Annotated in this window: 71 protein-coding genes, 2 rRNA genes and 2 other annotated features (1 of these 75 only partly in view); of the genes, 72 read left to right on the top strand and 1 reads right to left on the bottom strand. The window is 39.9% G+C overall.

The window, feature by feature from the left end:
* The 72 genes from AC1DRF_RS02555 to AC1DRF_RS02910 form a co-directional block, all read left to right on the top strand.
* Positions 1–107, top strand: a 23S ribosomal RNA gene (locus AC1DRF_RS02555); the annotation flags it as partial.
* A 62-nt stretch (positions 108–169) separates the two neighbouring features.
* Positions 170–285, top strand: a 5S ribosomal RNA gene (gene rrf, locus AC1DRF_RS02560).
* Between the two features lie 235 nt (positions 286–520).
* A complete protein-coding gene (locus AC1DRF_RS02565; protein ID WP_013054895.1) occupies positions 521–982 on the top strand; it encodes a CtsR family transcriptional regulator in 462 nt (153 codons plus the stop codon).
* A gap of 41 nt (positions 983–1,023) precedes the next feature.
* A complete protein-coding gene (locus AC1DRF_RS02570; protein ID WP_427076960.1) occupies positions 1,024–1,566 on the top strand; it encodes a UvrB/UvrC motif-containing protein in 543 nt (180 codons plus the stop codon).
* Positions 1,567–1,569: 3 nt separating this feature from the next.
* A complete protein-coding gene (locus AC1DRF_RS02575) occupies positions 1,570–2,643 on the top strand; it encodes a protein arginine kinase (RefSeq protein ID WP_097825356.1) in 1,074 nt (357 codons plus the stop codon).
* Positions 2,644–2,663: 20 nt separating this feature from the next.
* On the top strand, positions 2,664–5,105 hold the full coding sequence (clpC, locus tag AC1DRF_RS02580) for an ATP-dependent protease ATP-binding subunit ClpC (RefSeq protein ID WP_043982721.1): 2,442 nt from the start codon (positions 2,664–2,666) through the stop codon (positions 5,103–5,105).
* A 123-nt stretch (positions 5,106–5,228) separates the two neighbouring features.
* Positions 5,229–6,605, top strand: a complete 1,377-nt coding sequence (radA, locus tag AC1DRF_RS02585) for a DNA repair protein RadA (protein ID WP_477740306.1) — start codon at positions 5,229–5,231, stop codon at positions 6,603–6,605.
* Positions 6,606–6,608: 3 nt separating this feature from the next.
* Positions 6,609–7,688, top strand: coding sequence for a DNA integrity scanning diadenylate cyclase DisA (disA, locus tag AC1DRF_RS02590; RefSeq protein ID WP_013054900.1), 1,080 nt, complete (start codon positions 6,609–6,611; stop codon positions 7,686–7,688).
* Between the two features lie 147 nt (positions 7,689–7,835).
* Positions 7,836–8,933, top strand: coding sequence for a PIN/TRAM domain-containing protein (locus AC1DRF_RS02595; protein ID WP_013054901.1), 1,098 nt, complete (start codon positions 7,836–7,838; stop codon positions 8,931–8,933).
* Positions 8,934–8,958: 25 nt separating this feature from the next.
* Positions 8,959–9,660 (top strand): 2-C-methyl-D-erythritol 4-phosphate cytidylyltransferase, encoded by a 702-nt coding sequence (gene ispD / locus AC1DRF_RS02600; RefSeq protein WP_323619295.1) that lies wholly within the window; start codon positions 8,959–8,961, stop codon positions 9,658–9,660.
* A complete protein-coding gene (gene ispF, locus AC1DRF_RS02605; RefSeq protein WP_013054903.1) occupies positions 9,657–10,136 on the top strand; it encodes a 2-C-methyl-D-erythritol 2,4-cyclodiphosphate synthase in 480 nt (159 codons plus the stop codon). Before ispD ends, ispF begins: the two co-directional genes overlap by 4 nt.
* 105 nt (positions 10,137–10,241) lie before the next feature.
* Positions 10,242–11,699 (top strand): glutamate--tRNA ligase, encoded by a 1,458-nt coding sequence (gltX, locus tag AC1DRF_RS02610; RefSeq protein WP_028412658.1) that lies wholly within the window; start codon positions 10,242–10,244, stop codon positions 11,697–11,699.
* A 39-nt stretch (positions 11,700–11,738) separates the two neighbouring features.
* Positions 11,739–11,963 (top strand) — a binding site (T-box leader).
* A gap of 72 nt (positions 11,964–12,035) precedes the next feature.
* Entirely contained in the window at positions 12,036–12,692 is a 657-nt protein-coding gene (gene cysE / locus AC1DRF_RS02615; RefSeq protein WP_025753192.1) for a serine O-acetyltransferase, read from the top strand.
* Positions 12,682–14,079 carry a cysteine--tRNA ligase gene (cysS, locus tag AC1DRF_RS02620; RefSeq protein WP_043982717.1) on the top strand — a complete coding sequence of 466 codons (1,398 nt, stop codon included), beginning with the start codon at positions 12,682–12,684 and terminating at the stop codon, positions 14,077–14,079. Before cysE ends, cysS begins: the two co-directional genes overlap by 11 nt.
* Before the next feature lie 7 nt (positions 14,080–14,086).
* Positions 14,087–14,512: a Mini-ribonuclease 3 gene (locus AC1DRF_RS02625; protein ID WP_013054907.1), complete on the top strand. Its 426-nt coding sequence runs from the start codon at positions 14,087–14,089 to the stop codon at positions 14,510–14,512.
* Positions 14,502–15,245, top strand: a complete 744-nt coding sequence (rlmB, locus tag AC1DRF_RS02630; protein ID WP_043982715.1) for a 23S rRNA (guanosine(2251)-2'-O)-methyltransferase RlmB — start codon at positions 14,502–14,504, stop codon at positions 15,243–15,245. Before AC1DRF_RS02625 ends, rlmB begins: the two co-directional genes overlap by 11 nt.
* A 2-nt stretch (positions 15,246–15,247) precedes the next feature.
* Entirely contained in the window at positions 15,248–15,757 is a 510-nt protein-coding gene (locus AC1DRF_RS02635; RefSeq protein ID WP_013081364.1) for an NYN domain-containing protein, read from the top strand.
* Between the two features lie 68 nt (positions 15,758–15,825).
* Positions 15,826–16,476 (top strand): RNA polymerase sporulation sigma factor SigH, encoded by a 651-nt coding sequence (sigH, locus tag AC1DRF_RS02640; RefSeq protein ID WP_013054910.1) that lies wholly within the window; start codon positions 15,826–15,828, stop codon positions 16,474–16,476.
* A gap of 81 nt (positions 16,477–16,557) precedes the next feature.
* Entirely contained in the window at positions 16,558–16,707 is a 150-nt protein-coding gene (gene rpmG / locus AC1DRF_RS02645; protein ID WP_013081365.1) for a 50S ribosomal protein L33, read from the top strand.
* A gap of 53 nt (positions 16,708–16,760) precedes the next feature.
* The gene (secE, locus tag AC1DRF_RS02650) at positions 16,761–16,940 is read left to right on the top strand and encodes a preprotein translocase subunit SecE (RefSeq protein WP_013054912.1); all 180 of its coding nucleotides are present in this window, start codon (positions 16,761–16,763) and stop codon (positions 16,938–16,940) included.
* Between the two features lie 195 nt (positions 16,941–17,135).
* Positions 17,136–17,669, top strand: a complete 534-nt coding sequence (nusG, locus tag AC1DRF_RS02655) for a transcription termination/antitermination protein NusG (RefSeq protein WP_013054913.1) — start codon at positions 17,136–17,138, stop codon at positions 17,667–17,669.
* 165 nt (positions 17,670–17,834) lie between these two features.
* Positions 17,835–18,260, top strand: a complete 426-nt coding sequence (gene rplK / locus AC1DRF_RS02660) for a 50S ribosomal protein L11 (protein WP_013054914.1) — start codon at positions 17,835–17,837, stop codon at positions 18,258–18,260.
* Between the two features lie 110 nt (positions 18,261–18,370).
* Positions 18,371–19,066 carry a 50S ribosomal protein L1 gene (gene rplA, locus AC1DRF_RS02665; RefSeq protein ID WP_013054915.1) on the top strand — a complete coding sequence of 232 codons (696 nt, stop codon included), beginning with the start codon at positions 18,371–18,373 and terminating at the stop codon, positions 19,064–19,066.
* A 65-nt stretch (positions 19,067–19,131) separates the two neighbouring features.
* Positions 19,132–19,275, top strand: a sequence feature (ribosomal protein L10 leader region).
* Positions 19,276–19,315: 40 nt separating this feature from the next.
* On the top strand, positions 19,316–19,816 hold the full coding sequence (gene rplJ, locus AC1DRF_RS02670; protein WP_013054916.1) for a 50S ribosomal protein L10: 501 nt from the start codon (positions 19,316–19,318) through the stop codon (positions 19,814–19,816).
* Between the two features lie 44 nt (positions 19,817–19,860).
* Positions 19,861–20,223: a 50S ribosomal protein L7/L12 gene (gene rplL / locus AC1DRF_RS02675; protein WP_013054917.1), complete on the top strand. Its 363-nt coding sequence runs from the start codon at positions 19,861–19,863 to the stop codon at positions 20,221–20,223.
* 112 nt (positions 20,224–20,335) lie between these two features.
* The gene (locus AC1DRF_RS02680) at positions 20,336–20,938 is read left to right on the top strand and encodes a class I SAM-dependent methyltransferase (protein WP_427076957.1); all 603 of its coding nucleotides are present in this window, start codon (positions 20,336–20,338) and stop codon (positions 20,936–20,938) included.
* 120 nt (positions 20,939–21,058) lie between these two features.
* Positions 21,059–24,622 carry a DNA-directed RNA polymerase subunit beta gene (gene rpoB / locus AC1DRF_RS02685; RefSeq protein WP_013081368.1) on the top strand — a complete coding sequence of 1,188 codons (3,564 nt, stop codon included), beginning with the start codon at positions 21,059–21,061 and terminating at the stop codon, positions 24,620–24,622.
* A gap of 62 nt (positions 24,623–24,684) precedes the next feature.
* Positions 24,685–28,278, top strand: coding sequence for a DNA-directed RNA polymerase subunit beta' (gene rpoC / locus AC1DRF_RS02690; protein ID WP_013081369.1), 3,594 nt, complete (start codon positions 24,685–24,687; stop codon positions 28,276–28,278).
* A gap of 131 nt (positions 28,279–28,409) precedes the next feature.
* Positions 28,410–28,658, top strand: coding sequence for a 50S ribosomal protein L7ae-like protein (locus AC1DRF_RS02695; protein ID WP_013054921.1), 249 nt, complete (start codon positions 28,410–28,412; stop codon positions 28,656–28,658).
* A gap of 99 nt (positions 28,659–28,757) precedes the next feature.
* Entirely contained in the window at positions 28,758–29,180 is a 423-nt protein-coding gene (gene rpsL / locus AC1DRF_RS02700) for a 30S ribosomal protein S12 (protein ID WP_013054922.1), read from the top strand.
* A gap of 50 nt (positions 29,181–29,230) precedes the next feature.
* Positions 29,231–29,701, top strand: a complete 471-nt coding sequence (rpsG, locus tag AC1DRF_RS02705) for a 30S ribosomal protein S7 (protein WP_013054923.1) — start codon at positions 29,231–29,233, stop codon at positions 29,699–29,701.
* Positions 29,702–29,758: 57 nt separating this feature from the next.
* Positions 29,759–31,837, top strand: coding sequence for an elongation factor G (gene fusA / locus AC1DRF_RS02710; RefSeq protein WP_043982712.1), 2,079 nt, complete (start codon positions 29,759–29,761; stop codon positions 31,835–31,837).
* Positions 31,838–31,953: 116 nt separating this feature from the next.
* A complete protein-coding gene (gene tuf / locus AC1DRF_RS02715) occupies positions 31,954–33,144 on the top strand; it encodes an elongation factor Tu (RefSeq protein ID WP_477740310.1) in 1,191 nt (396 codons plus the stop codon).
* Positions 33,145–33,459: 315 nt separating this feature from the next.
* Positions 33,460–33,768 (top strand): 30S ribosomal protein S10, encoded by a 309-nt coding sequence (gene rpsJ / locus AC1DRF_RS02720; RefSeq protein WP_013054926.1) that lies wholly within the window; start codon positions 33,460–33,462, stop codon positions 33,766–33,768.
* Between the two features lie 41 nt (positions 33,769–33,809).
* A complete protein-coding gene (gene rplC, locus AC1DRF_RS02725) occupies positions 33,810–34,439 on the top strand; it encodes a 50S ribosomal protein L3 (protein ID WP_013054927.1) in 630 nt (209 codons plus the stop codon).
* Between the two features lie 28 nt (positions 34,440–34,467).
* A complete protein-coding gene (gene rplD, locus AC1DRF_RS02730) occupies positions 34,468–35,091 on the top strand; it encodes a 50S ribosomal protein L4 (protein ID WP_477740307.1) in 624 nt (207 codons plus the stop codon).
* Entirely contained in the window at positions 35,091–35,378 is a 288-nt protein-coding gene (rplW, locus tag AC1DRF_RS02735; RefSeq protein ID WP_013054929.1) for a 50S ribosomal protein L23, read from the top strand. Before rplD ends, rplW begins: the two co-directional genes overlap by 1 nt.
* Positions 35,379–35,405: 27 nt before the next feature.
* Positions 35,406–36,236, top strand: a complete 831-nt coding sequence (rplB, locus tag AC1DRF_RS02740; protein ID WP_013054930.1) for a 50S ribosomal protein L2 — start codon at positions 35,406–35,408, stop codon at positions 36,234–36,236.
* Positions 36,237–36,293: 57 nt separating this feature from the next.
* Complete coding sequence (gene rpsS / locus AC1DRF_RS02745) at positions 36,294–36,572, top strand: 30S ribosomal protein S19 (RefSeq protein WP_013054931.1); 279 nt, start codon at positions 36,294–36,296, stop codon at positions 36,570–36,572.
* A gap of 19 nt (positions 36,573–36,591) precedes the next feature.
* Positions 36,592–36,933, top strand: coding sequence for a 50S ribosomal protein L22 (rplV, locus tag AC1DRF_RS02750; RefSeq protein WP_013054932.1), 342 nt, complete (start codon positions 36,592–36,594; stop codon positions 36,931–36,933).
* A 3-nt stretch (positions 36,934–36,936) separates the two neighbouring features.
* Entirely contained in the window at positions 36,937–37,593 is a 657-nt protein-coding gene (gene rpsC / locus AC1DRF_RS02755; RefSeq protein ID WP_013054933.1) for a 30S ribosomal protein S3, read from the top strand.
* Between the two features lie 2 nt (positions 37,594–37,595).
* Positions 37,596–38,030, top strand: coding sequence for a 50S ribosomal protein L16 (rplP, locus tag AC1DRF_RS02760; protein ID WP_013054934.1), 435 nt, complete (start codon positions 37,596–37,598; stop codon positions 38,028–38,030).
* A complete protein-coding gene (rpmC, locus tag AC1DRF_RS02765) occupies positions 38,020–38,220 on the top strand; it encodes a 50S ribosomal protein L29 (protein ID WP_013054935.1) in 201 nt (66 codons plus the stop codon). The genes rplP and rpmC overlap by 11 nt, the downstream gene beginning before the upstream one ends.
* 25 nt (positions 38,221–38,245) lie before the next feature.
* Positions 38,246–38,509: a 30S ribosomal protein S17 gene (gene rpsQ, locus AC1DRF_RS02770; RefSeq protein ID WP_013054936.1), complete on the top strand. Its 264-nt coding sequence runs from the start codon at positions 38,246–38,248 to the stop codon at positions 38,507–38,509.
* 51 nt (positions 38,510–38,560) lie between these two features.
* A complete protein-coding gene (gene rplN / locus AC1DRF_RS02775) occupies positions 38,561–38,929 on the top strand; it encodes a 50S ribosomal protein L14 (protein WP_013054937.1) in 369 nt (122 codons plus the stop codon).
* 49 nt (positions 38,930–38,978) lie between these two features.
* On the top strand, positions 38,979–39,290 hold the full coding sequence (gene rplX / locus AC1DRF_RS02780) for a 50S ribosomal protein L24 (protein ID WP_013054938.1): 312 nt from the start codon (positions 38,979–38,981) through the stop codon (positions 39,288–39,290).
* Positions 39,291–39,321: 31 nt separating this feature from the next.
* Positions 39,322–39,861: a 50S ribosomal protein L5 gene (gene rplE, locus AC1DRF_RS02785; protein WP_013054939.1), complete on the top strand. Its 540-nt coding sequence runs from the start codon at positions 39,322–39,324 to the stop codon at positions 39,859–39,861.
* A gap of 33 nt (positions 39,862–39,894) precedes the next feature.
* A complete protein-coding gene (locus tag AC1DRF_RS02790; protein ID WP_013054940.1) occupies positions 39,895–40,080 on the top strand; it encodes a type Z 30S ribosomal protein S14 in 186 nt (61 codons plus the stop codon).
* A 30-nt stretch (positions 40,081–40,110) separates the two neighbouring features.
* Entirely contained in the window at positions 40,111–40,509 is a 399-nt protein-coding gene (gene rpsH, locus AC1DRF_RS02795; RefSeq protein ID WP_028410368.1) for a 30S ribosomal protein S8, read from the top strand.
* A 30-nt stretch (positions 40,510–40,539) separates the two neighbouring features.
* On the top strand, positions 40,540–41,079 hold the full coding sequence (gene rplF, locus AC1DRF_RS02800; protein ID WP_013054942.1) for a 50S ribosomal protein L6: 540 nt from the start codon (positions 40,540–40,542) through the stop codon (positions 41,077–41,079).
* 32 nt (positions 41,080–41,111) lie between these two features.
* A complete protein-coding gene (gene rplR / locus AC1DRF_RS02805; protein ID WP_013054943.1) occupies positions 41,112–41,474 on the top strand; it encodes a 50S ribosomal protein L18 in 363 nt (120 codons plus the stop codon).
* A 20-nt stretch (positions 41,475–41,494) separates the two neighbouring features.
* The gene (rpsE, locus tag AC1DRF_RS02810) at positions 41,495–41,995 is read left to right on the top strand and encodes a 30S ribosomal protein S5 (protein ID WP_013054944.1); all 501 of its coding nucleotides are present in this window, start codon (positions 41,495–41,497) and stop codon (positions 41,993–41,995) included.
* 14 nt (positions 41,996–42,009) lie between these two features.
* Complete coding sequence (gene rpmD, locus AC1DRF_RS02815) at positions 42,010–42,192, top strand: 50S ribosomal protein L30 (RefSeq protein ID WP_013054945.1); 183 nt, start codon at positions 42,010–42,012, stop codon at positions 42,190–42,192.
* 33 nt (positions 42,193–42,225) lie between these two features.
* Positions 42,226–42,666: a 50S ribosomal protein L15 gene (gene rplO, locus AC1DRF_RS02820; RefSeq protein WP_013054946.1), complete on the top strand. Its 441-nt coding sequence runs from the start codon at positions 42,226–42,228 to the stop codon at positions 42,664–42,666.
* On the top strand, positions 42,666–43,958 hold the full coding sequence (secY, locus tag AC1DRF_RS02825) for a preprotein translocase subunit SecY (RefSeq protein ID WP_013054947.1): 1,293 nt from the start codon (positions 42,666–42,668) through the stop codon (positions 43,956–43,958). The genes rplO and secY overlap by 1 nt, the downstream gene beginning before the upstream one ends.
* Before the next feature lie 66 nt (positions 43,959–44,024).
* A complete protein-coding gene (locus AC1DRF_RS02830; RefSeq protein ID WP_013054948.1) occupies positions 44,025–44,678 on the top strand; it encodes an adenylate kinase in 654 nt (217 codons plus the stop codon).
* A complete protein-coding gene (gene map, locus AC1DRF_RS02835) occupies positions 44,675–45,421 on the top strand; it encodes a type I methionyl aminopeptidase (RefSeq protein ID WP_043982709.1) in 747 nt (248 codons plus the stop codon). The genes AC1DRF_RS02830 and map overlap by 4 nt, the downstream gene beginning before the upstream one ends.
* A gap of 235 nt (positions 45,422–45,656) precedes the next feature.
* Positions 45,657–45,875 carry a translation initiation factor IF-1 gene (infA, locus tag AC1DRF_RS02840; RefSeq protein ID WP_010285101.1) on the top strand — a complete coding sequence of 73 codons (219 nt, stop codon included), beginning with the start codon at positions 45,657–45,659 and terminating at the stop codon, positions 45,873–45,875.
* 37 nt (positions 45,876–45,912) lie between these two features.
* Positions 45,913–46,026, top strand: coding sequence for a 50S ribosomal protein L36 (gene rpmJ, locus AC1DRF_RS02845; RefSeq protein WP_003156543.1), 114 nt, complete (start codon positions 45,913–45,915; stop codon positions 46,024–46,026).
* 24 nt (positions 46,027–46,050) lie between these two features.
* Complete coding sequence (gene rpsM / locus AC1DRF_RS02850) at positions 46,051–46,416, top strand: 30S ribosomal protein S13 (protein ID WP_013054950.1); 366 nt, start codon at positions 46,051–46,053, stop codon at positions 46,414–46,416.
* Between the two features lie 23 nt (positions 46,417–46,439).
* Complete coding sequence (gene rpsK / locus AC1DRF_RS02855; RefSeq protein WP_013054951.1) at positions 46,440–46,829, top strand: 30S ribosomal protein S11; 390 nt, start codon at positions 46,440–46,442, stop codon at positions 46,827–46,829.
* A 180-nt stretch (positions 46,830–47,009) separates the two neighbouring features.
* Positions 47,010–47,954, top strand: coding sequence for a DNA-directed RNA polymerase subunit alpha (locus AC1DRF_RS02860; protein WP_013054952.1), 945 nt, complete (start codon positions 47,010–47,012; stop codon positions 47,952–47,954).
* A 44-nt stretch (positions 47,955–47,998) separates the two neighbouring features.
* Complete coding sequence (rplQ, locus tag AC1DRF_RS02865; RefSeq protein ID WP_013054953.1) at positions 47,999–48,361, top strand: 50S ribosomal protein L17; 363 nt, start codon at positions 47,999–48,001, stop codon at positions 48,359–48,361.
* A gap of 138 nt (positions 48,362–48,499) precedes the next feature.
* Positions 48,500–49,339 (top strand): energy-coupling factor ABC transporter ATP-binding protein, encoded by an 840-nt coding sequence (locus AC1DRF_RS02870; protein ID WP_013054954.1) that lies wholly within the window; start codon positions 48,500–48,502, stop codon positions 49,337–49,339.
* Positions 49,315–50,184, top strand: a complete 870-nt coding sequence (locus tag AC1DRF_RS02875; protein WP_097825352.1) for an energy-coupling factor ABC transporter ATP-binding protein — start codon at positions 49,315–49,317, stop codon at positions 50,182–50,184. Before AC1DRF_RS02870 ends, AC1DRF_RS02875 begins: the two co-directional genes overlap by 25 nt.
* The gene (locus AC1DRF_RS02880; RefSeq protein WP_016762726.1) at positions 50,181–50,978 is read left to right on the top strand and encodes an energy-coupling factor transporter transmembrane component T family protein; all 798 of its coding nucleotides are present in this window, start codon (positions 50,181–50,183) and stop codon (positions 50,976–50,978) included. The genes AC1DRF_RS02875 and AC1DRF_RS02880 overlap by 4 nt, the downstream gene beginning before the upstream one ends.
* An 18-nt stretch (positions 50,979–50,996) precedes the next feature.
* Positions 50,997–51,737 (top strand): tRNA pseudouridine(38-40) synthase TruA, encoded by a 741-nt coding sequence (truA, locus tag AC1DRF_RS02885; protein ID WP_477740308.1) that lies wholly within the window; start codon positions 50,997–50,999, stop codon positions 51,735–51,737.
* 156 nt (positions 51,738–51,893) lie between these two features.
* Entirely contained in the window at positions 51,894–52,331 is a 438-nt protein-coding gene (gene rplM / locus AC1DRF_RS02890; RefSeq protein ID WP_013054958.1) for a 50S ribosomal protein L13, read from the top strand.
* A 22-nt stretch (positions 52,332–52,353) separates the two neighbouring features.
* Positions 52,354–52,746 (top strand): 30S ribosomal protein S9, encoded by a 393-nt coding sequence (gene rpsI, locus AC1DRF_RS02895; RefSeq protein WP_013054959.1) that lies wholly within the window; start codon positions 52,354–52,356, stop codon positions 52,744–52,746.
* Positions 52,747–52,857: 111 nt separating this feature from the next.
* On the top strand, positions 52,858–53,280 hold the full coding sequence (locus AC1DRF_RS02900; RefSeq protein WP_013054960.1) for a DUF2521 family protein: 423 nt from the start codon (positions 52,858–52,860) through the stop codon (positions 53,278–53,280).
* 70 nt (positions 53,281–53,350) lie between these two features.
* The gene (cwlD, locus tag AC1DRF_RS02905) at positions 53,351–54,058 is read left to right on the top strand and encodes an N-acetylmuramoyl-L-alanine amidase CwlD (protein WP_427076956.1); all 708 of its coding nucleotides are present in this window, start codon (positions 53,351–53,353) and stop codon (positions 54,056–54,058) included.
* Between the two features lie 90 nt (positions 54,059–54,148).
* Positions 54,149–55,222, top strand: a complete 1,074-nt coding sequence (locus AC1DRF_RS02910; RefSeq protein WP_013054962.1) for an Mrp/NBP35 family ATP-binding protein — start codon at positions 54,149–54,151, stop codon at positions 55,220–55,222.
* Between the two features lie 38 nt (positions 55,223–55,260).
* Here the strand turns inward: AC1DRF_RS02910 and AC1DRF_RS02915 are convergent, their stop codons facing one another.
* Positions 55,261–55,869 carry the 3' portion of a LysR family transcriptional regulator gene (locus AC1DRF_RS02915; RefSeq protein ID WP_427076955.1) on the bottom strand. The gene runs 300 nt beyond the window's last position, so only the last 609 of its 909 coding nucleotides appear in the window; its start codon lies off the right edge, out of view; the stop codon is at positions 55,261–55,263.

Consider the following 55,869-nt stretch of genomic DNA (forward strand, 5'->3'; position numbering starts at 1 on the left):
GCGCAAGCTAGTAAGATCCCTGAAAGATGATCAGGTTGATAGGTCAGAGGTGGAAGCGTGGCGACATGTGTAGCTGACTGATACTAATCGATCGAGGACTTAACCAAACTTTAAAAGCGTAAGCTTTACTCAGCGAACTGTTATCTAGTTTTGAGAGAGCAATCTCTTGTCTGGTGGCGATAGCGAAGAGGTCACACCCGTTCCCATACCGAACACGGAAGTTAAGCTCTTTAGCGCCAATGGTAGTTGGGACTTTGTCCCTGTGAGAGTAGGACGTTGCCAGGCACCTGAAAAAGGAYTAGCTAWWWTAGCTAGTCCTTTTTTGTTTACAATTTATTTGTTTTATGAAAAAGTATAGTAAGAACAATAAAATTCACGATTTGCAGGTTTTGAAATAAATTTTAGTGGCAACGATAAAAGTAAAGAATAAACTTTAATAGTACATAGTTGAAAATTTTTTCGTTTCCTTTTATATTTAAATTAAGGTCAAATATAGTCAAAGTCAGAAGGAGGGGGCAGCGTGCCAAATATCTCTGACATTATCGAACAGTATTTAAAACAAGTACTTGAATTAAGTGAAAGAGAAATTGTTGAAATAAGGCGCAGTGAGATTGCTGATAAATTTCAATGCGTTCCGTCGCAAATTAATTACGTTATCAATACCCGTTTTACAGTTGAGAGAGGTTATCTTGTAGAAAGTAAGCGAGGCGGCGGCGGCTTTATTCGTATTGCAAAAGTAAAAATGCATGATGCAGCGGATTTGTTTCAGCAAGTAATTGAGATGATTCAAAATGAAATTTCACAAGTAAGTGCTGAAAACGTCATTATTAGGTTAGTTGAAGAAAAAGTCATCACAGAACGAGAAGCAAAAATTATGTTGAGTGTTATCAATCGTTCAGTTATTAATATTGAACTTCCTTATCGTGATGAGCTAAGGGCTAATCTTTTAAAAGCAATGCTTAATTCATTACGCTACCGATAAGCTCATGATCTATTTTATTTAGAACAGGGAGTGATGACAGGATGATTTGTCAGCAATGTGAAACGAGACCTGCAACTCTTCACTTCACAAAAATCATTAATGGTGAAAAGACGGAGATGCATGTATGTGAACAATGCGCTTCAGAAAATGGAGATGCATTTTCTTTTTCAAATCAGCAAGGTTTTTCAATCAATAACTTACTAGCTGGCCTACTTAACCTAGATCCAGCAGTAACTGAAAATTATAAGCAACAAAATCAGGAAGTTCTTTCTTGTCCTACTTGTGGCATGACATATCAAAAATTTGCTAAAATCGGCAGGTTTGGATGTGCAGATTGCTACAAAACATTTGAGCGACCTCTTATTCCTTTCCTGAAGAGGTTGCATGGAGGTAATTATCTGCATCATGGAAAAATACCAGCAAGAATTGCAAGTAATCTTCATTTAAAAAAGGAATTACAGGCATTAAGATTGAACTTAAAAGAGTATATCGAAAAAGAGGAGTTTGAGAAAGCAGCTGAACTCCGAGATCACATTCGGTTACTAGAAAAGAAGATGAACGAATCGAGAGAGGAGGAATCGTAATTCATGTCCCAGGATTTGTTCTTTTCCCAGCCTGTTAGCTCTTGGATGCGTCAAGAAGCTTCGAATTCAGATATTGTTCTAAGCAGTCGAATCAGGCTGGCTCGAAATTTAACTCATTATCTTTTTCCAACTCTCTTTTCTAAAGAACACGCAGTTGAAGTGGTTCGAGTATTCGAGCAAGTTTTTCAAAAAAGTGAAAACACCAATCAGTGGAATTTGCATTTACTAAAGATGAACGAATTACAGCCTCTTCAAAAGCAAGTGTTGGTTGAAAAGCATCTTATCAGTCCTAACTTGGCTGAAGGAGATAACAACGGAGCTTGTTTTTTATCAGAAAAAGAAGATTTGAGTATTATGGTTAATGAAGAAGATCATTTACGCATACAATGTTTATTTCCAGGCCTTCAATTATCTGAAGCTTTAAGCACAGCGAATAAAGTAGATAATTGGATTGAGAAATACGTAGATTATGCGTTTGATGAAAATAGAGGGTATTTAACCAGCTGTCCCACAAATGTGGGTACTGGGCTACGTGCATCTGTGATGATGCATCTGCCGGCTTTAGTGATGACCCGTCAAATTCATCGTATTATTCCCGCTATTAACCAGCTTGGCTTAGTGGTGAGAGGAATTTATGGAGAAGGTAGCGAAGCTTTAGGGAATATCTTTCAAATTTCTAATCAGATAACCTTAGGGAAATCTGAAGAAGATATTGTGGCAGATTTAAATAGTGTCGTACAGCAGTTGATTACACAAGAGCACTCTGCAAGAGACGCGCTGTTTAAAACATCTCATGTAGAGTTAGAAGATCGAGTGTATCGTTCATATGGAGTATTGGCCAATAGCCGTATTATTGAGTCAAAAGAAGCTTCACAATGTTTATCAGATGTTCGATTAGGAATCGATTTAGGGTATATAAAAGGACTGAGTCAAAATATATTGAATGAACTTATCATTATGACGCAGCCAGGCTTTTTACAAAAGTATTCGGGAGGTCCCCTAAAGCCTCAAGAACGTGACATTAAAAGAGCCACCTTAATTCGAGAACGTCTCACTATAAATAAAAACACAAATTAAACGTGGAGGGTGACGATTATATGATGTTTGGTAGATTTACAGAGCGCGCACAAAAAGTATTAGCTTTAGCACAGGAAGAAGCACTACGCCTAGGTCACAACAACATTGGAACGGAGCATATTTTATTAGGTATCGTTCGTGAAGGTGAAGGAATTGCAGCAAAAGCTCTTTCTGCTCTAGGCCTAAGCACTGAAAAAATTCAAAAAGAAGTGGAAGCATTAATCGGCAGAGGCCAAGAATTAACGCAGACCATTCATTATACACCTCGAGCGAAAAAAGTCATTGAACTTTCAATGGATGAAGCCCGAAAGCTTGGTCATTCTTATGTAGGAACAGAACATATCTTACTAGGCTTAATTCGTGAAGGTGAAGGCGTTGCAGCACGCGTTTTAAATAATTTAGGTGTCAGCCTAAATAAAGCTCGTCAGCAAGTGCTTCATTTATTAGGTAGCAATGAAGCTGCTTCAAGTCATCAAGGCGGAGGCTCTTCAAACGCTAATACACCTACGCTAGACAGCTTAGCACGCGATTTAACAGTTGTAGCCCGCGAAGGAAGCTTAGACCCTGTTATCGGACGTGGGAAAGAAATTCAGCGTGTTATTGAAGTGTTAAGCCGACGTACAAAAAACAATCCTGTATTAATTGGGGAGCCAGGTGTCGGTAAAACGGCAATCGCTGAAGGTTTGGCTCAGCAAATCGTCAACAATGAGGTTCCAGAAATTTTACGCGATAAACGCGTTATGACTTTGGATATGGGAACGGTCGTTGCTGGTACAAAATACCGCGGAGAATTTGAAGATCGCCTGAAGAAAGTAATGGATGAAATTCGTCAAGCAGGTAATATCATTCTCTTTATCGATGAGTTACACACATTAATTGGCGCTGGTGGTGCAGAAGGTGCTATCGATGCTTCTAATATTTTAAAACCGTCTCTTGCTCGTGGAGAACTTCAGTGTATCGGTGCTACGACTTTAGATGAATACAGAAAGTACATTGAAAAAGATGCAGCGTTAGAGCGTCGCTTCCAGCCAATTCAAGTGGATGAACCAACGTTGGAAGAGTCTATTCAAATCTTAAAAGGGCTTCGTGACCGTTATGAAGCGCATCACCGTGTATCTATTTCTGATGAGGCAATCGAGCAAGCGGTGAAACTATCAGATCGCTACATTTCCGATCGTTTCTTACCGGATAAAGCAATCGATTTAATTGATGAAGCTGGTTCAAAAGTGCGTTTACGTTCATTTACAACGCCGCCAAATTTAAAGGAATTAGAGCAAAAATTAGAATCAGTACGCAATGAAAAAGATGCGTCTGTTCAAAGTCAAGAATTTGAAAAAGCAGCATCTTTACGCGATACAGAGCAACGCCTACGCGAAGAATTAGAAGACACAAAGAAAATTTGGAAAGAGCAGCAAGGTAAAGAAAACTCAGCTGTAACCGTAGAAGATATTGCGATGGTGGTATCTAGCTGGACGGGTGTACCGGTCTCTAAACTGGCACAGGAAGAGACAGAAAGACTGCTAAACATGGAAGAGATTCTTCACTCTCGTGTAATTGGGCAAGAAGAAGCGGTAAAAGCAGTTGCAAAAGCTGTGCGCCGTGCTAGAGCAGGCTTGAAAGATCCAAAACGTCCAATTGGTTCATTCATTTTCTTAGGACCAACAGGGGTTGGTAAAACAGAGCTTGCACGTGCATTAGCGGAGTCAATCTTCGGCGATGAAGATGCAATGATTCGTATCGATATGTCTGAGTACATGGAGAAACATTCTACTTCACGCTTAGTAGGTTCACCTCCGGGATATGTTGGATACGAAGAAGGCGGCCAGTTAACGGAAAAAGTAAGAAGAAAACCTTACTCAGTTGTTCTTTTAGACGAAATTGAAAAAGCGCATCCGGATGTATTTAACATTTTATTACAAGTGTTAGAAGATGGACGCTTAACAGATTCAAAAGGCCGTACAGTTGATTTCCGTAATACGATTTTAATTATGACATCAAACGTAGGTGCTGATACATTAAAACGAAGCAAGCACTTAGGGTTCACAGTAGAAGCGGAAGGGCAAGACTACAAAGATATGAAAGGAAAAGTAATGGCGGAAATGAAGCGCGCGTTCCGTCCCGAGTTCCTAAACCGTATCGATGAAATTATCGTCTTCCATTCATTAGAGAAACCTCACTTAGCTGAAATCGTTAAATTAATGGCGGATCAGTTAACAAGACGCTTAAAAGAGCAAGAAATTGATCTTGAATTAACAAAAGAGGCAATTGATAAGATTGCAGAGGAAGGTTTTGATCCAGAATACGGTGCTCGTCCACTTCGTAGAGCAATTCAAAAACATATTGAAGACCGTTTATCTGAAGAGCTGCTAAAAGGGGTTGTTCAAAAAGGTCAGAAAGTGACGCTAGATGTAGACAAAGGAGAATTTGTTGTTAAATCCTCCGCTCCAAGCAGCATCAGCTAAATTTACTCAAACCAAGACGAGGCATACGAAAAAACACGTATGCCTCCCTTTTTATTTTAGCTTAGGAAATAGTGTACAATAGAGATAGAAATCGATTGAATGAACGGAGAGATTGATAACATAATGGCGAAACGAAAAACAAAATTTGCATGTCAGCATTGCGGATATGAAACAGCAAAATGGATGGGGAAATGTCCCGGGTGCGGAAGCTGGAATTCTATGGTAGAAGAAATGGAAGAAACGAAATCATCACGCCGAGGAGCTTTTTCCGGAGCTACTGCTTCTAAAGTCCAAAAACCTCAGTCAATTACAGCGATTGAATCTACAACAGAACCACGAATCTTCACACCTTCTGCAGAGTTAAATCGTGTATTAGGAGGAGGTATTGTCAGAGGGTCACTCGTTTTAATAGGGGGAGATCCGGGTATCGGAAAGTCTACTTTACTTTTGCAAACCTCCGCGCAGTTAGCAATGAAACAAAATAAAGTACTATATATTTCGGGAGAGGAATCAACCAAACAAACGAAGTTAAGAGCGGACAGGCTAGGTGTAAAAGCTGAAGAGCTTTATGTTCACGCAGAAACAAACTTAGAATTAATACTAGAGGCCATCTCAAGCATGCAGCCTGATTTTGTGGTGATTGATTCAATTCAAACCATTTACCATGCTGATGTCACATCAGCGCCAGGAAGCGTCTCACAGGTGCGAGAGTGTACGGCTGAACTAATGCGTGTTGCTAAAACGAATGGAATTGCCATCTTTATTGTGGGTCATGTAACGAAAGAAGGGGCCATTGCAGGGCCAAGACTTCTTGAACATATGGTGGATACGGTTCTTTATTTTGAAGGAGAGCGCCATCATACGTATCGTATATTAAGAGCAGTTAAGAACCGATTTGGATCCACAAATGAAATGGGCATTTTTGAAATGAAAGAAAGTGGGCTAGAAGAAGTATTGAATCCATCTGAAATCTTTCTAGAAGAACGGTCTCAGGGAGCAGCAGGATCGGTTGTTGTCGCTTCAATGGAAGGGACAAGGCCCGTATTAGTAGAGCTGCAGGCGCTAATCAGTCCAACGAGCTTTGGAAACCCTAGAAGAATGGCGACGGGAGTAGATCATAATCGCGTTTCGCTTATCATGGCTGTCTTAGAAAAGCGTGTAGGAATGCTGCTGCAGAATCAAGATGCTTATTTAAAAGTAGCAGGTGGAGTGAAATTAGATGAACCAGCAATTGATTTAGCTGTAGCCGTTAGTATTGCTTCAAGCTTCAGAGATGCTGCTTCTAGCGCTACGGATGTTATTGTAGGAGAGGTAGGATTAACAGGTGAAGTACGCCGAGTATCTAGAATTGAACAGCGCGTTCAAGAAGCGGTAAAATTAGGGTTCCAACGAATTATTATCCCAGAGAAAAATTTAGGAGGATGGAAAGTCCCAGATGGTATTGAGGTGATTGGGGTATCAACAGTAGCGGAGGCTCTGCAATATACATTAGGAGGATAAGCAGTGGAAGGAGAAAAAACAACAGTTAGTCAAAAACAAATATCAGAAATTCTGCAGTTTGTAGCACCAGGAACCCCTATTCGTGACGGTATCGATAACGTCTTGCGGGCAAAGACGGGCGGCTTAATTGTTATGGGCTACAATGAACAAGTCAAAAAGATGGTAGATGGAGGATTTTCGATTAATTGTGCATTTACACCTGCGCATTTATACGAGTTAGCCAAAATGGATGGAGCGCTTATTTTAAATGACAGCGGAAGCAAGATATTATTTGCTAATGCTCAGCTCATGCCAGACCCCTCTACTCCTTCTTCACAGACAGGAATGCGACACCGTACAGCAGAGCGTGTAGCTAAGCAGTCAGGTGTATTGGTAATAGCCATTTCACAAAGAAGAAATGTGATTACGCTTTACAAAGGGTCTCTGCAGTATGTATTGAAAGACATTAGCGTTATTTTAGCAAAAGCGAATCAAGCGCTTGGAACACTTGAAAAGTACAAGGCGGTATTAGACGAATCGATTACAAGTCTCAGTGCATTAGAGTTTGAAGAGCAAGTAACTCATACAGATGTGCTGCAGTCGCTTCATCGTACAGAAATGGTTCTGCGTATTAAAAATGAAATTTTGAGCTATATTAGCGAGTTAGGAACAGAAGGAAGACTAATCCGTCTCCAAATGAATGAACTACTTTCCCACTTAGAGGAAGAAGCAACTTTATTAATCAAAGATTATATGTATGACCTCAGCTTTGACCCTTACCGAGTAATTGAACGCATGCAGCAGCCGTCAAATAATGTTCTTCTCGATGACCAAACGCTTCTTCGCTTAATGGGATATCCCATGTATACAAGCTTTGAAGACAGCGTTATTCCTAGAGGGTATCGAATGCTTCATAAAATTCCAAGACTTCCATCGATTATTATTGAAAATCTCATTGATGAATTAGGGGATTTAAAAACGATAGCAGATGCGTCGGTAGAAGAATTGGATGAGGTAGAAGGCATCGGTGAAATTCGAGCACGGAAAATCAGAGAAGGCCTAAAAAGACTAAAAGAGCAGCATCTTACAAACCGCCAGCTATAGGATATTAATTGACATTAAATGTTTGATTCATTAAGATATTGTGAAAATACAAAAAAAGTGACAGTTTGTTTACAAATTCTGTTTTTTGGTTAAATAACAGGTTTCAATCATTGTAAACTGTTTATAATGATAAAGGGAGGTGAAGGCGTGTTAAAACGTTTTGTACAGTTATTTTTTATTATTACAGGTGGTACATTGGGCGTCTTTTTTATACCTGAACTTATTCAATTATTAAATCTGCAAGATGTAGCATTTCTAGAAAAGCCTTACGTCGATGCAATACTAGGAGCCATTTTGTTTTTCCTTGTCACGTTTTGGATTGTTGATTATATAGTTGAATTAATTCGCCGAGTGGAAGAGGCGTTACTGAAGGCGCCTGTAACGGATGTGCTTTTTGGGAGCTTAGGATTGATTTTAGGGCTTATTGTAGCCTACTTGGTCGGAGCTTTTTTAGGCAGAATTCAACTTCAAGTAGTAAGTACCATTTTACCAATCTTTCTAAGTATTCTTTTAGGTTACTTAGGGTTTCAAGTCGGGTTTAAAAAACGTGATGAACTTGTAAGCGTGTTTTCGATGCCGGCTCGAATTGGGAAGAAAAAAGGACAAGAAGAAGAAACAGATAACGAAGAATCATTAAAGTCTCTTAAGATTTTAGATACGAGCGTTATTATTGACGGCCGTATCGCAGATATTTGTCAAACAGGATTTTTAGACGGAACGATTGTTATTCCGCGCTTTGTGCTTGAGGAACTTCAGCATATTGCTGATTCGTCGGATGTTCTAAAACGAAACAGAGGTAGACGAGGTCTAGATATTCTAAACCGTATTCAAAAAGAACTGGCAATGAAGGTAGAAATTTATGAAGGCGATTTCGAAGACATTCAAGAAGTAGACAGCAAGCTGGTTAAATTGGCAAAGCTAACTTCCGGTTTGGTCGTGACAAACGATTTTAATTTAAATAAAGTATGTGAACTTCAAAATGTTGGCGTTTTAAATATCAATGACTTAGCAAATGCCGTCAAGCCAATTGTACTTCCAGGAGAAGAAATGAACGTATTGGTTATAAAAGACGGTAAAGAGCACAATCAAGGTATTGCCTATCTTGATGACGGTACAATGATCGTGGTAGAAGAAGGAAGAAATTATATTGGAAAGCAAATTGATGTACTGGTGACGAGCGTACTCCAAACCTCAGCAGGCCGTATGATTTTTGCGAAACCCAAGTTATTAGAAAAAGCACTGTGACGTAACAGGTAAAGGGAGTATACCTATGAAGTATGAAATTATCGTGTTAGCTGCAGGTCAGGGGAAGCGAATGAAAGCGGGGCGGAACAAACAATTTTTAACTATTCAAAACGTTCCGCTTATCATTCATACGCTGCAAAAATTCGAACAAGATCCTTGGTGCAGTGGAATTGTACTAGTTGTAAACGAAAAAGAAATGGAGATTTTTGAAGAGTTATTAATCGAATATCCAATTCAAAAGGTTCAATCATTGACAGTTGGAGGCGATGAACGTCAACATAGCGTTTATAACGGCCTTAAAAGTTTAAAGCAGGCTCAGATGGTATTAATTCATGATGGTGCTCGTCCATTTGTTCAACAAAACACAATCCATGAGTTAGTAGAAAAAGCTGCTAGTGATAAGGCTGCTGTGCTGGCTGTTCCAGTAAAAGACACAATTAAGCGTGTGGAACAGGGTACTGTCATTGAAACAGTTGAGCGCTCTAGCTTGTGGGCTATTCAAACGCCGCAGGCTTTTCTTTTTGATGTAGTAATGGATGCACACGAAAAAGCAAAAACAAATGAATACTTAGGCACCGATGATGCAAGCTTAGTAGAAAAAGCGGGGCAAAAAGTATCGATTGTAGAGGGAAATTACGATAATATAAAACTAACAACACCAGAAGATTTGTTATATGCAGAAGCTATATTAACAAAGCTAAACAAGACTGAAGGAGTGGAAAAATGAACATTCGAGTAGGACAAGGTTTCGACGTACATGAATTTGCAGAAGGAAGACCTTTAATCATCGGCGGTTTAGAAATTCCGTATGAAAAAGGATTATTAGGCCACTCAGATGCAGATGTGCTGTTGCATACAATCGCAGATGCCTTATTAGGAGCGGCGGCTAAGGGAGATATCGGAAAGCATTTTCCGGATACAGACCCTGAATTTAAAGATGCTGATTCAGCAAAGCTTCTTCAACACGTATGGAAACTGCTAAAAGATGAAGGCTATGAATTAAGCAATGTAGATTGCACAATTATCGCGCAAAAACCTAAAATGGCTCCTTACATTGAACCAATGAGAGAGCGTATTGCGCAGCTGTTAGAAGCAAGCATTTCTCAAATTAACGTCAAGGCAACAACAACAGAAAAGTTAGGCTTTACGGGACGTGAAGAAGGAATTGCCGCCCAAGCAGCCGTTTTAGTTTATCAAAAATAAAAACAGTTGACTTTGACAGATACCTATTTGGTGATAAAATTAGAACATGTCTAAAACATATAAATACATACTATAAGTAATATTAAATTGGAGGTCATCTTAGTTATGTCAAGCGAAGTAAGAGTTCGTTATGCCCCGAGTCCAACTGGACATCTTCATATAGGGAATGCAAGAACAGCACTATTTAATTATTTATTTGCACGAAATCAAAACGGTAAATTTATTATCCGTATTGAAGATACAGATCAAAAGCGTAATATCGAAGGCGGAGAAGAAAGTCAGCTGCGCTATTTAAAATGGTTAGGTATTGAATGGGATGAGAGTATCGACGTAGGCGGCGAGTACGGTCCTTATCGCCAGTCTGAACGTACGGAAATCTATCAAAAATATACGGAAGAACTTCTTGAAAAAGGGTTAGCTTATCACTGTTACTGTACGTCAGAAGAGCTTGAAAAAGAGCGTGAAGAACAGCAGGCGAACAGTCAAATGCCGCGCTATTCAGGTAAGTGCCGTAACTTAACAGCTGAACAGCGTGCTGAACTAGAAGCAGAAGGCCGTGAGCCAAGCATTCGCTTCCGTGTTCCTAGCAACACAGAAATTAAATGGAATGATATAGTCAAAGATGAAGTATCATTTGAATCTGAAGGCATTGGTGATTTCGTTATTGTGAAAAAAGACGGTACACCAACATATAACTACGCTGTAGCCATTGATGATTATCTAATGAAGATGACACATGTTCTACGCGGAGATGACCATATTTCTAATACACCGAAGCAAATTCTTGTGTATGAAGCTTTAGGCTGGACGCCTCCTGTATTTGGTCATATGACATTAATCGTAAATGAAAATCGCCGTAAGCTAAGTAAACGTGATGAGTCAATCATTCAGTTTATTGAGCAATATAAAGAATTAGGCTACTTGCCGGAAGCACTGTTTAATTTTATTACAATGCTTGGCTGGTCACCTGTGGGAGAAGAAGAAATCTTCTCTAAAGAACAGTTTATTGAAATTTTTGACCCAGCTCGTTTATCAAAATCTCCAGCACTATTTGATACAAGCAAATTACGTTGGATGAACAACCAATACATGAAACAATTGGATTTAGACGAGGTAGTAGCTTTATCAGTTCCTCACTTAGTGAAAGCTGGAAAAGTTGAAGAAACGCGCGATGCAGAAACAGAACAATGGGTACGTGACTTAGTCGCTCTATACCAAGAACAAATGAGCTTTGGCGCTGAGATTGTTGAACTTACTGAAATGTTCTTTAAGAAAGAAATTGATTACAGTGAAGAAGCAAAAGCAGTGCTTGCTGAAGAGCAAGTACCGGAAGTGTTAAAAGCATTTGCTGAAGAAATTTCTTCCTTAGAAGAATTCAGTGCTGATGAAATTAAGGCAGCAACAAAAGCTGTACAAAAAGCAACAGGTCAAAAAGGTAAAAAACTATTTATGCCAATTCGTGTAGCAACAACAGGCGAAACACACGGTCCTGAGCTTCCAAAAGCTATTTCTCTTTTAGGGAAAGAAACAGTTTTAGCTCGTCTAGAAAGCATTTATAGTTAACAAATTTCTATTTTGCCCATATGATAGAATAATCAAATATGGATATCGTTGAGAAGGAAGAGTAGGCAAGTTCATTGCATACCAGAGAGGGTTATCACCGGCTGAAAGTAACCTATGACAAAACTTGTTGAAGTGCGCCTTTGAGTCTTTTGTTGAATGCTGCTAAAGTAAGTAGGCAAAAGCGGGTACTTTCACGTTATGAGAGAAGAGTTGGGATCGTTTTTTGATCCAAACAGAGTGGAACCGCGTATATACGTCTCTGTGTCATTTGACATAGGGGCGTTTTTTTATACAATCAATGAGTAGATAGAGGAATAGCGGAATTGGGGTGAGATGATGCTAAAGTTGTTAAAGGAAGACATTGAAGCCATATTTGAACAAGATCCTGCAGCAAGAAGTTATATTGAAGTGATATTAACCTATTCGGGGTTGCATGCTATTTGGGCACATAGATTCGCTCACGGGCTTTTTAAAAGAAAGTGGTTTTTTCTGGCACGTGTAATCTCACAAATTAGCCGATTCTTCACAGGGATTGAAATCCATCCGGGTGCGAAAATTGGCCGCCGCTTTTTTATTGACCATGGAATGGGAATTGTGATTGGGGAAACGTGCGAAATTGGAGATAATGTAACAGTATATCAAGGAGTAACACTCGGAGGAACAGGGAAAGAAAAAGGAAAGCGTCACCCGACGATCGAAGACAATGTCTTAATTGCAACAGGTGCTAAAGTACTAGGGTCGATTACGATTCATGCGCACTCCAAAATTGGAGCGGGCTCAGTTGTGTTAAATGACGTCCCAGAAAACTCAACGGTTGTTGGTATCCCTGGCCGAGTCGTCATTCAAAATGGCGTCCGGATTCCAAAAGATTTGAATCATCAAGATTTGCCAGATCCAGATGCAGAGCGTTTTAAACAGCTAGAGAAAGAAATTTTACACCTGCAAAATCAATTAAAGGAATTAAAAGAAGGGAAGATTCACCATGGCAATTAAGCTATATAACACGTTAACACGTCAAAAAGAGACATTTGTACCTCTAGAAGAAAACAAAGTCAAAATGTACGTGTGCGGACCGACCGTGTATAACTATATTCATATTGGAAATGCGCGTCCTGCAATCGTATTTGATACGGTGCGCCGCTATTTAGAATTTAGAGGCTACGATGTAGAGTATGTCTCAAACTTCACAGATGTGGATGATAAATTAATTAAGGCAGCAAAAGAGTTAGGAGAAGATGTTCCAACGATCGCAAACCGCTTTATCGATGCTTACTTTGAAGATACGTCAGCTCTTGGATGCAAGCATGCCGATGTGCATCCACGCGTAACTGAAAATATGGATATCATTATTGAGTTCATTGATGAACTGGTGAGAAAAGGATATGCATATGAGTCAGAGGGTGATGTATACTATCGTACACGTAAGTTTGAAGGATACGGAAAATTATCACATCAATCTATTGATGAATTGCAATCCGGTGCTCGTATCGAAGTTGGAGAAAAGAAAGAAGATCCATTAGACTTTACTCTTTGGAAAGCAACCAAAGATGGAGAAATCGCATGGGATAGCCCTTGGGGTCAAGGAAGACCAGGCTGGCATATCGAGTGCTCTGCGATGGCACGCAAGTATTTAGGTGATACAATTGATATCCACGCAGGCGGTCAGGATTTAGCTTTCCCTCATCATGAAAATGAAATTGCCCAATCAGAAGCGCTCACTGGGAAATCGTTTGCGAAATACTGGCTTCATAACGGATATATCAATATTGATAATGAAAAGATGTCTAAATCACTAGGGAACTTCGTGTTAGTTCATGACATTATTAAAAAGCATGATCCGTCCCTACTTCGATTCTTTATTTTATCTGTTCACTATCGTCATCCAATTAACTATAACGAAGAAATTTTAGAGAATACGCGCAAAGGGTTTGAGCGTCTGCAAACAGCTTACGGCAACTTAACTCACCGTCTAGAGGCAGCAACAAATCTTCAAGAAGATGCTTCAGAATGGTTCGAAAAGCTAAAAGAGCTTCGCGAAACGTTTGTTGAAGAGATGGATGATGATTTTAATACGGCAAATGCCATTTCTGTTCTGTTCGAGCTAGCAAAGCAAGCTAACTTGTATTTATTAGAACAAACAACGTCTACAGATGTAATTGAAGCCTTTATTAAAGAGTTTAAAGAATTAGGTGCTGCAATAGGCATTACGTTTGGAGAAGCTGAACTTCTAGACGAAGAAATTGATCAATTGATCCAAGATCGTATTCAGGCTCGTAAAGATCGTAATTTCCAATTAGCAGATCAAATTCGAGATGAATTAAAGGCTAAAAATATTATTTTAGAAGATACGGCGCAAGGAACAAGATGGAAAAGAGGATAATAGTGTTATGAGCAGCAGTAAATTAGATGTAAAACAGCTAAATAGCTTAGCTCTTGCTTATATGGGTGATGCGGTGTTTGATTTACATGTTCGCCGCCACCTGCTGGTGTTAGGGACAGTGCGCCCTAACCAGCTTCATAATAAAGCTAAAAAATACGTATCAGCAAAAGCACAAGCGCAAATCGTATATTATTTTAAAAATGAAAACTTTTTTACTGAAGAAGAAGAAGGTGTACTGCGCCGAGGACGCAATGCAAAGTCCGGTACAGTCCCTAAAAACACAGATGTGCAAACGTATCGCTACAGTACGGCATTTGAAGCGGTCGTAGGCTATTTGTATCTTTTAGGTGAAGAAGAAAGAATGATGGAACTTATTACTAAAGCTATCTCTTTCGTCGATGAAGGAGAGGGAGGAATGAATCATGGAACATGAATTTATCATTGGACGTAATCCGGTCCTAGAAGCCCTAAAGTCTGGGCGCGACATTAACAAACTATGGATTGCGGAAGGATCGCAAGGCGGTTCTATGGGGCAAATCACGCAGTTAGCAAAACGTAATGGTGTATTGGTGCAGTTTGTACCGAAAAAGAAAATTGAGCAAATGGTAGAAGGTATTCATCAAGGAGTAGCTGCACAAGTTGCTGCTTATCAATATGCAGAGTTAGATGATTTATTTAACTTAGCGGAAAAACGTAATGAAAGTCCGTTTTTTCTTCTGCTAGATGAGCTTGAAGATCCCCATAATTTAGGTTCTATTATGCGAACAGCCGATGCCGTTGGCGCACACGGTATTATTATTCCAAAGCGCCGTTCAGTTGGATTAACGGCCACTGTAGCTAAGGCCTCTACAGGAGCGATTGAACATGTTCCCGTAGCAAGGGTAACAAACCTATCAAGGACGATTGATGAATTAAAAGATCGAGGCGTATGGATTGTTGGAACAGATGCGAAAGAAAGCGATGATTATCGCAACTTAGATGGAGGTATGCCGCTTACGTTAGTTATTGGAAGCGAAGGAAAAGGCATGAGTCGTTTGATTCGTGAAAAATGCGACTTCCTTGTACAGCTTCCAATGGTTGGGCATGTTACATCGTTAAATGCATCTGTAGCAGCTAGTCTTCTCATGTATGAGGTTTACCGAAAACGCCATCCTCTAGGTGAATAAGAATGGATATTCTACTGGTGGATGGTTATAACATGATAGGTGCGTGGCCCGACCTAAGAAAGCTTAGAGATAATGATTTAGCCGGTGCTCGAGACCTGTTAATCGAAAAGATGGCAGAGTATCAAGCATATATGGGGTATCGTGTCATTATTGTCTTCGATGCTCATATGGTCGAAGGAATTGAAAAGAAGGCAAAAAATCATAAGGTTGACGTTGTATTTACAAGAGAAAATGAAACAGCGGATGAGTACATTGAAAAGCTGGCTCAAGAGCTAAACAATGTAAAGACACAGATTCATGTTGCTACATCTGATTTCACGGAGCAGTGGGCAATCTTTGGACAAGGTGCGCTCAGAATTTCTGCTCGAGAATTGTACAACGAAATTGAGCAGATTGAGAAACATATTAATCTTGATGTGAAGTCTATTCAAAATCAAAAGCCAGCGGCACGCATTCAACTTTCCAATCAAGTAGCCGAAATTTTCGAAAAATGGCGTCGGGGACAGCGGTGAGGTTATTGACGGTACGGAATTAGCTACTGTATAATATTTCTATCTACTGTGCGGTCGGGGGGATCGATATGGGCGATAATTATGGGAGAAAACTGCATGCTCATTTCGAACAACAAGAGGATGAAACAGTTGTCGATCTTGTGCATAAAGGCGATATTGACGCATTAGAGTATTTGATTCATAAATACAAAAACTTTGTGCGAGCAAAGGCGCGGTCATATTTTTTAATTGGGGCAGACCGTGAAGATATTGTACAAGAAGGTATGATAGGGTTATATAAGGCAATTAGAGATTTTAGAGAAGATAAGCTAACTTCGTTTAAAGCTTTTGCTGAACTTTGCATTACCAGGCAAATTATTACCGCTATTAAAACCGCAACAAGGCAAAAACATATTCCATTAAACTCTTATGTATCATTGGACAAGCCAATATATGATGAAGAGTCCGACCGAACCTTAATGGATGTTATTTCGGGGACAAAAGTAGCAAATCCAGAAGAGTTGCTCATTAATCGAGAGAAGTTTGATGATATTGAATTAAAGATGGCTGAACTTTTAAGTGATCTTGAGCGAAAAGTTCTCGTTCTTTATTTAGATGGTCAATCTTATCAAGAGATTTCAGAAGAGTTAAACCGCCACGTCAAATCCATCGATAATGCACTTCAGCGTGTGAAGAGGAAATTAGAGCGCTACCTCGAGATTCGTGAAATCACAATGTAGCCTTCTACCCTCATATTGACATGCTAAGAAAGTCTGTGATACTTTTTTATAGACATTATCACTCTATAGGTGGTTGACATTATGCGTAAAAAAGTTGTACTTGCGTGTGTGCAATGCGCTAGTCGTAACTATACGACTATGAAAAACACACAGCAAAACGAAGAGCGTTTAGAAATGAAGAAGTTTTGCAAAACGTGTAACGCACATACGATTCATCGTGAAACAAAGTAGATCAATAATCTGCACAGACTAATACCCCTTTTAATTTATTGGAGGTTACAAACATGAACCGTGTAGGAAATTTCTTGCGTGATGTTGGGCGTGAGATGAAGAAGGTAAGTTGGCCTAAAAAAAATGAGCTAACTCGTTATACAATTACTGTTATTTCTACAGTTGTATTTATGACACTCTTTTTTGTAGTAGTTGATTACGGAATTTCGTCACTTATTCGTTTAATCCCTTGAATAAATTGACTTGAATCATGGTATAATAAAGCTAAATTATGTTTTTTTCAGAAAAGCCCGGAGACGGGTTTTTTAATTTGCTTTAAGAATGATTGTGCTAGGAGTCAACTATTTTCCTAGTGCGTTGTCTGTGCAATAGATTAGGACATCTTATTTTATAGTGAGCTGGGAGGGAAGGACGTATAGTCCTCAGAAATGGAGAAAAATTGGTATGTAGTCCATACTTATTCTGGATATGAAAATAAAGTAAAAACAAATTTAGAAAAGCGCGTAGAAACAATGGGTATGCAAGATAAAATTTTCCGCGTTGTTGTTCCTGAAGAAGAAGAAAGAGAAATTAAGAACAACAAAGAAAAGATTACAAAGAAAAAAGTATTTCCAGGGTACGTGTTAGTTGAAATCATCATGACGGATGATTCATGGTATGTAGTTCGTAATACACCTGGCGTTACGGGCTTTGTAGGTTCAGCAGGTTCTGGCTCAAAGCCAACTGCTCTTCTACCAGAAGAAGTAGAAATGATCTTAAAACAAATGGGCATGGACGAGAAGCATGCTGACTTTGACTTTGAACTAAAAGAAACAGTATTGGTTCAAGAAGGTCCGTTTGCAAACTTCGAAGGTACCATTGAAGAAATCGATACAGATAAACGTAAAGTTAAGGTTCATGTGGATATGTTCGGAAGACAAACACCAGTAGAGCTAGACTTTACACAAATTGAAAAAATATAATCTGTAAGACCTTGCAATTCATGAAGTTTAATGTTAATATTTCATAAGTCAGTATGTCTCAAAACTAGAGACTAAAACAACTATTTCTTTATTTTATATATAAAGAACATTGAGTGGGAGGGCATCGCCCTATTACCACATCACGGACTTAAGGAGGTGTGTCTCGTGGCTAAAAAAGTAATTAAACTTGTTAAGTTACAAATTCCTGCAGGTAAAGCAAATCCAGCGCCACCAGTTGGTCCTGCATTAGGTCAAGCCGGTGTTAACATCATGGGTTTCTGTAAGGAGTTTAACGCTCGCACAGCTGATCAAGCTGGTCTTATCATTCCTGTTGAAATCACGGTATTTGAAGACCGTTCATTTACATTTATTACGAAAACTCCACCTGCTGCTGTACTACTTAAGAAAGCGGCTGGTATTGAGTCTGGTTCTGGTGAACCAAACCGTAATAAAGTTGCAACAGTCAAGCGTGACAAAGTGCGTGAGATTGCTGAAACTAAAATGCCTGACTTAAACGCTGCTAGCGTTGAATCTGCAATGCGCATGGTAGAAGGTACAGCGCGCAGTATGGGAATCGTAGTTGAAGACTAATTCCATTTGATTGGGTGTTAGAAGGTTGCGAGAAATGGAAGTTTTCCTATGCTCGCAACCTTTATTAGTGGGAGGTTATTCCGTTAAAACCACATAAGGAGGAAACAAAAATGGCTAAAAAAGGTAAAAAGTACGTTGAAGCTGCTAAGCTTGTAGATCGTACACAAACTTATTCAGTACAAGAAGCGATTGAATTAGTAAAGAAAACAAACACAACTAAATTTGATGCAACTGTAGAAGTAGCATTCCGTTTAGGAGTTGACCCTAAGAAAGCTGACCAACAAATTCGTGGTGCAGTAGTACTACCAAACGGTACAGGTAAAACTCAACGTGTATTAGTATTCGCTAAAGGCGAAAAAGCTAAAGAAGCTGAAGCTGCAGGCGCTGACTACGTTGGCGATGCTGACTACATCAACAAAATCCAACAAGGTTGGTTCGAGTTCGATGTAATCGTAGCTACTCCAGATATGATGGGTGAAGTTGGTAAACTTGGTCGTGTATTAGGACCTAAAGGTTTAATGCCAAACCCTAAAACTGGTACAGTAACATTTGATGTTCAAAAAGCAGTTAACGAAATCAAAGCTGGTAAAGTAGAATACCGCGTTGATAAAGCTGGTAACATCCACGTACCAATCGGTAAAGTATCTTTCGAAGAGAGCAAGTTAGTTGAAAACTTCACTACAATCTTCGAAACTATGGTAAAAGCTAAGCCGGCAGCAGCAAAAGGCACATACATGAAGAACGTAGCTGTTACTTCAACAATGGGCCCTGGTATCAAAGTTGATACTGCTTCATTCTCTGCTTAATAAATTTGGAAATAAATCGGTGTTGACTTTTTGAAAGTCCCTGATTATAATAGATAATGTTGTTAAAAAGAATAACATTTGTACCGTAGACAGTAGGTGCTGCAAAGCTTAATTTCCTACCGAGGTGTGTGAGATAAATTAGTGAAACGTTATGGTTCGCTTACTACACCTCCATGTCTTTATTGTCATGGAGGTTTTTTATTGCACCTTGTCTGAGTGTACGGAAGGAAATCTACAGGAGGTGTAAAGATGAGCAACGTAATTGAACAAAAGAAACAAGTCGTAGACGAAATTGCTGAAAAACTTCAAGCGAGTAACTCAATAGTTGTCGTTGACTACCGTGGTTTGAATGTTGCTGAAGTTACTGAACTTCGTAAGCAATTACGTGAAGCAGGCATTGAGTTCAAAGTTTACAAAAACACTTTAACTCGCCGTGCTGTAGAAAAACTTGAACTAACAGATCTTAATGATGCGTTAGTAGGTCCAAATGCAATCGCATTTGGTGGAGAAGATGTTGTTGCTCCAGCTAAAATTCTAAACAACTTCGCGAAAGAACACGAAGCGTTAGAAATCAAAGCTGGTGTAATTGAAGGTAATGTTGCATCTGTTGAAGAAATTAAAGCACTTGCAGAACTACCATCTCGCGAAGGCTTACTTTCTATGTTGCTTAGCGTGCTTCAAGCTCCAATTCGCAACCTTGCTCTTGCTACAAAAGCTGTGGCAGATCAAAAAGAAGAACAAGGTGCATAATCTAGTCTGTTATATATAACACAATCACAAGGAGGAAATTAACAATGACTCAAGAACAAATCATTGAAGCAGTTAAAAATATGACTGTTTTAGAACTTAACGATTTAGTAAAAGCAATCGAAGAAGAATTTGGCGTAACTGCTGCTGCTCCTGTAGCTGTAGCTGGCGGTGCTGCTGGTGAAGCTGCTGCTGAGAAAACTGAATTTGACCTAGTACTTGAAAGTGCTGGCGGACAAAAAATCAAAGTTATCAAGGTAGTACGTGAAATCACTGGTCTTGGCTTAAAAGAAGCTAAAGAAATCGTTGATAACGCTCCAAAAGCTCTTAAAGAAGGTATTTCTAAAGAAGAAGCTGAAGAAGCAAAAGCTAAACTTGAAGAAGTTGGCGCTTCTGTAGAAGTTAAGTAATTATTGCTTAACAACTGATATAAAAAAGCTCGCTTGTACAAGCGAGCTTTTTTGCTTCTGTCATCCTTTTCATTTATAGTAAAGAAGAACATATTGATTAGGAGGTTCTATTTTGACAGAACATTATTTTTCTAATACACCATCGTCTGCAAGTAATGAAGAGCGCTTTTCATTTGAATTGAGAGGAACCTCTTTTTCATTTACGAGTGACCGCGGTGTTTTTTCAAAAAAAGAGATCGATTTTGGATCGCGCCTGTTAATTGAAACGTTTCAAATGCCCGAGAATCCCGGCCCGCTTCTGGATGTTGGATGCGGATATGGCCCAATTGGGTTGGCACTTGCAAAAGAGGACAGCCAAAGAAACATTCATATGGTTGATGTTAATGAACGTGCATTAGCGCTAGCTCAAAAAAATGCTGAAGTTAATTCAGTATCAAATGTTTCAATCTATCAAAGCTCTTGCTATGAAAATGTGAAGGAAACGAATTTTGCAGCTATTCTTAGTAATCCGCCGATCCGTGCGGGTAAAAAAGTTGTTCATGAAATTCTAGAAAAATCATTAGATCACCTTGCCGACCAAGGAGAACTTTGGATTGTGATTCAGAAAAAGCAAGGAGCGCCATCTGCTCTTGCGAAATTAGAATCTCTATTTAATGAAGTGGAAGTAGTAGACAAGAAAAAAGGGTATTATATCATATGTGCTAAAAAATGTTGACTAATATTTTTTAGTATGTTAGCATTATAAAATGCCAATATATAAATATTCCATATAAGCTCGGGTTATACATAAAATAAAAGGTATAATTTTGAATTATATATTTGAGGGGTGAATCAGTTGACAGGTCAACTAGTTCAGTATGGACGCCACCGCCAACGCAGAAGTTATGCTCGTATTAGTGAAGTTTTAGAGTTACCGAACTTAATCGAGATTCAAACGGCTTCATACCAATGGTTTTTAGATGAAGGTTTACGAGAAATGTTCCAAGATATTTCTCCAATTGATGATTTTACAGGTAACTTATCACTAGAATTTATTGATTACAGCTTAGGTGAGCCAAAGTATTCAGTAGGAGAGTCCAAAGAACGTGATGTAACTTATGCAGCACCTCTTCGTGTTAAGGTGCGGTTAATTAATAAAGAAACAGGTGAAGTAAAAGACCAAGATGTGTTCATGGGAGATTTCCCATTGATGACCGAAACAGGTACCTTTGTAATTAATGGTGCTGAGCGTGTTATCGTATCACAGTTGGTTCGTTCACCAAGTGTTTACTATAGTGGAAAGCTTGATAAAAACGGTAAAAAAGGATATACAGCAACTGTTATCCCTAACCGTGGTGCATGGCTAGAATATGAAACTGATGCAAAAGATGTAGTATACGTGCGTATTGATCGTACTCGTAAACTGCCAGTAACAGTGCTGTTACGCGCGCTAGGTTTCGGTTCTGACCAAGAGATTATCGATTTAATCGGTGATAATGAATACATCCGTAATACGCTTGAAAAAGATAATACGGAAACAACGGAAAAAGCGCTATTAGAAATCTATGAGCGTTTACGTCCGGGTGAACCACCGACAGTTGAGAATGCGAAGTCTCTATTAGTATCTCGCTTCTTTGATCCAAAACGATATGACTTAGCGAACGTAGGTCGCTATAAAATTAATAAAAAGCTTCATATCAAACATCGCTTATTTAATCAAAAGCTAGCTGAAACATTAGTTGATCCTGAAACAGGTGAAATTATTGCAGAAAAAGGCGCAATGATTGACCGCCGTCTGCTAGATCGCTTGATTCCGATGCTTGAAGGTGGAGTAAACTTCAAGACTTATAGTCCGGTTGGTGGAGTAGTAGAAGACGATGTTACATTACAATCTATTAAGATTTATGCGCCAAATGATCCAGAAGGTGAAAAAATCATCACTGTATCAGGTAACGCATATGTAACAGAAGAAGTTAAAAATATCACACCTGCTGATATTTTAGCATCAATCAGTTACTTCTTTAACTTGCTTCATCAAGTAGGAGACACAGATGATATCGACCACTTAGGTAACCGTCGTCTGCGTTCTGTAGGTGAATTGTTACAAAACCAATTCCGTATCGGTTTATCTCGTATGGAACGTGTTGTTCGTGAAAGAATGTCAATTCAAGACACGAATACAATCACACCTCAACAATTAATTAATATTCGCCCAGTTATTGCGGCGATTAAAGAGTTCTTTGGAAGTTCTCAATTATCACAGTTCATGGATCAAACGAATCCATTAGGCGAATTGACGCACAAACGTCGTCTTTCAGCTCTAGGACCTGGTGGTTTAACTCGTGAGCGCGCTGGTTTCGAAGTGCGTGACGTTCACTACTCCCACTATGGCCGTATGTGTCCGATTGAAACGCCAGAGGGTCCGAATATCGGGTTAATCAACTCACTATCTTCTTATGCAAAAGTAAACAAATTCGGTTTCATCGAAACACCTTACCGTCGTATCGATCCTGAAACAGGTAAAGTGACAGAGCGAATTGACTACTTAACAGCTGATGAAGAAGATAACTATGTTGTAGCCCAAGCGAACGCTCGTCTAGGTGATGATGGTTCATTCTTAGATGAAAATGTCGTTGCACGTTTCCGTGGAGAAAACACGGTTATCCGTCGCGATCGTTTAGATTATATGGATGTATCACCAAAACAAGTTGTATCTGCCGCTACAGCATGTATCCCATTCTTAGAGAACGATGACTCTAACCGTGCATTAATGGGTGCGAACATGCAACGTCAAGCAGTACCTTTATTAAATCCTGAAGCACCAATCGTAGGTACAGGTATGGAATACGTATCTGGTAAAGACTCTGGTGCAGCCGTGATTTGTAAATATCCTGGCGTTGTAGAGCGCGTAGAAGCAAAACAAATTTTTGTTCGCCGCTATGAAGAAGTAGACGGACAAAAAGTTAAAGGTAACTTAGATCAATACAAATTATTAAAATTTGTTCGTTCTAACCAAGGTACTTGTTACAACCAGCGTCCAATTGTTTCAGTTGGCGACGAAGTAGTAAAAGGTGAGATCTTAGCCGACGGTCCTTCAATGGAAAAAGGTGAGCTTGCTTTAGGACGAAACGTAATGGTTGGTTTCATGACATGGGATGGTTACAACTATGAGGATGCCATCATCATGAGTGAACGCCTTGTGAAAGACGATGTATATACGTCTGTTCATATTGAAGAATATGAATCTGAGTCTCGTGATACGAAGCTTGGACCTGAAGAAATTACGCGTGACATTCCAAACGTAGGTGAAGATGCGCTTCGCAACTTAGATGAGCGTGGAATCATCCGCATTGGTGCAGAAGTAAAAGACGGAGATCTTTTAGTTGGTAAAGTAACGCCAAAAGGTGTAACAGAACTAACAGCTGAAGAACGTCTTCTACACGCTATTTTCGGTGAAAAAGCGCGTGAAGTTCGTGATACTTCTCTTCGTGTACCGCACGGCGGCGGTGGAATCATTCTTGATGTTAAAGTCTTCAACCGTGAAGATGGCGACGAATTACCACCAGGTGTAAACCAATTAGTCCGTGTATATATTGTTCAGAAGCGTAAAATTTCTGAAGGTGACAAAATGGCCGGTCGTCACGGTAACAAAGGTGTAATTTCACGTATTTTACCTGAAGAAGATATGCCTTATCTACCAGACGGTACGCCAATTGACATCATGTTAAACCCATTAGGGGTACCATCTCGTATGAACATCGGTCAGGTGCTAGAGCTTCATTTAGGTATGGCTGCTCGTAAGCTTGGCATTCACGTTGCGTCTCCAGTATTTGATGGTGCGCGTGAGGAAGATGTTTGGGCAACAATCGAAGAAGCTGGCATGTCTCGTGATGCTAAAACAGTTCTATATGATGGTCGAACAGGTGAACCATTCGATAACCGTGTATCAGTAGGAATCATGTACATGATCAAACTTGCTCACATGGTAGACGATAAACTTCACGCTCGTTCTACTGGACCATACTCACTTGTTACACAACAACCACTTGGTGGTAAAGCGCAGTTCGGTGGACAGCGTTTTGGTGAGATGGAGGTATGGGCACTTGAAGCATACGGTGCTGCTTACACATTACAAGAGATCTTAACAGTGAAATCAGATGACGTAGTAGGTCGTGTGAAAACATACGAAGCAATTGTTAAAGGTGAAAACATTCCAGAACCTGGCATACCTGAATCGTTCAAAGTATTAATTAAAGAACTGCAAAGTTTAGGTATGGATGTGAAGATGCTTTCTGCTGACGAGCAAGAAATTGATATCATGGACTCAGAAGAGGACCATGAGCAACCAACAGAATCAATTATTGCTGATAACGAAGAAAGCCTTTCTGAAGGACAAAAAGATCCTGTCACAAAAGAGTAAGGAATTACTTTCATATAAACGTTAAGGGAAAAAACCTGTAGATTAAAAGGGAGGTAGGCTCCTTGCTAGATGTAAATAACTTTGAGTATATGAAAATCGGTCTAGCTTCGCCAGATAAAATTCGTTCTTGGTCGTACGGTGAGGTAAAAAAACCTGAAACGATCAACTATCGTACGTTAAAACCTGAAAAAGACGGCTTATTCTGTGAGCGTATTTTTGGTCCACAAAAGGACTGGGAATGTCACTGCGGAAAATATAAGCGCGTTCGTTATAAAGGTGTTGTATGTGATCGTTGCGGCGTAGAAGTTACGCGCGCAAAAGTTCGTCGTGAACGCATGGGTCATATCGAACTAGCTGCACCTGTTTCTCATATTTGGTACTTTAAAGGTATTCCTAGCCGCATGGGACTTGTCTTAGACATGTCCCCTCGTGCGCTAGAGGAAATCATTTATTTTGCTTCTTATGTAGTAACAGATGCTGGTGATACACCACTTGAAAAGAAACAGCTTTTATCAGAGAAAGAATACCGTGCGTATCGTGAGAAGTACGGACAAACTTTCCATGCAGCAATGGGTGCTGAAGCTGTTAAGAAATTATTGCATGACATCGATCTTGATAAAGAAGTAGATGCTTTGAAAGAAGAATTGAAAACTGCTCAAGGTCAACGTCGTACACGTGCTATTAAACGTTTAGAAGTACTAGAGGCTTTCCGTCATTCTGGTAACGAACCTTCTTGGATGATTTTAGACGTTCTACCGGTTATTCCGCCAGAACTTCGTCCAATGGTTCAATTAGATGGTGGACGCTTTGCTACGTCTGATCTAAATGATTTATATCGTCGTGTAATTAACCGTAACAACCGCTTAAAGCGTTTATTAGACCTTGGAGCTCCTAGCATTATCGTTCAAAACGAAAAGCGTATGCTTCAAGAAGCTGTAGATGCATTAATCGATAATGGTCGTCGCGGACGTCCGGTAACAGGACCAGGTAACCGTCCATTAAAATCTCTTTCTCACATGTTAAAAGGTAAGCAAGGTCGCTTCCGTCAAAACTTATTAGGTAAACGTGTTGACTACTCTGGCCGTTCGGTAATCGTTGTAGGTCCGAACTTAAAGATGTATCAATGTGGTCTTCCAAAAGAAATGGCGTTAGAGCTTTTCAAACCTTTCGTAATGAAAGAGCTTGTTGAACGCGGTTTAGCTCATAACATCAAGAGTGCAAAACGTAAAATTGAACGCGTGCAACCTGAAGTATGGGACGTATTAGAATCGGTTATTAAAGAGCATCCAGTTCTTTTAAACCGTGCACCAACGCTACACAGACTAGGTATTCAAGCATTTGAACCTACGCTTGTAGAAGGTCGCGCTATCCGTCTTCACCCGCTTGTATGTACAGCATATAACGCTGACTTTGACGGTGACCAAATGGCGGTTCACGTTCCATTATCTGCAGAAGCACAAGCAGAAGCACGTATCTTAATGCTTGCTGCTCAAAATATCTTGAACCCTAAAGATGGTAAACCAGTTGTTACACCTTCACAGGATATGGTATTAGGTAACTACTACTTAACGCTTGAGCGTGAAGAGGCAGTTGGAGAAGGTATGGTGTTCAAGGATACAAATGAAGCACTATTAGCGTACCAAAACGGTTATGTGCATCTTCATACACGTGTAGGTGTGTATGCAGGTTCTTTAAACAACGAAACGTTTACAGAAGCACAAAATCAACAGTTGCTTGTTACAACGGTTGGTAAATTAGTTTTCAACGAAATTTTACCAAAATCGTTCCCATACATTAACGAACCAACAAGAGAAAACTTAGAAGTGAAAACTCCTGAGAAGTACTTTGTTGAAAAAGGTGCAGATGTGAAGGAATTCATCAAGAATCAACCGGCTATCGCACCGTTTAAGAAAAAAATCTTAGGTAATATTATCGCTGAAGTATTTAAACGTTTCAAAATTACTGAGACTTCTAAAATGCTTGACCGTATGAAAGACCTAGGTTTCAAATATTCTACTAAAGCCGGTATTACAGTTGGTGTAGCTGATATCGTGGTTTTAGGAGAAAAAGAAGTTATCTTAACAGAAGCGCAAGCTAAAGTAGATAACGTACTAAAACAATTCCGTCGCGGTTTAATTACTGAAGATGAGCGTTATGAGCGTGTTATCTCTGTATGGAGTAGCGCGAAAGACGTTATCCAAGGTAAATTAATGGCGTCATTAGACAAACGCAACCCAATCTTCATGATGAGTGACTCTGGTGCCCGTGGTAACGCATCTAACTTCACTCAGCTTGCAGGTATGCGTGGACTAATGGCCAACCCGTCTGGTCGTATCATTGAGTTACCAATCAAATCTAGTTTCCGTGAAGGTTTAACAGTATTAGAGTACTTTATCTCTACCCATGGTGCACGTAAAGGTCTTGCCGATACGGCTCTTAAAACTGCTGACTCAGGTTACCTTACTCGTCGTCTGGTTGACGTGGCACAAGACGTTATCGTACGTGATGACGACTGTGGTACAGACCGCGGTATTCTGGCTGTTGCAATCAAAGAAGGAACAGAAGAAATTGAGAAACTTGATGAGCGTCTAATTGGACGTTATGCAAGAAAAACACTACTTCACCCAGGAACAAACGAAGTGTTAGTGAAAGAAAACGAACTAATTACAGAAGACCTAGCTGAAACAATTGTGGATGCTGGTGTTGAAGAAGTATGGATTCGTTCTGCATTCACTTGTAACACTCGCCACGGTGTATGTAAAAAATGTTACGGTCGTAACCTTGCAACTGGTTCAGAAGTTGAAGTGGGTGAAGCAGTTGGTATCATCGCTGCTCAATCTATCGGTGAGCCAGGTACACAGTTAACGATGCGTACATTCCATACAGGTGGGGTTGCTGGAGACGATATCACTCAAGGTTTACCGCGTATCCAAGAGATCTTCGAAGCGCGTAACCCTAAAGGTCAAGCCGTTATTTCTGAAATTGAAGGTACAATTGCCGGCATTTCTGAAGGACGCGATCGTCAACATGAAATTACTGTTCAAGGAGAGATTGAAACGCGTTCTTACACAGCTCCGTACAGTGCACGTCTGAAAGTTATTGAAGGACAGCGCATTGCACGTGGTCAAGAATTAACAGAAGGTTCAATTGATCCTAAAGAATTACTAAAAGTAAAAGACATCACGGCTGTACAAGAGTACTTGCTTCGTGAGGTGCAAAAAGTATACCGTATGCAAGGGGTAGAAATTGGAGATAAACACGTAGAGGTAATGGTTCGCCAAATGCTTCGTAAAGTGCGCGTAATGGATTCAGGAGATACAGATGTATTACCAGGTTCATTACTTGATATTCACCAATTCACTGATGCAAATGAAAAAGTATTACTTGAAGGCAATCGTCCAGCGACGGGTCGTCCTGTATTACTTGGTATTACAAAAGCATCTCTTGAAACTGATTCCTTCTTATCTGCTGCATCATTCCAAGAAACAACGCGTGTTCTTACCGATGCTGCAATCAAAGGAAAACGTGATGAGTTGCTTGGACTTAAAGAGAATGTTATCATTGGTAAGCTAGTTCCGGCTGGTACAGGTATGACGAGATATCGTAATGCTGAACCGATCAAAAACCAAGCTGAAGAAACGGTAACAATCGACTAATTATAAAATCATTACTCTAGAATGGATGTTTTTTAAAAAAACTACAAAACGTTAGTTGACATCCATTCTATGGAATGATACTATATCAAAGGTGCTCCTATAAACTACCTGTTACTTTGGAGGATATGATAATGTCTTATGAAAAAGTATTACAGGCTGATCATATTATTGTAGGAACAAAGCAGACGGTGAAAGCATTAAAAAAAGGTACAGTAAAGGAAGTCATCATTGCTGAAGACGCTGATTTTTATGTCACATCCATTGTGGCAAAAACAGCACAGCAAGAAAACGTTCCGTATACGTATGTCCCTTCTATGCGAAAGCTTGGTCAAGCTTGTAGGATAGAAGTTAACGCTGCAACTGTTGCAATTATTAGTTAACACGTTTTTGAACTTTTAGTTTCAAAGACTTTGTTTTTTGCTAAAAAATGAACCACCTGGATGTGTGGTCTTACAAAAGGCGAAAGGAGGAAAATTTAAATGCCTACTATTAACCAATTAATCCGTAATGGTCGTGTGAGTAAAGGTAAAAAATCTGACTCACCTGCTTTAAACAGAGGTTACAACAGCTTCAAAAAAGCTCAAACTAACCAATCTTCTCCACAAAAACGTGGTGTATGTACACGTGTGGGTACTATGACACCGAAGAAACCGAACTCGGCTCTTCGTAAATATGCTCGTGTACGTTTAACAAACGGTATCGAGGTAACAGCTTATATCCCAGGTATTGGTCACAACTTACAAGAACACAGCGTGGTACTTATCCGCGGTGGACGTGTAAAAGATTTACCAGGGGTACGTTACCATATCGTACGTGGTGCACTTGATACTGCTGGTGTGGATGGCCGTATGCAAGGTCGTTCTAAATATGGTACTAAGCGACCAAAAGCAGCTAAAAAATAATAGCTTAACAATTAATAGATAAACTTTTAAAAGTGAAAGGAGGAAGTAGAATGCCACGTAAGGGACCTGTTGCAAAAAGAGACGTATTACCAGATCCGATTTACAATTCTAAGCTTGTATCTCGCTTAATCAACAAAATGATGCTTGATGGAAAGCGCGGTAAGTCACAAGCTATTCTTTATAGAGCATTCGATTTAGTACAAGAGCGCAGTGGTAAAGAAGCTATGGAAGTATTCGACCAAGCTCTTAAAAACATCATGCCTGTACTAGAAGTTAGAGCACGCCGTGTAGGGGGTTCTAACTACCAAGTTCCTGTAGAAGTGCGTCCAGAGCGTCGTACTACTTTAGGTCTTCGTTGGTTAGTAAACTATGCTCGTCTTCGTGGAGAAAAAACGATGGAAGAGCGTTTAGCTAACGAAATCCTTGATGCAGCTAACAACACTGGTGCTGCAGTTAAGAAACGTGAAGATACTCACAAAATGGCAGAAGCTAACAAAGCATTTGCTCATTACCGTTGGTAATCTTTTAACGAAACTTTTTAAAAAACAAATTATAATATGGAAGGAGAAATACCTAAGATGGCAAGAGAGTTCTCCTTAGAAAACACTCGTAATATTGGGATCATGGCTCACATTGATGCTGGTAAAACAACAACAACTGAGCGTGTTCTTTATTATACTGGCCGTATCCATAAAATTGGTGAAACTCATGAAGGAGCTTCACAAATGGACTGGATGGAGCAAGAGCAAGAACGTGGTATCACTATCACGTCTGCTGCGACAACTGCTTCTTGGAAAGGTCACCGCGTTAACATCATCGATACTCCTGGACACGTAGACTTCACTGTTGAAGTTGAGCGTTCATTACGTGTACTTGATGGAGCTGTGGCAGTTCTTGATGCTCAATCTGGTGTTGAGCCTCAAACAGAAACAGTATGGCGTCAAGCGACTACGTACGGTGTTCCCCGTGTCGTATTCGTTAACAAAATGGACAAAATTGGTGCTGACTTCTTGTACTCTGTAAAAACGATCCACGATCGTTTAGGTGCAAATGCTCACCCAATTCAGTTGCCAATTGGTGCTGAAGATGAGTTCGAAGCAATCATTGACCTAGTGGAAATGAAAGCATACTTCTACGAAGATGACTTAGGTACTCGTTCAGAGTCTCGTGAAATTCCTGAGGAATACAAAGAGCAAGCTGAAGAATACCGTGCAAGCTTAGTAGAAGCTGTTGCAGAACTTGATGAAGAATTAATGATGAAGTACTTAGACGAAGGCGAGCTTACAGTTGAAGAACTAAAAGCTGGTATCCGTAAAGGTACTTGTGACGTTGAATTCTACCCAGTTATCTGTGGTTCAGCATTCAAAAACAAAGGTGTACAATTAATGCTAGATGCAGTAATTGACTACCTACCATCTCCAGTTGATGTACCATCAATCCAAGGTATCGTACCTGACACAGAAGAAGAAGTTACGCGTGAGTCTAGCGACAACGCTCCTTTCTCAGCATTAGCGTTCAAAGTTATGACGGATCCTTATGTTGGTAAATTAACGTTCTTCCGTGTGTACTCTGGTGTACTAAGCTCTGGTTCATACATCAAGAACTCTACAAAAGGTAAGCGTGAGCGTGTAGGTCGTATCCTACAAATGCATGCTAACTCTCGTGAAGAGATTTCTGAAGTATACGCTGGGGATATCGCGGCAGCTGTAGGATTAAAAGATACTTCTACTGGTGATACTCTATGTGACGAAAAGAGTCTTGTAATTCTTGAGTCTATGGAATTCCCAGAGCCAGTTATCTCTTTATCTGTTGAGCCAAAATCAAAAGCTGACCAAGATAAAATGACTACAGCTCTTCAAAAGTTACAAGAAGAAGATCCAACTTTCCGTGCGGAAACTAATACAGAGACTGGTCAAATCATCATCTCTGGTATGGGTGAGCTTCACCTTGACATCATCGTTGACCGTATGCGTCGCGAATTCAAAGTAGAAGCAAACGTTGGTGCTCCTCAAGTAGCTTACCGTGAAACTTTCCGCGCTGGTGCGAAAGTTGAAGGTAAATTCGCTCGTCAATCTGGTGGTCGTGGACAATTCGGTCACGTTTGGATTGAGTTCGAACCTAACGAAGAAGGAAAAGGCTTTGAATTTGAGAACAAAATCGTTGGTGGTGTAGTTCCACGTGAATACATCCCTGCAGTTCAAGCTGGTCTTGAAGATGCATTACAAAACGGTGTTGTTGCTGGTTATCCATTAATCGATATCAAAGCTGCTTTAGTTGATGGATCTTACCATGACGTTGACTCAAGTGAGATGGCGTTTAAAATTGCCGCTTCTATGGCTCTTAAAAACGCAGTATCAAAATGTAGCCCAGCTATCCTTGAACCAATGATGAAGGTTGAAGTTGTTATCCCTGACGAATACTTAGGAGATATCATGGGTGACATTACGTCTCGTCGTGGACGTGTAGAAGGTATGGAAGCACGCGGTAACGCTCAAGTTGTACGTGCATTCGTTCCACTTTCTGAAATGTTTGGTTATGCAACTGCATTACGTTCAAACACTCAAGGTCGCGGAACATATTCTATGCACTTCGATCACTACGAAGAAGTTCCTAAATCAATTTCAGAAGAAATTATTAAAAAAAATAAAGGTGAATAATTGATTTTCACTCTTTATTGAAGTATAACTACTTATGTACGCTGTGAAAGTGGAGCTCATTCCCTTTCACGGCCTCATAAAACATAAACTACATGAATTTTAAGGAGGATTTTCGAATGGCTAAGGAAAAATTCGACCGTTCAAAAACACATGCCAATATCGGTACAATTGGTCACGTTGACCATGGTAAAACAACTTTAACAGCTGCTATCACTACTGTTCTTGCTAAGAAAAGTGGTAAAGGTGCAGCAATGGCTTACGACATGATCGACGCTGCTCCAGAAGAGCGCGAGCGTGGAATCACAATCTCAACTGCACACGTTGAGTACGAAACTGACACTCGTCACTATGCACACGTTGACTGCCCAGGACATGCTGACTATGTTAAAAACATGATCACTGGTGCTGCTCAAATGGATGGCGGTATCTTAGTAGTATCTGCTGCTGATGGTCCAATGCCACAAACTCGTGAGCACATCCTTCTTTCTCGTCAAGTAGGTGTACCTTACCTAGTTGTATTCTTAAACAAATGTGACATGGTAGACGACGAAGAGCTACTTGAATTAGTAGAAATGGAAGTACGTGACCTTCTTTCTGAATACGACTTCCCTGGTGACGATGTACCAGTAATCAAAGGTTCTGCTCTTAAAGCTCTTGAAGGCGAAGCTGATTGGGAAGCTAAAATCATCGAGCTTATGGACGCTGTTGATGAGTACATCCCAACTCCAGAACGTGACACTGAAAAACCATTCATGATGCCAGTTGAGGACGTATTCTCAATCACTGGTCGTGGTACAGTTGCTACAGGTCGTGTAGAGCGTGGACAAGTTAAAGTTGGTGACGTTATCGACATCATCGGTTTAACTGAAGAGCCAAAATCTACTACTGTAACAGGTGTAGAAATGTTCCGTAAGCTTCTTGACTATGCTGAAGCTGGCGACAACATCGGTGCTTTACTTCGTGGTGTAGCACGTGAAGAAATCCAACGTGGACAAGTATTAGCTAAACCAGGCTCAATCACTCCACACACTAAATTTACTGCTRAAGTATACGTTCTTTCTAAAGACGAAGGTGGACGTCACACTCCATTCTTCACAAACTACCGTCCACAGTTCTACTTCCGTACAACTGATGTAACTGGTATTTGTAACTTACCTGAAGGCGTAGAAATGGTAATGCCTGGCGACAACATCGAAATGACTGTTGAACTTATCGCTCCAATCGCGATTGAAGAAGGTACTAAATTCTCAATCCGTGAAGGTGGACGTACAGTAGGCGCTGGCGTTGTAGCTAAAATCAGCGAGTAATTTCTCGTTTCAGTAAAGGGAGTAGGGTAACCTACTCCTTTTTTATTTGGTGATAAAAGGTAAAGATAGTTTTTACTATTACACTTGCAAAATGATCTCCTTTTATATATAATGAAAAAAGTGTGCGACACATAAAAAAGTTTTTTAACTTTATTGTTGCAATATGAACCCATTTTTAGTATAATAAAAATGTTGGTCTTTGACTGCGATGATGCGGAAGGTTGCCGACACACCCGGCCGCTTTGCCATGGCGAGTGTGGGGAAATTTCCGCGGAGAATGTCTATTGTAAAATAGGCGAAAAAGGAGGGAAAATAATGGCAAAAGAAAAAATTCGCATTCGTTTAAAAGCATATGATCACAGAATTCTTGATCAATCTGCTGAGAAAATCGTAGAAACTGCAAAACGTTCTGGTGCGGCTGTATCTGGTCCGATTCCATTACCGACTGAAAAATCAATTTATACAATTCTACGTGCAGTACACAAATATAAAGATTCTCGTGAGCAGTTCGAAATGCGCACGCATAAACGCTTAATTGATATCGTGAATCCAACACCACAAACTGTTGATTCATTAATGCGTTTAGACTTACCATCTGGTGTAGATATCGAAATTAAACTTTAATTTAAAATAAAGAATGAAAAGATACTTAGGAGGTGTGACTAATGGCCAAAGGAATCTTAGGAAGAAAGATCGGTATGACTCAAGTATTTGCTGAAAATGGTGACTTGATCCCAGTAACAGTAATTGAAGCTTCTGCTAACGTAGTTCTTCAAGTTAAAAACGCTGAGACAGACGGTTACGAAGCAATCCAATTAGGTTTCGAAGATATCCGTGAAAAACTATCTAACAAACCTGCAAAAGGACATGCTACTAAAGCTAATACTGCTCCTAAGCGCTTCATCCGTGAGTTACGCGGTGTGGACGCTTCAGCATATGAAGTTGGTCAAGAAGTCAAGGTTGATATTTTCGCAGAAGGCGATGTAATTGATGTAACAGGAATCTCAAAAGGTAAAGGTTTCCAAGGTGCTATTAAACGCCACGGACAATCTCGCGGACCTATGTCTCATGGTTCTCGCTACCACCGTCGCCCAGGTTCAATGGGTCCTGTAGCTCCAAACCGCGTATTCAAAGGTAAATTATTACCAGGACGCATGGGTGGAGAGCGCATCACTGTGCAAAACTTATCAATCGTTAAAGTTGACGCAGAACGCAATCTTTTATTAGTAAAAGGTAACGTGCCAGGAGCTAGAAAATCTCTAGTTACTGTTAAATCTGCAGTTAAATCTAAATAATAATTCTTCGAGAAAGGAGGAATAACCAATGCCAAAAGTAGCATTGTTTAACCAAAACGGTGAAAACGTTGGAGAAATCGAACTTCAAGATGCCGTTTTCGGTATCGAACCAAACAACAAAGTACTTTTCKACGCGATCGTAATGCAACGTGCATCTCAACGTCAAGGTACTTCTAAAGTTAAAAATCGTTCTGAAGTAAGAGGCGGTGGCCGTAAGCCATGGCGTCAAAAAGGTACTGGTCGTGCTCGTCAAGGATCTATCCGTTCTCCACAATGGCGTGGTGGTGGCGTAGTATTTGGTCCAGTTCCAAGAAGCTATAGCTACAAATTACCTAAAAAAGTTCGTCGTTTAGCAATTAAGTCTGCATTATCAACTAAAGTTCAAGATAACAGCATCGTTGTTCTTGAAGCTCTTTCTTTTGATGCTCCAAAAACAAAAGAAATGGTAGCAGTTCTTAAAAACCTAACAGTAGAACGCAAAGCATTAGTAGTAACTGCTGATCTTAACGAAAACGTTGCACTTTCAGCACGTAATATTCCTGGTGTAACAGTTGTTGCAGCTAATGGTTTAAGCGTATTAGACGTTATGAACCATGATAAGCTTGTAATCACTAAAGACGCAGTTGAAAAAGTAGAGGAGGTGCTTGCATAATGAAAGATCCTCGTGATATTATTAAGCGCCCCGTAATTACAGAACGTTCAACAGACTTAATGGCTGAGAAAAAATATACGTTTGATGTTGATGTAAGAGCTAATAAAACTGAGGTTAAAGATGCTATCGAAAAAATCTTTGACGTAAAAGTTGAAAAAGTAAACATCATGAACTACAAAGGTAAATTCAAGCGTGTAGGTCGCTACAGTGGTCTTACTAACCGTCGTCGTAAAGCGGTAGTAACACTAACTCAAGAGAGCAACGAAATCGAATTCTTCGAAGCTTAAGATTACTAGAGAAGGAGGGAAATTGAGATGGCGATTAAAAAGTATAAACCAACCTCAAATGGTCGTCGTGGCATGTCAGTTTCTGATTTCGCTGAAATTACTACTGACAAACCAGAAAAATCGTTACTTGCACCTGTCAAGAGAAAAGGTGGTCGTAACAACCAAGGTAAATTGACTGTTCGTCACCAAGGTGGTGGGCACAAGCGTCAATACCGTATCATCGATTTTAAACGCGATAAAGATGGAATACCTGGACGCGTTGCTACAATCGAATATGATCCAAACCGTTCAGCTAACATCGCATTAATTCATTATGCTGATGGTGAAAAACGTTACATCCTTGCTCCTAAAAACCTAAAAGTAGGTTTAGAAGTTATGTCAGGTCCTGAAGCTGACATTAAAGTAGGTAACGCGCTTCCTTTAGCTAACATTCCTGTTGGTACAGTAGTACACAACATCGAATTGAAACCTGGTAAAGGTGGACAATTAGTTCGTTCTGCAGGTACATCTGCTCAAGTACTTGGTAAAGAAGGTAAATACGTATTAGTACGTTTAACTTCTGGTGAAGTACGCATGATTCTTGCAACTTGTCGTGCAACAGTAGGTCAAGTTGGTAACGAACAACACGAGTTAATCAACATCGGTAAAGCCGGTCGTTCTCGTTGGTTAGGTATCCGTCCAACTGTACGTGGTTCTGTAATGAACCCTAACGATCACCCACACGGTGGTGGTGAAGGACGTGCTCCAATCGGACGTAAGTCTCCAATGAGTCCATGGGGTAAACCAACACTTGGTTACAAAACTCGTAAGAAGAAAAACAAATCCGATAAATTTATCGTTCGTCGTCGTAAAAAATAACGGGATTGAGCTACGGTTCAAACGAACCGTAGGACAATCACGAAGGGAGGTTCATTTATGGGTCGCAGCTTAAAGAAAGGACCTTTTGTAGATGACCATTTAATCAACAAAATTGAGAAGTTAAACGAAACTGACAGCAAGCAAGTAGTAAAAACTTGGTCTCGTCGTTCAACTATCTTCCCTCAGTTCATTGGTCATACAATTGCTGTATATGACGGTCGTAAACATGTACCAGTTTATGTTACTGAAGACATGGTAGGTCACAAACTTGGTGAATTCGCACCATCTCGTACTTACAAAGGTCACGCAAGTGATGATAAGAAAACAAGACGCTAATATGAGAGGAGGCTTTTAAATGCAAGCTAAAGCTGTCGCGAGAACAGTACGTATTGCTCCTCGTAAAGTTCGTTTAGTTGTAGATTTAATTCGAGGTAAGCAAGTGGGTGAAGCGCTAGCAGTGCTACTTCACACGCCAAAGGCTGCTTCTCCAGTCGTTGAGAAAGTATTAAAATCTGCTATTGCCAATGCAGAACACAATTATGAAATGGACGCTAACAATTTAGTTATTACTGACGCTTTTGTTAACGAAGGTCCAACTTTAAAACGTTTCCGTCCACGCGCTATGGGACGTGCAAGCCAAATTAACAAGCGCACAAGCCACATCACAATCGTGGTATCAGAAAAGAAGGAGGGATAATTCATGGGTCAAAAGGTAAATCCGGTCGGTCTTCGCGTCGGTGTCATCCGTGATTGGGAATCAAGATGGTTCGCTGGCAAAGACTACGCTGACTTATTACATGAAGACTTAAAAGTACGTGAATATATCGCTAAACGTTTAAACGATGCAGCTGTTTCTAAAGTTGAAATCGAACGCGCTGCTAACCGCTTAAACGTAACGATCCACACTGCAAAACCTGGTATGGTAATTGGTAAAGGTGGTACTGAAGTAGAATCACTTCGTAAAGCTCTTAACCAATTAACAGGCAAGCGTGTACACATTAACATCCTTGAAATTAAACGAGCAGATTTAGATGCTAAACTAGTAGCTGAAAACATCGCTCGCCAACTTGAGAACCGTGTATCATTCCGTCGTGCTCAAAAGCAAGCTATCCAACGTAGCATGCGTGCTGGCGCACAAGGTATCAAAACAATGGTATCTGGTCGTTTAGGCGGAGCTGATATTGCTCGTTCTGAATATTACAGTGAAGGTACAGTTCCACTTCATACACTTCGCGCTGATATTGACTATGCTCACGCTGAAGCAGATACTACTTATGGTAAACTTGGTGTGAAAGTATGGATCTATCGTGGAGAGGTTCTTCCTACTAAAAAGAAAACTGAGGAAGGAGGAAAATAATTATGTTATTACCAAAACGCGTTAAATATCGTCGCGAACACCGCGGAAAAATGCGTGGACGCGCTAAAGGTGGTACGGAAGTACATTTCGGTGAATTCGGTTTACAAGCTACTGAAGCTTCTTGGATTACAAACCGTCAAATCGAAGCTGCTCGTATCGCAATGACTCGTTACATGAAACGTGGCGGTAAAGTATGGATTAAAATTTTCCCTTCTAAACCTTATACTGCTAAGCCTCTAGAAGTCCGAATGGGTTCTGGTAAAGGTGCTCCTGAAGGTTGGGTAGCAGTTGTTAAACCTGGAAAAGTAATGTTTGAAATTTCAGGTGTATCTGAAGAGGTTGCACGTGAAGCTTTACGTTTAGCTGCACACAAGCTACCTGTAAAATGTAAGTTTGTAAAACGTGAAGAAATTGGTGGTGATTCTAATGAAAGCTAATGAAATTCGTGACCTTACCACTGCTGAAATTGAACAAAAAGTTAAGGCTTTAAAAGAAGAGTTGTTTAACCTTCGTTTCCAATTAGCGACTGGACAATTAGAGAATACTACTCGTATTCGCGAAGTGCGCAAATCGATCGCTCGTATGAAAACTGTAGTTCGTGAAAGAGAGATTGCTGCTAATAAATAATTAAGTCTGAGAGGAGGCTTTCAGAATGAGTGAACGCAACCAACGTAAAGTTTACACTGGCCGCGTAGTTTCTGACAAAATGGATAAGACTGTTACTGTTCTTGTTGAAACTTACAAAAAGCATTCGCTTTATGGCAAGCGTGTAAAATACTCAAAGAAATTCAAAGCTCACGATGAAAACAATACAGCTCAACTAGGCGATATCGTGAAGATCATGGAAACTCGTCCGTTATCAGCTACTAAACGTTTCCGTCTAGTAGAAGTTGTAGAAAAAGCTGTTATCATCTAATAGTTAAGATAGATCGGATAAGAATGATTCATCCGAAGGGAGGTTTCGTACATGATTCAACAAGAATCTCGTTTAAAAGTTGCAGACAACTCTGGTGCACGTGAGGTACTTACTATTAAAGTACTTGGTGGTTCAGGTCGTAAGACAGCAAACATTGGTGATGTTATCGTTTGTACGGTGAAACAAGCAACACCAGGAGGCGTTGTTAAAAAAGGTGACGTTGTTAAAGCTGTTGTTGTACGTACAAAAAGTGGTGTTCGCCGTACTGACGGTTCTTACATCCGTTTCGACGAAAATGCTTGCGTAATCATCCGTGACGACAAAGGACCACGTGGTACTCGTATCTTCGGACCAGTTGCTCGTGAATTACGTGATAACAACTTCATGAAGATCGTATCATTAGCTCCAGAAGTTATCTAATTGATATATAGAACAAATACAAAATGCCTTTTAAGGAGGTGCGAATAGGATGCATGTTAAAAAGGGCGACAAAGTAGTGGTTATCTCTGGTAAAGACAAAGGTAAGCAAGGTGAAGTACTTGCAGCTTTCCCAAAGAAAGACCGTGTACTTGTTGAAGGTGTGAACGTTGTGAAAAAACACTCTAAACCTTCTCAAGTAAATCCACAAGGTGGAATCGTTAGCCAAGAGGCACCTATCCACGTATCAAACGTAATGCCGTTGGATCCTAAATCTGGTGAGCCAACTCGTGTTGGGTACCAAGTTATCGATGGCAAAAAGGTACGTGTAGCAAAAAAATCTGGTGAAACTTTAGATAAATAATTAATGAAATGTGAAGGGAGGTTTAGTTCACATGAACCGTCTTAAAGAGAAATTTACAAAAGAGATTACTCCTGCTCTAGTTAGCAAGTTTAATTATGAATCTGTAATGCAAGTGCCAAAAATCGACAAGATCGTAATCAACATGGGTATCGGTGATGCTGTTTCTAACTCAAAAGCTTTAGATAACGCTGTTGAAGAACTAGCTGAAATCACTGGTCAAAAACCTGTTGTAACTCGTGCGAAAAAATCTATCGCTGGTTTCCGTCTTCGTGAAGGTATGCCAATCGGTGCGAAAGTTACTTTACGCGGCGAGCGTATGTACGAATTCTTCGATAAACTAGTATCAGTATCACTTCCACGTGTGCGTGATTTCCGTGGTGTATCTAAAAAAGCATTTGATGGTCGTGGAAACTACACGTTAGGTGTTAAAGAACAATTGATCTTCCCAGAGATCGATTATGATAAAGTAACTAAAGTTCGTGGTATGGATATCGTTATTGTTACAACAGCAAACACTGATGAAGAAGCTCGTGAGCTTTTAACTCAGTTCGGTATGCCATTCCAGAAGTAATAACTGCCAACGTTAAGCAGAGGAGGCGAAAATGTGGCTAAAAAATCAATGATTGCGAAGCAAAAACGCCAGCAAAAATTCCAAGTACAAGAGTATACACGTTGCGAACGTTGTGGACGTCCACACTCAGTACTACGTAAATTCAAGCTTTGCCGTATTTGTTTCCGTGAGCTTGCTTATAAAGGTCAAATTCCTGGTGTTAAAAAAGCTAGTTGGTAAAACCCAAGTTTGGGAAGGAGGTAAATTAATATGGTAATGACTGATCCTATTGCAGATTTACTAACTCGTATCCGCAATGCGAACATGGTTCGTCATGAGAAAATTGAAGTTCCTGCTTCTAACATTAAGAAGCAAATTGCAGAAATCCTTAAGCGTGAGGGTTTCGTACGTGATGTAGAATACATCGAAGACAACAAACAAGGTATTATCCGTATCTTCTTAAAATACGGTTCAAATAACGAACGTGTAATTACAGGCTTAAAACGTATCAGTAAACCTGGTCTACGTGTTTATGCAAAAAATAACGAAGTACCACGTGTACTTAACGGTTTAGGTATCGCAATCGTTTCTACTTCTCAAGGTGTTTTAACTGACAAAGAAGCTCGTCAAAAGCAAGCTGGTGGAGAAGTATTAGCGTACGTTTGGTAATAAGTTTTAAATGTGAATGGAGGTGTAACTATGTCACGTGTTGGTAAAAAGCCTTTAGAACTTCCAGCAGGTGTTACAGTTACGAACGAGAGCAACACTGTAACTGTAAAAGGACCAAAGGGTGAATTAACTCGTACATTCCACCCTGAAATCGAAATTAAAGTTGAAGACAACGTATTAGTTGTTAATCGTCCTAGTGACAATAAAGAGCACCGCGCTCTTCACGGAACTACTCGTAGCCTTTTAGGTAACATGGTTGAAGGTGTTACTAAAGGATTCGAACGTGGTTTAGAATTAGTCGGTGTAGGTTACCGTGCACAAAAATCTGGTAGCAAATTAGTATTGAGCGTTGGATACTCTCACCCAGTTGAGATTACTCCTGAAACAGGAATCGAAATCGAAGTTCCTTCTCAAACTAAGATCGTTATTAAAGGTATTGATAAAGAACGCGTAGGTGCATTAGCTGCAAATATTCGTGACGTTCGTCCACCAGAGCCTTACAAAGGTAAAGGTATTCGTTACGAAGGCGAATATGTACGTCGTAAAGAAGGTAAAACTGCTAAGAAGTAATGCCGGTTAGGTAAAAGAAAGGAGTGCCCGAAATGATCACGAAGCTTGATAAAAACAAAGTTCGTAAAAAAAGACATGCTCGTGTTCGTGCGAAGTTATCTGGAACTGCAACTCGTCCGCGTTTAAACGTGTTCCGTTCTAATCAACATATTTACGCACAAGTTATCGACGATTTAAATTCAGTAACAATCGCAAGTGCTTCAACGTTAGATAAAGACCTGACTTTAGAAAGCACTGGTAACACTGAAGCTGCTATCAAAGTTGGCGAATTAGTCGCTAAACGCGCAGTAGAAAAAGGTGTAAACGAAGTAGTATTCGACCGTGGCGGTTATTTATATCATGGCCGTGTTAAAGCATTAGCTGACGCTGCTCGTGAAGCTGGATTACAATTCTAATTGTAAAAGGAGGGAAAATCATGCGTCGTATTGATCCAAATAAATTAGAGCTTGAAGAACGTGTTGTTACCGTTAACCGCGTAGCTAAAGTTGTGAAAGGTGGACGTCGTTTCCGCTTCGCTGCATTAGTTGTAGTTGGTGACAAAAACGGTCACGTTGGATTCGGTACTGGTAAAGCACAAGAGGTACCAGATGCAATCCGTAAAGCAATTGAAGATGCGAAGAAAAACTTAATTACTGTACCTATGGTTGGTACAACTATTCCACACGAAATCCTTGGACAATTTGGTGCAGGTCAAATTTTCTTAAAACCTGCTTCTGAAGGTACAGGAGTTATCGCTGGTGGCCCAGTTCGTGCGGTACTAGAATTGGGTGGAGTAAGTGATATTCTATCTAAATCTTTAGGTTCAAACACTCCAATCAACATGGTACGTGCAACTCTTAACGGTTTAGCTAACCTAAAACGTGCTGAAGATGTTGCAAAACTACGTGGCAAGACTGTAGAAGAACTGTTAGGATAAGGGAGGGATATGGAATGGCAAACAAACTAGCAATTACCCTTACTCGTAGCGTAATTGGTCGTCCAGAAGATCAACGTGTAACTGTTCGTACACTTGGCCTACGTAAGTTAAATCAAACTGTCGTTCAAGACGATAATCCTGCAATTCGCGGAATGATTAACAAAGTAGCTCACCTTGTTACAGTAAAAGAGCAATAAGTATAAATTGTCACTCTAAGGAGGTGCTCCGGAATGAAACTTCATGAATTGAAACCAGCTGAAGGTTCACGTAAAGTACGTAACCGTGTAGGTCGTGGTACTGGTTCAGGTAACGGAAAAACTTCAGGTAAAGGTCACAAAGGGCAAAACGCTCGCTCTGGCGGTGGCGTAAGACCTGGCTTCGAAGGTGGTCAAACTCCTTTATTCCGTCGTCTTCCAAAACGTGGGTTCACTAATATCAATCGCAAAGAATACGCGATCGTTAATTTAGAAGCTCTTAACCGTTTTGAAGATGGAACTGAAGTAACACCAGAATTATTAATCGAAACTGGTTTAGTAAGCAAAGCAAAAGCTGGCGTTAAAGTACTAGGAAACGGTACATTAAACTCTAAGCTAACTGTTAAAGCTGCTAAATTCTCTTCAACTGCTAAAGAAGCTATCGAAGCTGCTGGCGGTACAGTTGAGGTGATCTAATGTTTCAAACAATCTCCAATTTAATGCGCGTGCGTGAAATAAGACAAAAAATCTTTTTCACTTTGTTAATGTTAATTGTCTTCCGAATTGGTACATTTATTCCTGTACCAAGTGTTAATACGGATGTACTAAAATTGCAAGATGGGTTAAATGTATTCGGGGTTCTGAATACATTTGGCGGCGGCGCGTTAAAAAACTTCTCCATTCTTGCTATGGGCATTATGCCTTATATTACAGCATCCATCATCGTCCAATTATTGCAGATGGATGTTGTACCTAAGTTTACAGAATGGTCAAAGCAGGGAGATGTTGGGCGCCGTAAATTAGCTCAAGTAACTCGTTATGGAACAATTGTGCTTGGATTTATCCAGGCTTTAGGTATGTCTATAGGATTCAACAATATTTCGGGCGGACAATTGATCGCTAATCCAGGAATTTCTACGTATCTTCTAATTGCTACAGTGTTAACGGCAGGTACTGCCTTCTTAATGTGGTTAGGAGAGCAGATTACTGCAAAAGGCGTAGGTAACGGTATTTCCATCATTATCTTTGCTGGGATTGCAGCTGGTATTCCGACAACATTAAATCAAATTTATGCACAGCAATTTGAAGACGTTGGGGATCAATTATTCATTCGTATCGTAACGGTAGTTTTAATTGCGATTGCAGTTTTAGCTATTATTGTTGGGGTTATTTACTTCCAACAAGCGCTACGAAAAATTCCTATTCAATATGCAAAGGGTTCAGCTGGTCGTAATCCTGTTGGAGGTCAATCCACTCATTTACCGTTAAAAGTAAATGCAGCTGGGGTTATTCCTGTTATCTTTGCAGTTTCATTTATTATCACACCACCAACAATTGCATCATTTTTCGGTCCAAATGATGTAACGACGTGGATTCAGAATACATTTGACTATACTAAGCCAATTGGTATGATAGTGTATGTAGCGTTAATCATTGCTTTTTGTTACTTCTATACATTTGTTCAAGTTAACCCTGAACAAGTAGCAGAGAACTTGAAAAAGCAAGGTGGCTACATCCCAGGAATCCGTCCTGGTAAAAGCACACAAGCTTATTTAACGAAAGTGTTATATCGTCTGACATTAATCGGTTCGATATTCCTTGCGTTAATTGCTGTGTTGCCGGTTCTGTTCATCAAAATTGCAAACTTACCATCATCTGCTCAGATCGGCGGTACTAGTTTGTTAATTGTTGTCGGTGTAGCTCTTGAGACAATGAAACAGCTTGAGAGTCAATTAGTGAAACGCCATTATAAGGGATTTATTAAGTAAAGCTGTTTAGTGGGAAGCAAGCTGCTTTCCCATTAAACGGATAAGATACTGAGGGGGAAGCAAGAAATGAATTTAGTGTTAATGGGCCTTCCTGGTGCTGGGAAAGGTACTCAAGCAGAAAAAATCGTTGAGCATTACGATATCCCTCATATCTCAACAGGAGATATGTTCCGAGCTGCAATTAAAGAAGGAACGCAACTAGGTTTAAAAGCTAAATCATTTATGGACCAAGGTAACCTTGTTCCTGATGAAGTAACAATTGGAATTGTGCGCGAGCGTTTAAACAAACAAGATTGTGAAAACGGCTTTTTACTTGATGGCTTCCCAAGAACAGTAGCCCAAGCAGAAGCTCTTGAAACAATTACAAAAGAACTAAACAAGCAAATTGATTATGTGATTAATATTGATGTAGATCAAAGCATTTTAATGGAGCGTCTTACTGGACGCCGCATTTGTAAAGATTGCGGAGCTACTTACCACTTAGTATTCAATCCTCCTGCGAAAGAAGGAGTTTGTGACAAATGTGGCGGAGAGCTTTACCAACGTGCAGATGACAATGCTGAGACGGTTTCAACTAGACTTTCAGTTAATGTTAAACAATCTCAACCTCTACTTGATTTCTATCAAGAAAAAGGTTATCTACGCAATATTAATGGTAATCAAGATATTAACATTGTGTTTGAGGATGTTCGTCAATTACTTGCTGGGGTTAAGCAATGATCATTTGCAAGACACCAGAGGAAATTGAGGTCATGCGTGAAGCTGGACGAATCGTGGCTTTAACTCATCTAGAGTTAAAAAAGCATATCGCTCCAGGTATTACGACTATAGAATTGGATGCAATTGCTGAAAATTTTATTCGTCAACATGATGCAATTCCGTCTTTTAAAGGGTATAATGGTTTTCGCGGCAGTGTATGTGCTTCTGTGAATGAAGAATTAGTTCATGGTATTCCGGGTGAACGCAAGCTTAATGAAGGAGATATCATCAGTTTAGACATCGGAGCTAAATTCGGTGGCTATCACGGTGATTCAGCTTGGACATATGGAGTAGGAAAGATTTCATTAGAAAATCAAGAGCTGCTTAATGTGACTGAGCAATCTCTCTACAAGGGATTAGCAGAAGCTAAGCCGGGTGAGCGTTTGTCGAATATTTCACATGCTATTCAACAGTACGCAGAATCACGTAACTTTTCGATTGTAAGAGAATATGTTGGCCATGGGGTCGGCAAAGACTTACATGAAGATCCGCAAGTACCTCATTATGGTCCACCGAATAAAGGACCGCGTCTACGTCCAGGCATGGTATTGGCAGTTGAGCCAATGGTGAATGCTGGTATGCGATATGTAAAAACATTACCTGATAACTGGACAGTTGTCACAGTAGATGGTAAAATGTGTGCGCACTTCGAACATACTATTGCAATTACTGAGACGGGATATGAAATTCTGACAGCATTGTAATGTTAAAGGATGTTATCTCTATCCATTCCTCGCTAGATGCACTGGACAGTAAACAGTAATTATCTAAATTCACGATGATCGTTTTTCGTCTGAATTGCTGTTAAAATGGTAAAGATGTATATTAGCGTCAATCATCTTGAATTTAATGATTACGATCTCCGGATGTTCAGAACAGGTTCTTTTTAAGTCGTTTAATGATAGCTTGTTACTGTTTCAAAGAAAGGAGAGCACTTTAATGGCAAAAGACGATGTAATTGAAGTTGAAGGTACAGTTGCTGAAACTTTACCTAACGCTATGTTCAAGGTAGAATTAGAAAATGGTCATACAGTACTTGCTCACGTATCAGGAAAAATTCGCATGCATTTCATTCGAATCTTACCTGGTGATAAAGTAACTGTAGAATTGTCACCATACGATTTAACTCGCGGTAGAATTACGTACCGTTTCAAATAAAACCTATGCACTCCGTACTATCAAGGAGGTATGAAACATGAAAGTCAGACCATCAGTTAAACCAATCTGCGAAAAATGTAAAGTTATCCGTAGAAAAGGTAAAGTAATGGTAATTTGTGAAAACCCTAAGCATAAACAAAAACAAGGTTAATCAATAAGGAGGTGCACTATTCATATGGCACGTATTGCTGGTGTTGATATTCCTCGTGACAAGCGTGTAGTAATTTCATTAACATACATTTTCGGTATTGGTCGTCCAACTGCTGAAAAAGTTCTAGCTGAAGCTGGAGTTTCTGAAGATACTCGCGTTCGTGACTTAACAGAAGAAGAATTAGGTAAAATTCGTGATATTTTAGATAGCTATAAAGTAGAAGGCGATCTTCGTCGTGAAGTTTCTTTAAACATCAAACGTTTAATTGAGATTGGTTCATACCGTGGTATCCGCCACCGTCGTAGTTTACCAGTTCGTGGTCAAAACAGTAAAAACAATGCTCGTACACGTAAAGGCCCACGCCGTACTGTAGCGAACAAGAAGAAATAATTAGTAAGGGAGGTCATTAACAGATGGCACGTAAAACTAATACACGTAAACGTCGCGTGAAAAAGAATATTGAAGCTGGTGTAGCTCATATTCGCTCAACGTTTAACAACACTATTGTAACAATTACAGATGTTCACGGTAATGCGATTGCTTGGTCTAGTGCAGGCGCACTTGGCTTCAGAGGTTCTCGTAAATCTACTCCATTTGCTGCGCAAATGGCTGCTGAAACTGCTGCTAAAGTTTCTATGGATAACGGAATGAAAACTCTTGAAGTTACAGTTAAAGGCCCTGGTGCTGGTCGTGAAGCAGCTATCCGTGCTCTTCAAGCTGCAGGTTTAGAAGTAACAGCTATTAAAGATGTTACTCCTGTACCTCACAACGGATGCCGCCCACCAAAACGTCGTCGTGTATAATTAATATGTATAGATTCTATTTCGTTGTCTATAATGATGATGGTGTAGAATTTATTCATGCAACGAAATGTTTTCCATTTGTTGTGCACATTCGGGAACTGTCTAATAGGGAATTTCGGTTAGGCATTTGAGAAATCAGCCGTCTAGCCGAGGTTTCGACGTTTTGAAGGAGGGTTTATATTGATAGAGATTGAAAAGCCAAAAATCGAAACGGTAGAAATCAGCGATGATAGAAAGTACGGTAAATTCGTCGTCGAACCACTTGAGCGTGGATATGGTACTACTTTGGGTAACTCCTTACGTCGTATCCTATTATCCTCACTCCCTGGTGCAGCTGTAACATCTATTCAAATTGAAGGTGTATTACATGAATTTTCAACAGTTCCTGGAGTTGTTGAAGATGTAACAAACATCATTTTAAACGTTAAAAAGTTAGCGTTAAAGATTTACTCTGATGAAGAGAAAACACTTGAGATCGATGTTAAAGGTCCTGGTACAGTAACGGCTGCTGACATTCAAGCAGACAGCGATATCGAAGTTCTAAATCCGGATCTTCATATTGCAACACTTGAGTCAGATGCTCATTTCCGTATGAGACTTACTGCTCGCACAGGTCGAGGTTATAATCCTGCCGATGCTAACAAGCGTGAAGACCAACCAATTGGTGTACTTCCAATTGATTCAATCTATACGCCTGTTACTCGCGTATCGTATTATGTAGAGAATACTCGTGTTGGTCAAATGACAAATTACGATAAGTTAACGTTGGATGTTTGGACTGACGGTAGCATCGAGCCAGAAAAAGCTGTTGCTTTAGGTGCAAAGATTCTAACTGAACACTTAAATATCTTCGTTAACTTAACAGATGAAGCTCAAAAAGCAGAGATTATGGTAGAAAAAGAAGAAGACCAGAAAGAAAAAGTTCTAGAGATGACGATCGAGGAACTGGATTTATCTGTTCGTTCTTACAACTGCTTAAAACGAGCAGGCATCAATACTGTACAAGAGCTTGCTAATAAAACAGAAGAAGATATGATGAAAGTTCGTAACTTAGGCCGTAAATCTTTAGAAGAAGTTAAAGCTAAACTTGAAGAATTAGGTTTGGGTCTACGTAAGGACGACTGATTATATCTACCTGTTTAACTACTTAACAAAGGAGGGGACCTCACATGTCTTACCGTAAATTAGGTCGTACAAGCGCACAACGCAAGGCGCTTCTTCGTGATTTAACAACTGATTTAATCATCAGTGAACGCATTGAGACAACTGAAGCTCGTGCAAAAGAATTACGTTCAACTGTTGAAAAAATGATTACTTTAGGTAAACGTGGAGATCTACACGCTCGTCGTCAAGCTGCATCTTACATCCGTAATGAAGTAGCTAACGAAGAAGCTGGTCAAAGCGCTTTACAAAAACTATTCAGCGATATTGCTACTCGCTACGAAGATCGCCAAGGCGGTTACACTCGTATCTTAAAAGTTGGACCTCGCCGTGGTGACGGTGCTCCAATGGTTATCATTGAATTAGTTTAATATTTTTAATACAGATAGAAAAGGGCGAGACAGTGTGTAACTAGTCGTTGCCCTTTTTTTATACCTAAAACTGGGTAAATAGCGTAAAAAATCAATGTAGGCAATGCTGCAATAGAAAAAGCTGAGAGGAAGATAGCGTTGAAAGAAATGTCTTTAGAGGTAAAAGATTTATGCTTTCGATATGATCCTGAAGCAGACCTAACATTAGATCACCTTTCTCTCTCTGCTTATAAAGGTGAATGGTTAGCGATAGCTGGACATAATGGATCTGGTAAGTCGACGCTGGCACGAATTCTAAACGGCCTTTTGCTACCTGAAAAAGGAACGGTTCGAGTGGGCGATACTCTTTTATCTGAAGAAACAATATGGGATGTGCGCAAGCAGATTGGAATGGTGTTTCAAAATCCAGATAATCAATTTGTTGGCTCAACCGTTCAAGACGATATTGCTTTTGGGCTTGAAAACAACGGGATTCCATTTGAGATTATGGAAAAACGTATACCTGAAGCAATCGAAATGGTCAATATGAGTGCTTTTCTGGATCAAGAGCCTCATCAGCTATCAGGTGGACAAAAACAGCGTGTGGCCATTGCGGGTATAATTGCCGTACAGCCATCTGTCATCATTCTAGATGAAGCAACATCTATGTTAGATCCTATTGGGCGAACTGAAGTACTTGAAACTGTTAGAAAATTAAAAGAAGAAAAACAACTGACGGTTATTTCAATTACTCACGATTTAGATGAAGTAGCAATGGCTGACAGAGTCGTTGTGATGAACAAAGGGAAGATCTATGCAACAGGTACTCCACGCGAAGTATTTGCATTAGGTTCCAAGTTAACGGATATTGGACTAGACTTGCCGTTTTCCGTTAAACTAAGCCATCGTTTTGCTTCCGTAGGAATTCCTTTATCAAAAATTCATTTAACAGATGAGGACTTGGTGGACGAACTATGGACATTATATTCAAAGAAGTAGAGCACCGTTATCAAGTTAATACACCATTTGAACGAATTGCTCTACATGACTTAAATTTAAACATTCAATCAGGTACATTTTTGGCTGTTATTGGCCATACTGGTTCTGGGAAATCAACAATCATACAGCATCTGAATGCCTTATTGAAGCCAACTGCTGGTGAAATTCAAATCGGTGAGCGCACCATTAAAGCCAATCGAAAAGAAAAGAATTTAAAAGCTATTCGTCAGCAAGTAGGCGTGGTGTTTCAATTTCCAGAACATCAGCTTTTTGAAGAAACGGTGGAAAAAGATATAGCTTTTGGACCAATGAATTATGGCGTTTCGGAAAAAGAAGCAAAGCAAAAAGCAAGAGAGCTTATCAAGTTAGTAGGGTTGCCAGAAGACATTCTCGCCAGATCTCCTTTTGATTTGAGTGGTGGACAAATGCGTCGTGTAGCGATAGCAGGTATTCTAGCGATGAATCCTAATGTGCTAATTTTAGATGAGCCAACTGCTGGATTGGACCCTAGAGGGCGTCAAGAAATTATGAATATGATTTATCGTCTTCATAAAGAAAAAGGCTTGACGACGATTCTCGTGACTCACAGCATGGAAGATGCAGCTATGTACGCAGATGAGCTAATTGTGATGAATAAGGGAACGATTGCGATGAAAGGGTCACCTAGAGAAGTATTTGGTCAGCATACGCAGTTAAAAGAATATGGATTGGATGTTCCAGAATCGCTTCGCTTTATGCTGAAGCTGCAAGAGAAATTTCAGCTTGAAGCATCGGATACGGTTATTACCTTTTCTGAGGTGGTAGAGAAAGTGCAGCACCTTATGCAGCAAGGTGAACGATTATGATGAACTCAATCATTATTGGTAAGTATGTGCCGGGGCATTCGGTTGTCCATCGAATGGATCCCCGGGCCAAGCTGCTTCTCGTATTTGCGTATGTATTAATTGTGTTTTTAGCAAATAACCCTATCGGCTATGCTTTTTTAGGTGTGTATACCCTTATGATAGTGGCCATGAGTAAAGTGCCCGTCTCGTTTATTTTAAGAGGGTTAAAGCCCGTTATGTTTATTATTATCATCACGTTTCTTTTGCATATTTTTATGACAAAGGAAGGTCCTCTTTTGTTTGAATGGGGATGGTTTTCTGTCTATAAAGGCGGCCTTATTCAAGGTGTTTTAATTTCCTTGCGCTTCTTGTTCTTAATTTTAATTACGACGATGCTAACTTTAACGACTACGCCTATTGAAGTAACAGATGGAATGGAAAGCTTGCTGAATCCATTTAAAAAGCTTAAGCTTCCCGTACACGAATTAGCTTTAATGATGTCCATTTCTCTTCGCTTTATTCCTACATTGATGGAAGAGACAGATAAAATTATTAAAGCGCAGACAGCACGAGGAGTGGACTTTAGCAGCGGCCCCGTTACGGATCGTTTGAAAGCTGTTGTTCCTTTACTTGTTCCTCTATTTATAGGTTCATTTAAGCGTGCTGAAGAGCTAGCTATTGCCATGGAGGCAAGGGGTTATAAAGGCGGAGAAGGGCGTACAAAGTATCGTCAATTGAAATGGGGAAGCATAGATACAATTATGCTTTTACTTCTGCTGGCAGTAGCAGTTGTTTTAGTGCTGATTAGAACGTAAAGATTGTTTGGTGAAAAGATGAAACGTTTAAAATGTATAGTTGCATACGACGGCACACACTTTTCAGGTTATCAAGTTCAGCCCAATAAGCGAACTGTTCAACTGGAGATTGAAGCCGTTTTAGAGAAAATGCATAACAAAAAAGTTCCGATTTACGCCTCTGGACGAACGGACACAAATGTTCATGCACAGGGGCAAGTCATTCATTTTGATACAAACCTAAATATTCCATGTGATAAGTGGAAAAAAGCATTGAATTCAATGCTACCAGATGATATTGTAATGAAGAATGTATGTGAAGTTGATGCACATTTTCACGCCCGGTATGACGTTACTTCAAAAGAGTATCGCTATCATATTTTGCGCGGCGAAGATCGAAATCCTTTCACTCGTTCTTATGCATACTATTACCCTTATCCATTAGACTACTCAAAAATGAAAAAAGCCATCACATATTTACTCGGTACACACGACTTTACAAGCTTTTGTTCAGCGAGAACAGAAGTGGAAGATAAGATTCGTACGATTTACAAGATTGATATGTATGAAGAGAATAGTCAGCTTGTGTTTAGATTCGTTGGAAGTGGCTTTCTGTATAATATGGTTCGTATTCTTGTTGGAACGCTTTTAGAAGTGGGACAAGGCCGTATTGAACCAGATGCTATAAAAGATATTCTAGAAAGCAAATCACGTCCTCGTGCAGGGAAAACTGCGCCTTCGCAAGGACTATATTTATGGCGCGTTTTCTATGACAACTAAACCTGGTGTAACATTTTCTTGACATTAGTAGCTTAAAGATATAATATATCATATGGTATGTATTTTAACCCCACGGTTAGCCCCGGAAATTAATCGTGTTGAAATAGAAGGTTGAAATAATTTTATAATTGATGATGAAAATTAGGAGGGAAACTCATGCGTACAACTTTCATGGCGAAAGCAAACGAAGTAGAGCGTAAATGGTATGTTGTCGATGCTGAAGGTAAAACTTTAGGTCGTTTAGCAAGTGAAGTAGCATCAATCTTACGCGGTAAACATAAACCAACTTTTACACCACATGTTGATACTGGTGATCACGTGATCCTTATCAATGCGTCAAAAATCGAACTAACAGGTAAGAAATTAACTGATAAAATTTATTACCGTCACAGCATGCACCCAGGTGGTTTGAAACAACGTACAGCATTAGAAATGCGTACTAACTACTCTGAGAAAATGCTTGAATTAGGAATCAAAGGCATGCTTCCAAAAGGTAGCCTAGGCCGTCAAATGTTCAAAAAATTACATGTGTATGCTGGTGAAACACATCCACATGAAGCACAAAAACCAGAAGTTTACGAACTTCGCGGATAATTAATAAGAGGAGGTTATTATCTTGGCACAGGTACAATATTACGGAACTGGTCGTCGTAAAAGCTCTGTTGCTCGTGTACGTTTAGTACCAGGTAACGGTCGCGTAACAATCAACGGTCGTGAAATCGAAGAATACATTCCATTTGCTGCACTACGTGAAGTAGTAAAACAACCACTTGCTTTAACTGAAACTGTAGGTAACTATGACGTATTTGTAAACGTTAATGGTGGAGGTTATGCAGGTCAAGCTGGCGCTATTCGTCACGGAATCTCTCGTGCTTTATTAGAAGCAGACCCTGAATACCGTGGAACATTAAAACGTGCTGGTCTATTAACTCGTGACGCTCGTGCGAAAGAACGTAAAAAATACGGTCTTAAAGGCGCTCGTCGTGCACCACAATTCTCAAAACGTTAATTTTATATTACGTTTCAAGCCTTGGTCTTTGGACCAAGGCTTTTTTTATTTGTTGTTTGCGTATGAGACGAAGGCTTGTGCAGACAATATGTAAAAAAGGGAGGCGTTATAGTGAACGAGGTTACATATTTAAAAGAAAAACGTTATGAAAAAGAAATGAAATATGAACGCAAAGTCCTAAGGGAGCTGTCCTTTGATTTGCTTCAAGAGAGGCTGCGCCGTTATTTTCATCCCATGTTTCAGTGGAATATGCTAGGAGACGAACATGTGGAGGAGTACTGTCTTGATATTGCTATCGAATCATTTTTATTAGGTGCCCGGGTGAGTAAACGTGGTAAAGGCTACGAAGATTTTCAGAAGCACAGTAAGCAAGAAGAGTCTCTTTTAATTGATACATTGTACGGAGCCGTCAGCATGTCTGTAACAGATCTTTATCAAGATGGTCTGTATTATTTATGTCAAGGGTATGTGCAAGACTGGTGGAAAGAAGGTTATCGAACCGCAGAAAAAAGACGTCGGTTACGTTTGCATTAAAAAGTACTCATAATTCCCGTTCTTGTCCCATATAGAAATAAATAGGTGAGGCAAGAAGGGAAGGGATAAAATGTCTAAAGTAAAAATAATGAGCACAATTATAGCGCTTCTCGTTCTTTTTGTCATTGTACAATATCAGATAGATCATAGAACATCATCCGGTTCGCTTTCACTCCCTCTTAGCGGGAAAGTTATTGTACTAGATCCTGGACATGGCGGTGTTGATGGAGGAGCCGTAGGAGAGGATGAAGTGCTTGAAAAAGAAATAACTCTTAAAATTTCGTTGATGCTTCGGGACTATCTGCAAGAGCAAGGGGCACTTGTTATTATGACGAGAGAAAAAGACGAAGACCTAGCGGCCAAAGACACAAGAGGATACAGTCGCAGAAAAGTAGAAGACTTAAAAAATCGCTTAACGATGATTAATAAATCCAATGCTAATTTGTACTTAAGTATTCACTTGAATGCTATTCCATCCTCTGCATGGAGAGGGGCTCAAACTTTCTATTACGGGTCCCTAAAAGAAAACGAGCAAGTGGCTAAACTCATTCAACAAGAGCTAAGAAATAATCTGGATAATACGACCCGTGAAGCAAAAGCTATTCAAACTCTTTACCTTCTTAAGCATTCTAAGCCACCAGGTGCTTTGGTTGAAGTAGGATTCTTATCAAATCCTACAGAACGTAAAATGCTTCAATCGAAACGCTATCAAAAAAAGTTAGCTGAATCCATTTATGAAGGAGTCAGCCGGTATTTTACTGGAGAAAAGCCCAAATAAAAAGCATAGCATCCTTCTATTCAGAAAAATCTAATATGTATGATATACTTGATAGTATAAATAAATAGATTTTAACATGGTGGTGGGAGTATGCTAACGGAAAAGCAAGTAAAAGAAGTAGTAGGGGAAATTACAGATCCATTTTTAAATAAAAAACTATCAGAAACAGATGCGATTAAAGAAATAACAATTAAAGCTGAAAAACAGCATATAAGCCTGAAGATTGCTGTTGCAAAAACAGGTACTAGTGAACAGCTGAGCCTTCAAGGCACGATTGTAGAAGAATTAAAAAAAGCAGGTGTACAGTCGGTTGGACTGCGATTTGTTGAGTTTACGCCTGAAGAACTTCAGCAGTACCGCGCTGAGCAACCGAATACTGGCAACTTACTAACTAGTCCGAATGCACCTGAATTTATTGCTATTGCCAGCGGTAAAGGAGGCGTTGGTAAATCAACAGTCTCTGTTAACTTGGCCGTTTCTCTAGCTCGTTTAGGAAAGAAAGTTGGTTTAATTGATGCTGACATTTATGGATTCAGCGTCCCAGATATGATGGGAATCACACAGCGTCCCGTAGTAGAAGGTGAAAAGATTATTCCAGTTGACCGTTTCGGAGTAAAAGTTATTTCCATGGGCTTCTTTGTAGAAGATAATTCACCTGTTATCTGGCGAGGACCTATGCTTGGAAAAATGTTGACGAGCTTTTTTACAGAAGTTGAATGGGGAGAATTAGATTATCTTTTACTAGACTTACCTCCCGGAACAGGTGATGTCGCATTAGACGTTCACTCCATGCTTCCTGCTTGTAAAGAAGTGATTATTACAACACCACATCCTACAGCGGCATTTGTTGCAGCTAGAGCGGGTGCTATGGCTTTGAAAACCGATCATGAGGTAATCGGAGTTGTAGAAAATATGGCCTACTTTGAAAGCCAGCTAACAGGGGAAAAAGAGTATGTATTTGGTAAAGGCGGAGGTCCAAAACTCGCTGAGGAACTTCAGACAGAGCTGTTAGGACAGCTTCCGTTAAGTCAGCCTGACTGGAATGAAGAAGATTTTGCACCTTCCATTTACGATGAATCGCATCGTTTAGGTAAAATATATGGAGAGATTGCAAGCAAGATTGCATTTATTTGCGAAAATGAAAAAGCAGCAACAGGAAAATAACGAAAAGCACGCGCTCGAACAGCGCGTGCTTTTTGCTATTATACAGAGAGTTCAATCTGCGCCTTTTTTAAATCAAATGCAAGGTTTTGTTTTAAGAGAGCTAAAAATGTTTTTCCGGCTGTACTTACGGTGTGAGACTGGTGCTTTAAAATGCCGATTGCAGGCCCCTCATGCAAGTCATGAATCGTTTTAACCACCACTTGATCTAGCGGAAGAGTTGCGCTTATTTGTGGAACAACGGCTACTCCTAAGTTTTCTTTTACAAAATGCTGAAGTGTGCTAATAGTGCCTAACTGGACTTTAGCAGGCAGTTGGCCTGTTCGTTCAAAGATTAGCTGCTCAATTTTCTTTTGAACGGAAGAGTGCCCAGCTGTAATCAGCGTTTCGTGTATTAAATCTTTTGCAAAGATTGTTTTTCTTTTTGTTAGAGCATGATTGAATGGTAGTAGCAGCACAAGTTTTTCCGTTAGTAGTGCCTCAAATTCTATATCTCTGAACGATTCTGAGACAGTGCCAATCGCGAAATCAATTTCTTGATTGCGTATATGTTGATGAAGATGCTTTTCGTCTGCAACGAGTAAGCTAATTTCTGTGTTGGGATATCTTTTTTTAAATAATGAGAGAATGGAAGGCAGTCGACTGCTTGC

It is taken from the genome of Priestia sp. P5_B4 (genome assembly GCF_056400385.1).

Bases quoted from the DNA above. Each gene is read 5' to 3' on its own strand.
- AC1DRF_RS02570 (WP_427076960.1), top strand. From the start codon at position 1,024: ATGATTTGTCAGCAATGTGAAACGAGACCTGCAACTCTTCACTTCACA.
- AC1DRF_RS02575 (WP_097825356.1), top strand. From the start codon at position 1,570: ATGTCCCAGGATTTGTTCTTTTCCCAGCCTGTTAGCTCTTGGATGCGT.
- clpC (WP_043982721.1), top strand. From the start codon at position 2,664: ATGATGTTTGGTAGATTTACAGAGCGCGCACAAAAAGTATTAGCTTTA.
- radA (WP_477740306.1), top strand. From the start codon at position 5,229: ATGGCGAAACGAAAAACAAAATTTGCATGTCAGCATTGCGGATATGAA.
- ispD (WP_323619295.1), top strand. From the start codon at position 8,959: ATGAAGTATGAAATTATCGTGTTAGCTGCAGGTCAGGGGAAGCGAATG.
- ispF (WP_013054903.1), top strand. From the start codon at position 9,657: ATGAACATTCGAGTAGGACAAGGTTTCGACGTACATGAATTTGCAGAA.
- gltX (WP_028412658.1), top strand. From the start codon at position 10,242: ATGTCAAGCGAAGTAAGAGTTCGTTATGCCCCGAGTCCAACTGGACAT.
- cysE (WP_025753192.1), top strand. From the start codon at position 12,036: ATGCTAAAGTTGTTAAAGGAAGACATTGAAGCCATATTTGAACAAGAT.
- cysS (WP_043982717.1), top strand. From the start codon at position 12,682: ATGGCAATTAAGCTATATAACACGTTAACACGTCAAAAAGAGACATTT.
- AC1DRF_RS02625 (WP_013054907.1), top strand. From the start codon at position 14,087: ATGAGCAGCAGTAAATTAGATGTAAAACAGCTAAATAGCTTAGCTCTT.
- rlmB (WP_043982715.1), top strand. From the start codon at position 14,502: ATGGAACATGAATTTATCATTGGACGTAATCCGGTCCTAGAAGCCCTA.
- AC1DRF_RS02635 (WP_013081364.1), top strand. From the start codon at position 15,248: ATGGATATTCTACTGGTGGATGGTTATAACATGATAGGTGCGTGGCCC.
- sigH (WP_013054910.1), top strand. From the start codon at position 15,826: ATGGGCGATAATTATGGGAGAAAACTGCATGCTCATTTCGAACAACAA.
- rpmG (WP_013081365.1), top strand. From the start codon at position 16,558: ATGCGTAAAAAAGTTGTACTTGCGTGTGTGCAATGCGCTAGTCGTAAC.
- secE (WP_013054912.1), top strand. From the start codon at position 16,761: ATGAACCGTGTAGGAAATTTCTTGCGTGATGTTGGGCGTGAGATGAAG.
- nusG (WP_013054913.1), top strand. From the start codon at position 17,136: ATGGAGAAAAATTGGTATGTAGTCCATACTTATTCTGGATATGAAAAT.
- rplA (WP_013054915.1), top strand. From the start codon at position 18,371: ATGGCTAAAAAAGGTAAAAAGTACGTTGAAGCTGCTAAGCTTGTAGAT.
- rplJ (WP_013054916.1), top strand. From the start codon at position 19,316: ATGAGCAACGTAATTGAACAAAAGAAACAAGTCGTAGACGAAATTGCT.
- rplL (WP_013054917.1), top strand. From the start codon at position 19,861: ATGACTCAAGAACAAATCATTGAAGCAGTTAAAAATATGACTGTTTTA.
- AC1DRF_RS02695 (WP_013054921.1), top strand. From the start codon at position 28,410: ATGTCTTATGAAAAAGTATTACAGGCTGATCATATTATTGTAGGAACA.
- rpsL (WP_013054922.1), top strand. From the start codon at position 28,758: ATGCCTACTATTAACCAATTAATCCGTAATGGTCGTGTGAGTAAAGGT.
- rpsG (WP_013054923.1), top strand. From the start codon at position 29,231: ATGCCACGTAAGGGACCTGTTGCAAAAAGAGACGTATTACCAGATCCG.
- fusA (WP_043982712.1), top strand. From the start codon at position 29,759: ATGGCAAGAGAGTTCTCCTTAGAAAACACTCGTAATATTGGGATCATG.
- rpsJ (WP_013054926.1), top strand. From the start codon at position 33,460: ATGGCAAAAGAAAAAATTCGCATTCGTTTAAAAGCATATGATCACAGA.
- rplC (WP_013054927.1), top strand. From the start codon at position 33,810: ATGGCCAAAGGAATCTTAGGAAGAAAGATCGGTATGACTCAAGTATTT.
- rplW (WP_013054929.1), top strand. From the start codon at position 35,091: ATGAAAGATCCTCGTGATATTATTAAGCGCCCCGTAATTACAGAACGT.
- rplB (WP_013054930.1), top strand. From the start codon at position 35,406: ATGGCGATTAAAAAGTATAAACCAACCTCAAATGGTCGTCGTGGCATG.
- rpsS (WP_013054931.1), top strand. From the start codon at position 36,294: ATGGGTCGCAGCTTAAAGAAAGGACCTTTTGTAGATGACCATTTAATC.
- rplV (WP_013054932.1), top strand. From the start codon at position 36,592: ATGCAAGCTAAAGCTGTCGCGAGAACAGTACGTATTGCTCCTCGTAAA.
- rpsC (WP_013054933.1), top strand. From the start codon at position 36,937: ATGGGTCAAAAGGTAAATCCGGTCGGTCTTCGCGTCGGTGTCATCCGT.
- rplP (WP_013054934.1), top strand. From the start codon at position 37,596: ATGTTATTACCAAAACGCGTTAAATATCGTCGCGAACACCGCGGAAAA.
- rpmC (WP_013054935.1), top strand. From the start codon at position 38,020: ATGAAAGCTAATGAAATTCGTGACCTTACCACTGCTGAAATTGAACAA.
- rpsQ (WP_013054936.1), top strand. From the start codon at position 38,246: ATGAGTGAACGCAACCAACGTAAAGTTTACACTGGCCGCGTAGTTTCT.
- rplN (WP_013054937.1), top strand. From the start codon at position 38,561: ATGATTCAACAAGAATCTCGTTTAAAAGTTGCAGACAACTCTGGTGCA.
- rplX (WP_013054938.1), top strand. From the start codon at position 38,979: ATGCATGTTAAAAAGGGCGACAAAGTAGTGGTTATCTCTGGTAAAGAC.
- rplE (WP_013054939.1), top strand. From the start codon at position 39,322: ATGAACCGTCTTAAAGAGAAATTTACAAAAGAGATTACTCCTGCTCTA.
- rpsH (WP_028410368.1), top strand. From the start codon at position 40,111: ATGGTAATGACTGATCCTATTGCAGATTTACTAACTCGTATCCGCAAT.
- rplF (WP_013054942.1), top strand. From the start codon at position 40,540: ATGTCACGTGTTGGTAAAAAGCCTTTAGAACTTCCAGCAGGTGTTACA.
- rplR (WP_013054943.1), top strand. From the start codon at position 41,112: ATGATCACGAAGCTTGATAAAAACAAAGTTCGTAAAAAAAGACATGCT.
- rpsE (WP_013054944.1), top strand. From the start codon at position 41,495: ATGCGTCGTATTGATCCAAATAAATTAGAGCTTGAAGAACGTGTTGTT.
- rpmD (WP_013054945.1), top strand. From the start codon at position 42,010: ATGGCAAACAAACTAGCAATTACCCTTACTCGTAGCGTAATTGGTCGT.
- rplO (WP_013054946.1), top strand. From the start codon at position 42,226: ATGAAACTTCATGAATTGAAACCAGCTGAAGGTTCACGTAAAGTACGT.
- secY (WP_013054947.1), top strand. From the start codon at position 42,666: ATGTTTCAAACAATCTCCAATTTAATGCGCGTGCGTGAAATAAGACAA.
- AC1DRF_RS02830 (WP_013054948.1), top strand. From the start codon at position 44,025: ATGAATTTAGTGTTAATGGGCCTTCCTGGTGCTGGGAAAGGTACTCAA.
- map (WP_043982709.1), top strand. From the start codon at position 44,675: ATGATCATTTGCAAGACACCAGAGGAAATTGAGGTCATGCGTGAAGCT.
- infA (WP_010285101.1), top strand. From the start codon at position 45,657: ATGGCAAAAGACGATGTAATTGAAGTTGAAGGTACAGTTGCTGAAACT.
- rpmJ (WP_003156543.1), top strand. From the start codon at position 45,913: ATGAAAGTCAGACCATCAGTTAAACCAATCTGCGAAAAATGTAAAGTT.
- rpsM (WP_013054950.1), top strand. From the start codon at position 46,051: ATGGCACGTATTGCTGGTGTTGATATTCCTCGTGACAAGCGTGTAGTA.
- rpsK (WP_013054951.1), top strand. From the start codon at position 46,440: ATGGCACGTAAAACTAATACACGTAAACGTCGCGTGAAAAAGAATATT.
- rplQ (WP_013054953.1), top strand. From the start codon at position 47,999: ATGTCTTACCGTAAATTAGGTCGTACAAGCGCACAACGCAAGGCGCTT.
- AC1DRF_RS02875 (WP_097825352.1), top strand. From the start codon at position 49,315: ATGGACATTATATTCAAAGAAGTAGAGCACCGTTATCAAGTTAATACA.
- AC1DRF_RS02880 (WP_016762726.1), top strand. From the start codon at position 50,181: ATGATGAACTCAATCATTATTGGTAAGTATGTGCCGGGGCATTCGGTT.
- truA (WP_477740308.1), top strand. From the start codon at position 50,997: ATGAAACGTTTAAAATGTATAGTTGCATACGACGGCACACACTTTTCA.
- rplM (WP_013054958.1), top strand. From the start codon at position 51,894: ATGCGTACAACTTTCATGGCGAAAGCAAACGAAGTAGAGCGTAAATGG.
- cwlD (WP_427076956.1), top strand. From the start codon at position 53,351: ATGTCTAAAGTAAAAATAATGAGCACAATTATAGCGCTTCTCGTTCTT.
- AC1DRF_RS02910 (WP_013054962.1), top strand. From the start codon at position 54,149: ATGCTAACGGAAAAGCAAGTAAAAGAAGTAGTAGGGGAAATTACAGAT.